This window comes from Jannaschia helgolandensis (genome assembly GCF_900109285.1).
Lineage (GTDB): Bacteria > Pseudomonadota > Alphaproteobacteria > Rhodobacterales > Rhodobacteraceae > Jannaschia > Jannaschia helgolandensis.
Map to the genome: position 1 here is coordinate 1 of NZ_FNZQ01000010.1, position 57,092 is coordinate 57,092.

At 62.3% G+C, this 57,092-nt stretch carries 41 protein-coding genes; 24 read left to right on the forward strand and 17 right to left on the reverse strand.

Annotation, left to right across the window (positions count from 1 at the left end; translation table 11 throughout):
* The 7 genes from BMY38_RS17455 to BMY38_RS17485 form a co-directional block, all read right to left on the reverse strand.
* On the reverse strand, positions 1–2,580 hold a 2,580-nt coding region (locus tag BMY38_RS17455), incomplete at its 3' end, for a leukotoxin LktA family filamentous adhesin (RefSeq protein WP_139204737.1).
* Positions 2,581–2,665: 85 nt separating this feature from the next.
* Positions 2,666–3,229: an invasion associated locus B family protein gene (locus BMY38_RS17460; RefSeq protein WP_175495939.1), complete on the reverse strand. Its 564-nt coding sequence runs from the start codon at positions 3,227–3,229 to the stop codon at positions 2,666–2,668.
* A gap of 57 nt (positions 3,230–3,286) precedes the next feature.
* On the reverse strand, positions 3,287–4,444 hold the full coding sequence (locus BMY38_RS17465; protein WP_175495940.1) for a ShlB/FhaC/HecB family hemolysin secretion/activation protein: 1,158 nt from the start codon (positions 4,442–4,444) through the stop codon (positions 3,287–3,289).
* A gap of 39 nt (positions 4,445–4,483) precedes the next feature.
* Positions 4,484–4,816: a POTRA domain-containing protein gene (locus BMY38_RS17470; protein ID WP_092765273.1), complete on the reverse strand. Its 333-nt coding sequence runs from the start codon at positions 4,814–4,816 to the stop codon at positions 4,484–4,486.
* On the reverse strand, positions 4,813–5,256 hold the full coding sequence (locus BMY38_RS17475; RefSeq protein WP_281243242.1) for an invasion associated locus B family protein: 444 nt from the start codon (positions 5,254–5,256) through the stop codon (positions 4,813–4,815). Before BMY38_RS17475 ends, BMY38_RS17470 begins: the two co-directional genes overlap by 4 nt.
* Positions 5,257–5,571: 315 nt before the next feature.
* The gene (locus BMY38_RS17480) at positions 5,572–6,663 is read right to left on the reverse strand and encodes a ParB/RepB/Spo0J family partition protein (RefSeq protein ID WP_092765277.1); all 1,092 of its coding nucleotides are present in this window, start codon (positions 6,661–6,663) and stop codon (positions 5,572–5,574) included.
* On the reverse strand, positions 6,660–7,961 hold the full coding sequence (locus BMY38_RS17485) for an AAA family ATPase (RefSeq protein WP_092765279.1): 1,302 nt from the start codon (positions 7,959–7,961) through the stop codon (positions 6,660–6,662). The genes BMY38_RS17480 and BMY38_RS17485 overlap by 4 nt, the downstream gene beginning before the upstream one ends.
* 416 nt (positions 7,962–8,377) lie before the next feature.
* On the opposite strand from BMY38_RS17485, the gene BMY38_RS17490 reads away from it, so the two are divergent.
* Positions 8,378–9,043: a DnaA N-terminal domain-containing protein gene (locus BMY38_RS17490; RefSeq protein ID WP_092765281.1), complete on the forward strand. Its 666-nt coding sequence runs from the start codon at positions 8,378–8,380 to the stop codon at positions 9,041–9,043.
* Positions 9,044–9,237: 194 nt separating this feature from the next.
* On the opposite strand, the gene BMY38_RS17495 is transcribed toward BMY38_RS17490, so the two are convergent.
* The 5 genes from BMY38_RS17495 to iolD are packed head-to-tail and all read right to left on the reverse strand — an operon-like array spanning position 9,238 to position 14,570.
* Positions 9,238–10,065 (reverse strand): class II fructose-bisphosphate aldolase, encoded by an 828-nt coding sequence (locus BMY38_RS17495; RefSeq protein WP_092765284.1) that lies wholly within the window; start codon positions 10,063–10,065, stop codon positions 9,238–9,240.
* Positions 10,062–10,904, reverse strand: a complete 843-nt coding sequence (locus tag BMY38_RS17500) for a 5-deoxy-glucuronate isomerase (RefSeq protein ID WP_092765286.1) — start codon at positions 10,902–10,904, stop codon at positions 10,062–10,064. Before BMY38_RS17500 ends, BMY38_RS17495 begins: the two co-directional genes overlap by 4 nt.
* Positions 10,905–10,909: 5 nt before the next feature.
* Positions 10,910–11,872 carry a 5-dehydro-2-deoxygluconokinase gene (gene iolC / locus BMY38_RS17505; protein ID WP_092765288.1) on the reverse strand — a complete coding sequence of 321 codons (963 nt, stop codon included), beginning with the start codon at positions 11,870–11,872 and terminating at the stop codon, positions 10,910–10,912.
* Positions 11,869–12,708, reverse strand: coding sequence for a phytanoyl-CoA dioxygenase family protein (locus tag BMY38_RS17510; protein ID WP_092765290.1), 840 nt, complete (start codon positions 12,706–12,708; stop codon positions 11,869–11,871). Before BMY38_RS17510 ends, iolC begins: the two co-directional genes overlap by 4 nt.
* Entirely contained in the window at positions 12,705–14,570 is a 1,866-nt protein-coding gene (gene iolD, locus BMY38_RS17515) for a 3D-(3,5/4)-trihydroxycyclohexane-1,2-dione acylhydrolase (decyclizing) (protein ID WP_092765292.1), read from the reverse strand. Before iolD ends, BMY38_RS17510 begins: the two co-directional genes overlap by 4 nt.
* Before the next feature lie 99 nt (positions 14,571–14,669).
* On the opposite strand from iolD, the gene BMY38_RS17520 reads away from it, so the two are divergent.
* The 3 genes from BMY38_RS17520 to BMY38_RS17530 are packed head-to-tail and all read left to right on the forward strand — an operon-like array spanning position 14,670 to position 17,836.
* The gene (locus BMY38_RS17520) at positions 14,670–15,776 is read left to right on the forward strand and encodes a Gfo/Idh/MocA family protein (RefSeq protein ID WP_092765295.1); all 1,107 of its coding nucleotides are present in this window, start codon (positions 14,670–14,672) and stop codon (positions 15,774–15,776) included.
* 10 nt (positions 15,777–15,786) lie between these two features.
* On the forward strand, positions 15,787–16,677 hold the full coding sequence (locus BMY38_RS17525) for a sugar phosphate isomerase/epimerase family protein (RefSeq protein ID WP_092765297.1): 891 nt from the start codon (positions 15,787–15,789) through the stop codon (positions 16,675–16,677).
* A 1-nt stretch (position 16,678) separates the two neighbouring features.
* On the forward strand, positions 16,679–17,836 hold the full coding sequence (locus BMY38_RS17530; RefSeq protein ID WP_092765299.1) for a Gfo/Idh/MocA family protein: 1,158 nt from the start codon (positions 16,679–16,681) through the stop codon (positions 17,834–17,836).
* On the opposite strand, the gene BMY38_RS17535 is transcribed toward BMY38_RS17530, so the two are convergent.
* Entirely contained in the window at positions 17,833–18,834 is a 1,002-nt protein-coding gene (locus BMY38_RS17535) for a LacI family DNA-binding transcriptional regulator (RefSeq protein ID WP_092765301.1), read from the reverse strand. The genes BMY38_RS17530 and BMY38_RS17535 overlap by 4 nt on opposite strands.
* Before the next feature lie 187 nt (positions 18,835–19,021).
* On the opposite strand from BMY38_RS17535, the gene BMY38_RS17540 reads away from it, so the two are divergent.
* The 16 genes from BMY38_RS17540 (at position 19,022) to BMY38_RS17615 (ending at position 35,341) form a co-directional block, all read left to right on the forward strand.
* On the forward strand, positions 19,022–20,053 hold the full coding sequence (locus BMY38_RS17540; RefSeq protein ID WP_092765343.1) for a LacI family DNA-binding transcriptional regulator: 1,032 nt from the start codon (positions 19,022–19,024) through the stop codon (positions 20,051–20,053).
* A gap of 132 nt (positions 20,054–20,185) precedes the next feature.
* The gene (locus tag BMY38_RS17545; protein WP_245737681.1) at positions 20,186–20,980 is read left to right on the forward strand and encodes a TIM barrel protein; all 795 of its coding nucleotides are present in this window, start codon (positions 20,186–20,188) and stop codon (positions 20,978–20,980) included.
* 81 nt (positions 20,981–21,061) lie between these two features.
* Positions 21,062–22,006, forward strand: coding sequence for a sugar ABC transporter substrate-binding protein (locus BMY38_RS17550; protein WP_092765306.1), 945 nt, complete (start codon positions 21,062–21,064; stop codon positions 22,004–22,006).
* 58 nt (positions 22,007–22,064) lie between these two features.
* Positions 22,065–23,141, forward strand: coding sequence for an ABC transporter permease (locus BMY38_RS17555; RefSeq protein ID WP_092765308.1), 1,077 nt, complete (start codon positions 22,065–22,067; stop codon positions 23,139–23,141).
* 4 nt (positions 23,142–23,145) lie between these two features.
* A complete protein-coding gene (locus BMY38_RS17560; RefSeq protein ID WP_092765309.1) occupies positions 23,146–23,919 on the forward strand; it encodes an ATP-binding cassette domain-containing protein in 774 nt (257 codons plus the stop codon).
* Between the two features lie 10 nt (positions 23,920–23,929).
* Positions 23,930–24,934 carry an inositol 2-dehydrogenase gene (iolG, locus tag BMY38_RS17565; protein ID WP_092765311.1) on the forward strand — a complete coding sequence of 335 codons (1,005 nt, stop codon included), beginning with the start codon at positions 23,930–23,932 and terminating at the stop codon, positions 24,932–24,934.
* Positions 24,931–25,137, forward strand: a complete 207-nt coding sequence (locus BMY38_RS17570) for a hypothetical protein (protein ID WP_092765313.1) — start codon at positions 24,931–24,933, stop codon at positions 25,135–25,137. Before iolG ends, BMY38_RS17570 begins: the two co-directional genes overlap by 4 nt.
* Positions 25,138–25,267: 130 nt before the next feature.
* A complete protein-coding gene (locus tag BMY38_RS17575; protein WP_092765315.1) occupies positions 25,268–25,498 on the forward strand; it encodes an AbrB/MazE/SpoVT family DNA-binding domain-containing protein in 231 nt (76 codons plus the stop codon).
* A complete protein-coding gene (locus tag BMY38_RS17580) occupies positions 25,491–25,901 on the forward strand; it encodes a PIN domain-containing protein (RefSeq protein WP_175495941.1) in 411 nt (136 codons plus the stop codon). Before BMY38_RS17575 ends, BMY38_RS17580 begins: the two co-directional genes overlap by 8 nt.
* Positions 25,902–26,186: 285 nt before the next feature.
* Complete coding sequence (urtA, locus tag BMY38_RS17585) at positions 26,187–27,434, forward strand: urea ABC transporter substrate-binding protein (RefSeq protein WP_245737683.1); 1,248 nt, start codon at positions 26,187–26,189, stop codon at positions 27,432–27,434.
* Positions 27,435–27,482: 48 nt separating this feature from the next.
* A complete protein-coding gene (gene urtB / locus BMY38_RS17590) occupies positions 27,483–29,456 on the forward strand; it encodes an urea ABC transporter permease subunit UrtB (protein ID WP_245737682.1) in 1,974 nt (657 codons plus the stop codon).
* Positions 29,453–30,658 (forward strand): urea ABC transporter permease subunit UrtC, encoded by a 1,206-nt coding sequence (urtC, locus tag BMY38_RS17595; RefSeq protein ID WP_092765321.1) that lies wholly within the window; start codon positions 29,453–29,455, stop codon positions 30,656–30,658. The genes urtB and urtC overlap by 4 nt, the downstream gene beginning before the upstream one ends.
* On the forward strand, positions 30,655–31,401 hold the full coding sequence (gene urtD / locus BMY38_RS17600) for an urea ABC transporter ATP-binding protein UrtD (RefSeq protein ID WP_092765323.1): 747 nt from the start codon (positions 30,655–30,657) through the stop codon (positions 31,399–31,401). Before urtC ends, urtD begins: the two co-directional genes overlap by 4 nt.
* Entirely contained in the window at positions 31,394–32,098 is a 705-nt protein-coding gene (gene urtE / locus BMY38_RS17605; protein ID WP_092765325.1) for an urea ABC transporter ATP-binding subunit UrtE, read from the forward strand. Before urtD ends, urtE begins: the two co-directional genes overlap by 8 nt.
* A 116-nt stretch (positions 32,099–32,214) precedes the next feature.
* Positions 32,215–32,772 (forward strand): heme oxygenase-like domain-containing protein, encoded by a 558-nt coding sequence (locus BMY38_RS17610; protein WP_092765327.1) that lies wholly within the window; start codon positions 32,215–32,217, stop codon positions 32,770–32,772.
* Positions 32,765–35,341, forward strand: coding sequence for an HWE histidine kinase domain-containing protein (locus BMY38_RS17615; RefSeq protein ID WP_092765329.1), 2,577 nt, complete (start codon positions 32,765–32,767; stop codon positions 35,339–35,341). The genes BMY38_RS17610 and BMY38_RS17615 overlap by 8 nt, the downstream gene beginning before the upstream one ends.
* An 81-nt stretch (positions 35,342–35,422) precedes the next feature.
* Here BMY38_RS17615 and BMY38_RS18260 read toward each other — a convergent pair whose 3' ends face one another.
* The 3 genes from BMY38_RS18260 to BMY38_RS17625 form a co-directional block, all read right to left on the reverse strand.
* Positions 35,423–35,584 (reverse strand): hypothetical protein, encoded by a 162-nt coding sequence (locus BMY38_RS18260; protein ID WP_175495942.1) that lies wholly within the window; start codon positions 35,582–35,584, stop codon positions 35,423–35,425.
* 120 nt (positions 35,585–35,704) lie between these two features.
* A complete protein-coding gene (locus tag BMY38_RS17620; RefSeq protein WP_092765331.1) occupies positions 35,705–36,433 on the reverse strand; it encodes a Crp/Fnr family transcriptional regulator in 729 nt (242 codons plus the stop codon).
* Between the two features lie 329 nt (positions 36,434–36,762).
* Entirely contained in the window at positions 36,763–37,575 is an 813-nt protein-coding gene (locus tag BMY38_RS17625) for a response regulator (RefSeq protein ID WP_092765333.1), read from the reverse strand.
* A 105-nt stretch (positions 37,576–37,680) separates the two neighbouring features.
* Here BMY38_RS17625 and BMY38_RS18265 point away from each other — a divergent pair, with 105 nt between their 5' ends.
* The 4 genes from BMY38_RS18265 to BMY38_RS17640 are packed head-to-tail and all read left to right on the forward strand — an operon-like array spanning position 37,681 to position 41,691.
* Positions 37,681–37,845 (forward strand): NepR family anti-sigma factor, encoded by a 165-nt coding sequence (locus BMY38_RS18265; RefSeq protein WP_175495943.1) that lies wholly within the window; start codon positions 37,681–37,683, stop codon positions 37,843–37,845.
* A complete protein-coding gene (locus tag BMY38_RS17630; protein WP_092765335.1) occupies positions 37,842–38,399 on the forward strand; it encodes an RNA polymerase sigma factor in 558 nt (185 codons plus the stop codon). Before BMY38_RS18265 ends, BMY38_RS17630 begins: the two co-directional genes overlap by 4 nt.
* A 50-nt stretch (positions 38,400–38,449) precedes the next feature.
* The gene (locus tag BMY38_RS17635; RefSeq protein ID WP_092765337.1) at positions 38,450–40,132 is read left to right on the forward strand and encodes a sensor histidine kinase; all 1,683 of its coding nucleotides are present in this window, start codon (positions 38,450–38,452) and stop codon (positions 40,130–40,132) included.
* The gene (locus tag BMY38_RS17640; protein WP_092765339.1) at positions 40,132–41,691 is read left to right on the forward strand and encodes a phospholipase D family protein; all 1,560 of its coding nucleotides are present in this window, start codon (positions 40,132–40,134) and stop codon (positions 41,689–41,691) included. Before BMY38_RS17635 ends, BMY38_RS17640 begins: the two co-directional genes overlap by 1 nt.
* A 204-nt stretch (positions 41,692–41,895) precedes the next feature.
* Here the strand turns inward: BMY38_RS17640 and BMY38_RS18270 are convergent, their stop codons facing one another.
* Entirely contained in the window at positions 41,896–56,934 is a 15,039-nt protein-coding gene (locus BMY38_RS18270) for a beta strand repeat-containing protein (protein WP_217638830.1), read from the reverse strand.
* Positions 56,935–57,092: the final 158 nt, after the last annotated feature.

Below are 57,092 nucleotides of genomic sequence, written 5' to 3' on the forward strand. Positions count from 1 at the left end.
GTCCAGATTGCGATAGCTGCCGCCGAGGCTGGCAAACGTATTGTCGTTATCGACCTCGACCCCGATGGCGGCACCGATACCGAAATGCGGCTTGCGGTTTGGGTCGGCGGGCTTGCCCTGAACCTTGTCGGCAATCGCGGTCAGACCGCGCGACCGCGCGGCACCCGCGATGACCTTGTTGCGAAGCGTCGTCAATACATTCGCCGCACCCAATGCGGCGGTGGTGGCGAAGCTCTTGTCGAAATACAGGGTTTCCGCTCTCAGTCCCAGATCGCCGCCGACCGTTATCGTCCCTCCGAGCGCGGCTTCCGTCAGCCCCTGCCCGACCGACACGTTGATCGCCACCGCCTCGACACCGTTGGTGCCGCCGTTGGCCCCGACGGACAGGGAATGGCGTTTTCCGGTCAACGCCTCGGACATCAGGTTGCCCGTGGTCGATACCGTGCCGCCCGAGACGCGCAACTGGTTTTCAAGGCTGCGGACAACGACGCCCACCGCATTCGAACCGTTCGCGATCTTGCTGGCATTCAGGGTCAGCGCATGATCTTCGTAAGCCGTGCTGAGAAGGCGCGTACCGCCGCCGGTATTGACCAGCGATCCACCGGTAATTGTGGTGCGCGACGTGGTATTGGCGTTCGCGACCGCGACGCCCAGCCCATAGGCCTTTGGGGCAATCGCAAACTGGGTCAGCGCGTGACTGGCAACCAGCATAGTCTCGGAAGCGGTATCGAACACCGCCGGCAAGGAAACCTTCACCCCGAGCGCTCCGCCCGAGAACAAGGCATATCCATCGATCCGCAGACCCATCGGGGTGGTGCCTGCGCCAAGTGCGGTGGAGGAAAAGACACCGTCAACCGATCCGTCGACCGTCGCATCCGCCGTCGTGACGGCAGCAGGTGTCCAGCGTCCATCCGCATTCACGACACTGTTGGTAATGGTCACGCGCGCGTCGGCTCTGAGGATCTGCACTTGCACCGGCAGAAGGTCGCTGACGGTCTGCAACCCGCGCTCGAACCCGTCAGTGATTAATCCTTCGATCCGGTCGATGGTGTTCGCGAACTCTGCTTCGAACGCGGCGACACCGTCCTCCATCGATTCGACCTGCGCCGCCTCGGTGGCGGCATCGTCGCTGCCAAGGGTATTGGAGGCCGTGGCCAGCGCCGTGACGATCACCGTGCCACCCTGTATCGTGGCGCTGTCGATGGTGACGCTGGCGACGTTTTCTTCAGGGATGAAATTCCACGCCACACCTTCGGTGACGGCCCGTGCCGTCAGGGCCACGAGTCCGCTCGCCGCCGAGTTCTGCGCCTGCAATTTCGCACCTGCTTCGACGCTGATAGTCTCGCCCACGATAACGATGTCACCGGCACCCGTCCTGACCCGTGTATCGATGCTCGCTCCTGCGGCAATTCGCGCGGCGTCGTCGGCAACCAGCGCGATGCTGCCGCCGTCGGTCGTCACGGCACCGGTAACCGTGACGCCTTCGCCTTCGATCACCGTTTCGGCGGTCTTGAATGCAACCTGACCGACCGTGACATCGCCAGCTTTCGCGGTCAGCGCGAAAAAGCCCGCGTCGCCCGCGACGGAACTTGCATCGATCACGGTCGCGTCGCTGATCGCGGCGTTGCCTTCGGCGAACAGTGTGACCGCACCGCCCTGCCCCGCGTTCATGCCCGAGACGTCGAAATCGGCGTCGATCGTCAGGACGCCTTCGGCGATGACCTCGACCAGACCGCCGCTATCGCCCCGGCTGGCCGTGATCTTGGGTGCCGGGGCCGCAACGGTCGGAGACAGATCAACGTCGCCCTTGGCAAACAGGCGCACGACTCCGTCAGATCCGATCGACACACCGCCGGCCGAGGGGCGGCCCTCCGCATTGACCGCGGGCTGAATCCGACCGGTCGCATCGGGTGCATCGACGGTGATCTGACCGCTGATCATCATCCGCGCACCGGCCCGCATGTCCAGACGGCTGGCGTTGATTGCGCCTTCAACCGTGATATCGCCGCCGCCAACCAGATTTTCCGTCCCGGCGAACAGCGCCGCCGTGGATCCCCCGATGCCCCCCGTCGCTTCGGCTGCAAGACTGTCGACGAAATCGCGGTTCGGCGCGCTCAGCGTCAGGTTGCCCGCATTGATCACGCCACTGGCCGAGATCATGAATCCGTCTGCGTTGACGAAGAAGACGTTGCCGCCGACCGGGCCTGCCGCACTGCCCTTCAGCGCGTTTACCGTGCCGGAGATGTTCGACTGACCGCCCCGTATGATGTTCACCAGCGCGCTTGCGTCCGTCGGCTCGACCACATTGACGGTCGTGCCGGCCGCGACGTCGAACTGGCTGAAGGTATTGTAGCCGGTCCCGTTCGTCACTGTGGCCGTCGTGACATTGGTCACGCCGCCCCCGGATACGACGCTGGTCGCCGTCGCCCCATCGGCAACGACCTGTGCCATCGCGGGCACCACGGCCACCGAGACGGAGGCCGCTATGGCGATCGTTCGGCTGACCATTCGTCCGGCCAGCAACAGAAGGCCGATGCCCCCTGCCCGCGTTCCGTTCGTCTGTCTGATGCGATCAACCACAGGTCGTCCTAACTCGTCTCGGTTGCTGGCGGGCGCAGGCTGCGCCGACCGGCCTTTGCATCACGCGCCAACGGGCGCGCGGTCGTTACTGGCTGCGGGCCGCGCGCAGCGCATCGAGGCCTTCGCTCAATTCCGTCACGTCTACCTCGACCACCACCGGATCGGCGTCGGGCCGGATGCGATAACCGAACAGAAGCTTGCCTGCCGCATCCATCGCGGCCAGCTCCTCGGCGTCCAGCGGCGCGGCAGCCTCGCAGACCTGACCCTGACAGCTTTGCCAGATCATCTCGCGCTGCTCGGCGTCCTCGTCGCCAGCGAAGCGATAGACCGCGCCGCCGGGCAGATAGACGCCCATCGGAACCTGCGCGATCAGGATGGCACCATCCTCGGACGGAACGGTGATGAAATTCGAGACCAGCGTCTGCCCGTCGGTCAGCGTCAGCGTCTGCACAAGACGACATGCGGTGTCGCGCACAGAGATCGCCTCGCAGGCCACCAGCCAGTCGCCGAAGGTCGTGCCGTTCGCCAGATCCTGCGAGGTTGCTGACGCATCGGTTGCAGCGTCAGTTTCCGTGTCGGTTGTGGCGTCCTGCGCTGCTGCCATACCTGCCGTCAGGCTCAATGCCAGTATCAATCCCGTCAGTTTCATTCGTTCCTCATTCATTTAGTTCAGTCGCGATTTTCAGGGCTCCGCTCCGGGAACCATTCAGAATTTATAATCCAGTCCGATGTAGGCGCGGGCCTTTGGGTCCGGGTATCCCAACGTCTCTTTCAGCGGCACACCGATCAGCGCGACCGCCTGCACGTCAAGTCGCCCGCTCAGATCGAACAACGCGCCCAGACCTGTCGAATACAGCAGGTCCTGATCGCTGTTGAAGCCGGCACTGGTCGCTCTGAACGGCACCGCGACCCCGATATCGACAAACGCAAAGGGTGAAATCGACAGCCGGTCTCCCGCTACGCTGAATGGCTCGCGCTTCGACACCTGAAGGTTCAGCACCGCGCCGCTGTCGCCCGACCGGATATCGTTGGGATAGCCGCGGACCGATCCGACACCGCCGATCGAAAACAGGCGCGCCACCGGCAGGTTCTGATCGGGCGCGACCTGGAACCGTAGGTTGCCGTCGAACATGAACCTCTCCGTCAGGGGACGTGCATAGCTGGCGCTGCCGTACAGAAGCGTGAAACTGCCTTCGGTCTGTGTGGTGCCCGCCGCCTGTGCCGATCCGGCCCGCAGACCCAGCGACAGGCTGAAGGCGGAATTTTCGAGCCGCCGGGAATAGCTTCCCTGCGCATACAATTCCGTCAGCTTGATGTCCGAGAACGGCAGGCCGTTGGTCACCGACTCCGACGTCTCGTATGCCAGCCCACCCTCGACGATGACGTGGCTGAACGGCAGCACCCGGATCGGACGGCGATAGGCCAGCGTCACGCCCATGTTGTCGCTCGACACGGCAATTGGCGTGAACGTTCCGGCAATGATCTGCGACGTCGAATAGCTGAGCGAGCCCAGAATCCGCCCGCCTCCTGGCCCCACGGGCCGCGAATACCCGATGTTTGCGGAGACCGATCCGCTGGTCAGTGTGGTCTGTGCGGTCAGCGTGTCGCGCACACCGGTCAGGTTGCGCCGCACTGCCGACAGGGTCAGTCGCGCCTCTCCGGTTTCTTCGCGCCCATAGTTGTCGAGGCTCACGCCGAAGACATTCCGCTTCGGGGCCTCGCCACGGATCACCGCGACTGTCGTCCCCGGTGCTTCGCCCGGCTCGAAGGAAATCGTCGGGGTCACGTCATGGCTCAGGTCGAACACCCGCAGATCACGTTCCAACCGCTCGAAATCCGGCAGATCACCCGGTCTCAACGACACGTTGCGGCGCAGGAAATCAGGTTGCGTCCGGCCGAACCCCTAGACCCGTACTGTCTCGACCGAAGCTTCGACAAGTTCGATTTTCAGAACACCGTTCACCAACTCCTGCGGCGGAATGATGGCCTGGGCCGTCACGATCCCTGCACGGGAATACAGGCCCTGGACCTCGCCCAGCAGCTTTTGCAGGTCGTCGAATTCAACGGGTCTCGCGACGTAGGGCGCGGCGACGGCCTGCAACTCCGCCTCGTCCAGATAGACGCTGTCGGAAAAGTCGACGCCTGAAATCTCGAAGGTCTGGGCTTGTACGACCTGCGGCAGGCCGAGGATTGTCAGGATGGCCGCCATGACCGCAAGATATGCCCGCATCGTCATTGCTTTTCCTCAAGGTCCTGGATCGCGGCAGTGATTCCACTCAACGACAGTTCAAATGCCACAGGACGCACGGCGACCCGCGGGCGATATCGTACCTGCGCTGCCCGCCCTCGCTTCCAGCCCAGCAATTCCGCTTCCGAAAGTTTCAATTGCGCTTCGCAGGCGCGCGCTTCGCAGCGAACGAACTGCGCCTGCTTTACCGTTCCGCCAGGAACGCCCACGAACAGGCCGCTGGCGATATGGACGCCCGCCGGAACGATGACCTGGACCTCGGCACCCGGATGCGTGGCCCGCGCACGGACCGTCATCAACCAGGTCCGGTCCGAGGCAAGAACAGTCGATTCGGCGAAACAGGCGTCATTCCGGCAGGATACCGCCCAGCCCTCGTAGACGGCGGCAAGACTCTGCTGAGGCCAATATATGCTGGCGGCACAGATCATCAGAAGGCTAAAAAGCCGGAAACCGTTCACACTCACATCCCTTCGTCCGGCAGTCCATGGACATGCCGCCCCCTGACCTTGGGTAATTTAATCGGCAATATTTCGCAACCCTGCCAAAAGTTTAGGTAAATACGCTTCAGTTTTGCAGAATTATGAATGCGGCCAAAGCCACGGAAAGCGTTCGGCAAGACGTTGCCGGATGCCAGGACGACGCACCCCCGGCACAGGGCAAGAGCCACTAGCCCATTCAATCACTTATTGGCAACCTATTGAAATATAATATTTAATTCATCACTGCATTTCCCCGCGGGGAAATCACTCCGCATCTCCGATCTCATGCCAAAATGCCTCGATCGCCCGTTCCAGCCGGGCCCGGTCCACGGCCCCGAAATCAATATCGGCGCGCAGCTCCATCTTGCCCTGGGTCGCTGTTGCCCGCACCCCCGGTCCGACGGGAACCGTCAGGGCCACCCTGCCCCGCCGCCCCCTGGGCACGCCCCGCGCCTTGACCGGTAGCGGCACCGAATGCCCCTCGATCACGCGTCGCAGGATTGCCAGCTCCTCCGCCGCATCGCGCGTCGGCGCGGCGCGCAAGGCATCGCTGACAACCCCTACGAACGCCGGATCGGCCTCCAGCCGATCTGCCAGTTGCAGACCAAGCGAGCGGGGCATCGCCGCCGGATGCTCCAGCACCTTGTCCAGACGTGCCAGCAGCAATGCGAACCGCCGGATATAGCTCCGCTTCTGGGGCGAAACACTTGCAAACAGCGCGTTCACCGCCGCATCCAGCGACTCACATCCGTCGACCCCGTCCGCGGCATAGGCCCGCGCCAACGATGCCATCTCGGCGAAACTGACGTCCTTCCGGATCAGGTTCTCGTCCACCATCCGCCGATACAGACCCGCGTCACTCTCCCCGGTGGCGAAGATACCCGCCGGAATATGCATCCACCTGGCGTCTTCGGTTTCGACCAGAAGTTCCCGGTAGGCCGTCAATCGGCGCAGACCCTGCACCAGTTCATATCCGCCCTGCCCGTCCGCCTCGACCCGGATCGGATTGCTCAGCCCGATCTCGCGCAACGACACTTTCAGATCGCCAAGATCCATGTCGTCCGACAAACGGCGGTCCCGTGTCAGCTTGGTCGTGCGCACCCTATCCAACGGGATCAGGTCGGTCACCAGGCCCAGTTTCTTCAGGCGTACCAGTTCATGGGCCAAGGCGTCATTTTCAGCCCTGATATCGGCCTCGACCTTTTCGCGATAGCGCCGGGCATCGCCAACTTCGCCGATGGCCGAAGCCATGGGTCCGCGCCGCGCAGATTTCGTCTCCAACTCGGGCATGTCGGATGGCTCCGGAACGGCTTCGTCCGGCAGATCCACGTCGAACATGCGGCGTTTGCGGCTCATGCGTCATCCTCCATATTGTCCCATGCGGCCAGAACGGTGTCCCTGAATTCCTCATAAGCAACGTCGAATGTCGATCGTGCCCGTCGCCAGGTTTCCCGTGTCATATCGCGATAATCCATCTCATACACCGAACTCAGGAATCGCCCCGATTGCTCGACCGCGCGCGTGTGTTCGATCGGATGCAGCGCCATACGGTCACCGAAAACCTTGTGGAACGCATCTTTCATCGCGCGATGCAGATCATTCCCCGGCTCGTAGCGGGTCAGCAGAAACCGGATGTCCAGAAAACTCTTGCCGAAATCCGATTTCCCCGCGGGGAAATCACCGAAGCCGACCAGATCCTCCAGCGCTTCCGACAACTGACCGATGAACGACGTGGTGCTGTCGTATTCCCAATACCCCGGTCCCGACGGCACATAGAGGACATCCGCCGCAAACACCGCATTCATCGACTGGTAGCCGATGGCCGGAGGGCAATCGAAGATCACCATATCGTAGGCATCGCGGGGCAGGGCATCCAGCCAGCGGGACACGGCGGCGAAGAACGACCAGTCCGGGTTCATGTGCCGATACTGGGCGCTGGCGAATTCGACAAAGGCCGCATTGGCGCAGCTTGGCACCAGATCGATAGTCGACCAGCAGGTCGGCTTTATGAAATCAGCCACCCGCAATTCGCCCAGCCCGGTGTCGGCAATCGATGTCGGCAAGCGGCGCTGCGGCATATGGCGCCCCGACTCTGCGCCTTGCGTCGCGCTGTTCATGCGCCGTGTTTCATGGATCAGATCGCGCGCCAGAATACCCCAGACGGTGTGGTCCTCGCTAACGTCGCTCAGACCCATCGAATGGCTGAGTGTCGCCTGCGGATCGAAATCGACGCAGAGCACGCGGTAGCCGTCAAGCGCGGCGGCATGCGCCAGATGCAGGGCCGTCGTCGACTTGCCCGCGCCGCCCTTGAAGTTACTGACGGCAACCCGGATCGCGCGCTTGCCCGTCGGGCGCGCGGGCATCAGCGACTTGCGGTTGATCTTCATCTTGCGGCGCAGCTCGTTCACCTCGTCCAGGCTGAACCAGCGTTGCCGTCCGTCCTGCTCCACTTCGCCGGAGGGCAGGGAAGGGTCGGCGGCGAGGCGGCCGCGAAAAGTATTCTGGTTCACGCGGAAAATAAGCTCCGATACCTCCCATGAGGAGAACCGGCGGAGCGTCTTTTCATGTCCAGGCGAAAAGGTCTGCCGTCGTATCCAGCCCTGAAGTTTGAGGGAGCTGTCGCGCAGCTCCTGCAGGTCGCGGTAGTCTAGCATCCGTCTGCCTCAACGTTGTTCGATCATGTAATCAGGAATACGCCGAATTTGACCTCCGCGTAAATCCCGGATTAGAACGAAACAGCGATGGATGATTTCCCCGCGGGGAAAGACGGGACCCATGAGGCAAGGGCCAATGCCGATTCGGCACCATATGCGTCCCAGAGACTGATTTGGGGTGACATCGACCCTAGCGCGAAGCTTTTTGAGGGGACATTTCTGCCCTATAGGAGGACAACCAGAGTGTCCCCCTATACCAGATTCATACCGGATTCTTCTTTCAGGATGAATGACAGGCATGGGAGTGCTTGACAGAATCGGCCCGCTCAACGCAAATCAGGGTAACTGCCGAAATAACGGTGGATTGAGCGGCAAGGGCGGGAGGACAGGATGGGTCTCGGCCAGACAGGACACAGATGAAACGGCGGGAGACAACGCGGGCTACAGGACGGTATGCGGCCTCGCTGAAATACGATGTCCTGACTGCCCTCGGGGCCTATGCCTGCGGAGGGGACAAGCATCGGCAGCGTCTGGCGCTGCGCCTGATGACCCTCGTGACTGCTCGCTACAACTGGCAGGACGATACGGTGACGACAGGCCAGCGCGAGATTGCAGCGCTCTGGTCCGTCGATGAACGCACCGTAAAGCGTGAGATGGCGCGGTTGCGCGATATGGGATGGCTGGTTCTGAAACGTGCTTCGACGCGCGGTCGCGTGGCCTGTTACGGTCTGGGGCTGGATGTGATCCTGATGCAGACCGAACCCTATTGGGTATGTGTCGGCCCGGATTTCGTGGAACGGATGGGGGCCAAACCTGCGGAACCGGCGTCCGATCCGACAGTCGTGGCTTTTCCAGTGGCGGGCGAAGGCGCATGGTCGCAGATCGCCACACGATTGCAGGCAGACGATCCCGGAGTGTTCAATGCCTGGTTTGCGCCGCTGGTATCGTTGGGAGAACGGAACAGGGTCTTGCGGTTGAAGGTGCCGTCGAAATTTCACGGCTCGTTCCTGCGCACGCATCACTTGGGTCGCCTACAGGCCCTGGCGCGGTTTCAGGGGTGCGAGGTGGAGCTGGTCGATTGAAGCTTGGTCGGACATTCCCGAAAGATCGTCTGACATACGCTCATGCATTGAATAAAAGGCTCTTATCAAGAGATTTGAGAAACGCTTGCCACAGACACAGCGTCTTAAACCCTGTGATCACATTGCGATGCAGGCAGCGGTATAACTGTTCTTGAACGGTGCCAATGTCGCCATATCCTGAAGCGGGGTTTCGATCAGTCGCCCAGGGACCGCAGAACGGCAACGGTCGCATTCCGAATCGGAGCTTCGATCCGGGACAGGATCTGCGCCCGGTCGAACAGAGCAGGGTCGTCGGCCAGCGTCTTGCGCAGCGCGCTGCCGAAGACCTGACGCAATTCTGTCCCGATGTTGAATTTGCAAATTGACGAACTGCGCGCCAGTGCGGCCCGTTGCCCGTGCGGCACACCCGACCCGCCGTGGATGACCAGCGGGACGGAGGTGACAGCCTCGATCGCGCGGATGCGGGCTTCGTCCAGTCCATTGCCCGCACCGGTCTGCAAATGCATGTTTCCGACGGAAATCGCCATGGCGTCAACGCCGGTTTCGCGGGCGAACTCTGCGGCTTCGCCGGGGTCGGTCCCCTTGCTCTCGGCGCCTGCGGCATAGCCGACGAACCCGATTTCGCCCTCGCAACTGACACCCGCGGCATGGGCCATGTCAGCAATGGCACGGGTCCGGTCGATGTTGTCGGCCAGCGACAGTTTCGACCCGTCGAACATGACGGAGGTGAACCCAGCATCAATCGCGGCGGCACAATCGGATTCTTCGTACCCGTGATCCAGATGAACCACGACGGGCACGTCGACGTCGGCCGCCAGCGACCGGAACATCGCACCCAGAACGGGCAGGGGGGTATGCGCGCGACAGCCTGGCCCGGCTTGCAGGATGATCGGCACACCCAATGTCTGCGCGGCGGCGGTATAGGCGCGCGCATCCTCCCACCCCAGACAGACGACACCGGCGATGGCGCGGCCATACCGAAGCGCGGGTTGCAGCACGTTGGACAGGGGAACGAGGGTCATTTGAACTTGGCCACCATATCCATGATGCCCGGAATCGTATGCAGTTGTTCGGCATGCGTCGGCTGGAAATATTGCTTCAGCGACCGCTGGCTGAGTCCGCCGAGGATGGTGAAGTAGTACATTTCATAGCCGGGCAGAACGGCGCAGGGATGATACCCCTTGTCGAGACAGATCGTGGAGCCATCCATGATATGATAAGCATCGCCGGGCTTGTTATCTTCGCGTTGCAGCATCTGCACGCCCGAGCCGTAGTTCGGTTTGAAGCGAAAGTTATAGGTCTCGTCGTGCCGCGTCTCGTCGGGCAGGCGGTCGGTGTCGTGCTTGTGGCTGGGAAAACCGGACCAGCCGCCCTGACCGACGGTGAACAGTTCCGACACCAGCAACCGACCAACACGGTCATGGTATTGCGCGCCCAGGATATGCGCGATACGGCGATGGGTCTTGGTGTCGTCACTGCCATATTGCACCTTGTCAAGATCCTTGGTTCGGACGGCGAAAGGCTTTAGCGTGTCGGCGAATTTGGCGCCTGCAATGAAGACTTCGGCGGTGGCACTGCGACAGGTGATTTGCGCGCCCGTATCGGTCGGGACATAGACACCTTCGGGGTCGCCATCGAAGACATCGCCGGTGCGGACACCGATATCCTTGTAGGTCTCGCCGCCGGTTTCGATGGTCACCGTGCCGGTCGCAGGCACGATGCAGGTCTCGTATCCGGGAACGCGATATTCGAAGGTCTCGCCCTGATTCAGCTTGACGATATTGAAGTAGTTCAGCGGAACTGTCGCATTGTCGACGTCGACGATCGGCTTGTTGTGATTGTCATGGGGGGGGATGTGCATCGGGGCTACTCCGTGGGTCCGGGGTGATTGGCCAGAAAGGCCTCGAGTTCGAGTGTGGTCGGCATGGCGGGGGCGCAGCCAACGCGGGCAACGACCATCGCGGCGCTGGCCGACCCGCGCAGGACGGCCGATTTCACGTCGTGGCCGTTGGCCAGACCGGCGATGAACCCGCCCATGAAACTGTCGCCCGCGCCGGTGGGTTTCAGGGCATCTGTGCGATAGATGCCGGTGCGGATTTCGTCACCGTCATGGAAGGTGATCGCGCCCTTCTCGCCCATCTTGTAGACGATCAGTTTGCCCTGTTCCGCCAGCGTTCGAGCCTTTTCGAGACCCTTTTCATAGTCGCCGGCCATAAATCCGAATTCGACGTCATTCCCGATGATGACGTCGCATAGGTCGCCCGCGCGGCTTAGCACGTCGGAGGCAATCTGCGGGCTTGTCCAGGAATAGGGGCGGTAGTCGATATCGAAGATCAGCGGGATGTCTGCGCTTCGCGCCAGATCAAAGGCGCGAAAGGCTGCGGTGCGGCTGGGATCGGCGGCAAAGACCGTGCCGGTGGTGATCAGGGCGCTGCGGCCCGAATACCGCGCTGCCTCTACATCAGCGACCGTCATCTCGAAGTCTGCGGCGCCGTTGCGATAGATGACCGATTGGTGGTCCTCCATCCGGGTTTCGACCACGGCGAGCGAGTTGCGTGCTTCGCCGCCCACGGGTTTGACACAGGTGCGGTCGACACCGTAGCGGTCCAGCTGGTTGATGGCGAACCGTCCGATTGCATCGTCGCTGACACGGGTCACCAGGGCGGCCTTGCAGCCCTGTTTGACCAGCGCGACGCCGATATTCGCGCTGCTTCCGCCCAGGCAGGACACGAAGCTTTCGGCGTCTTCGGTGCGGGTACCGGGCGGGTCGGGGTAGAAATCCATACCCGCGCGCCCGACGATCAGGAAATCCTTGTCCGACAGGTTCATTTTCGCCCTTCCGCATTGACGGCATCGGCGGTGTCGAGAACTTCGGGATAAGGATAGTCGAACCCCAACAGCTGACGCAGTTCAGGTGAAGCGGTGTCGAGAAGTTCGCGGGGCAGGGCGGCGGGCATATCTTCCAGCGGTTTGACCCACTTGGGCAGATAGTTCGTCAGAACCGCGCAGCGTTCATGGTCGGAACGGTTCGGCATCGCGCAATGCCAGGCGGCACCAAAAAACAGCACAGTGTCACCCGGTTCACCCAGCATGCGTTTAGATTTGCCGTGAAAATCATCCTCCGGCCCCGGATATCGCAGATGTTTCTGCGTACCGGGCACATAGGCGGTCGCGCCCGACGCCTCGGTGAACGGATCGAGGATCACGGTGACCTGCGCGTTCATCGGAAAGCTGGCGTTCAGGCCGATGGGGTGCGTTTCCGGTGCATGAAAATCCCAATAGGGATAATCGACATGCGGTTCCTGACCCGGCCCGCCCGGCAGGATGCGGTTGGCCGCGATGGAGCCCATGATGAATCCGGTGCCGAGGAATTTCGACAGGACTTTCATCAAGACCGGGTGCGTGGCCATACGGGCAAACACGTCGCCCTTGGCCAAGAGGTTCCAGACCCGTCGTTGCAGGGCCAGCTGGCCATCCTTGGCGGCGGCCCCCTGAAAATGCGTGACCTTGGCCGCATCGTTGTTGGAATGTTCGAGGATGATGCGTCGGGCCTCGGCAATATCCTCGGGTGCAAACAGGCCTTTGAACATCACGGCCCCGCCGCCGTTTAACAATTCGTCGACAATGGCGTCTGGATCGGCTGCATCGGCTTTGTAGGTTTTCATATGCCTTTCCTCTGTCGCTTGGTGCGCGTGGCTTCAACATCCTTGTGCGCGGCAGTGACGGACCTGGTTTCCGAAATTTCGGGCGTTCCGATCTCCCACCAGGCGTGCCCCTCAGACGTCCAGCCATCATAGGGATCGACCTGCATGACGATGACGGTGGTAAGGGCAGAGGCCTTGGCACGGGTGAAGGCATCGGCCAGTTCGCCCGCGTTAGAGACGGTTTCGGCATGTGCGCCCATGGCTTTGGCGTGGGATTCGAAATCGACACGAACCTGGCGGGTGGCGGTCGGTGTATCCGCGATCAGGTTGTTGAAACTGTCCTGCCCTGTGTTGTTCTGCAACTTGTTGATGACCGCGAAACCGCCGTTGTCGAGTACCAGAACGATCAGTTTCTTTTCGGTCAGGACGGCGGAATAGAGGTCAGAGTTCAGCATCAGGTAGCTGCCGTCGCCGGTCAGCACGACGGTGTCGCTGTCGGGCTCGTCCTCGGCCTGCGCGATGCGCGCGCCCCAGCCGCCCGCGATTTCGTAACCCATGCAGGAAAAGCCGAATTCCACATCTACGGTGCCCGCCTTCAGGGTGCGCCAGTTGGCAGTAACTTCGGCGGGCAGGCCCCCGGCGGCGGCGACGACGCGGTCGGACGGGGCCATCAGCGCGTTTATCGTGCCAATGGCCTGGGCATAGGAGTTCGGGCGGTTGCCGGGTGTCACGTTCTCGGCGCGGTAATCGTTCCATTTTGCGCGCTCGGCCTTGGCCTTTGCGGTCCAGTCCGCGGGCGTTTTGTGATTACCGAGAGCGTCGCCGACAGCATTCAGTCCCAACTTTGCATCGCCCACGACCGTCGTCGCCAGATGCTTGGCCGCATCGTGACGTCCGACGTTGAGCGTCAGCAATCTGGCGTTGCGGGCAAAGGCGGTCCAGCTGCCGGTCGTGAAGTCCTGCAAGCGGGTGCCGACTGCGAAGATCACGTCGGCATTTTCCGCCGTCCAGTTGGCCGAGTTCGATCCGGTGACGCCGACCGGACCGATGTTCAGCGGATGATCGTCCAGAAGATTTGCCCGGCCGGCAATTGTCTCTATTACCGGGATATCATGAGTTTCGGCGAAACGCGTCAGCTCGGCCACGGCCCCGGAATACTGCACGCCTCCGCCGGCAATGATGACCGGACGTTCAGCAGACTTGAGGATTGTAGCGGCCTCGGAGATTTCGACCGTATCGGGCATCTGTCGGCGAATGCGATGTGTCCGATTGTCAAAGAACGCCTTTGGATAATCCCAGGCCCAGCCCTGCACATCCTGCGGCAGGCCCAGAAACGCCGGGCCGCAATCGGCAGGGTCCAGCATGGTCGCCAGCGCGGCGGGTAGCGATTGCAGGATCTGCGCCGGATGGGTGATGCGGTCCCAGAACCGGGTGACAGCCTTGAAGGCATCGTTCACGCCCAGTGCCGGATTGCCGAAATGTTCAAGTTGTTGCAGCACCGGGTCGGGCAGGCGGGTCAGGAAGGTATCGCCGCAAAGCATCAGCATCGGCAGACGGTTTGCGTGGGCCAGTGCTGCGGCGGTCAGCAGGTTTGCGGTGCCGGGGCCAGCGCTTGCGGTGCAGAACATGAAGCGGCGGCGCAGATGATATTTGGCATAGCCGGCAGCGGCGAACCCCATGCTGGTTTCATTCTGACCGCGATAGAGCGGCAGTTGATCGCGCACCGGATACAGCGCCTCGCCCAGACAGGGCACGTTGCCATGACCGAAGATGCCGAAACCACCGCCGCAGATGCGCGTCCGGGTTCCGTCGATGTCGATATGTTGCGCCAGAAGCCAACGCACGATGGCCTGTGCCACCGTAAGGCGGATGGTATCTGTCATTGCGGCATTCCTCCCGGTGAAAAGCGCTTGCACGTTTTCGAATCCCAGAATACGGATATTGCAACCGGTTGCAATTGCTAATCGGGAACCGGGGGAACTATGCGCGATATCGGCATTGGCATCATTGGCGGAGGCTATATGGGCAAAGCCCATGCGGTGGCGATGTCTGCCGTCGGCCCCGTGTTCGAGACGGCTTTGCGCCCAAAACTCGTGATGGTCTGTGCCACGTCCGACGCCTCGGCAGAACGGTATCGCGCGGCCTATGGGTTTGCGCGGGCGACATCGGACTGGCGCACGCTGGTCGCTGACCCGGAGGTCGAGGCGATCGTCATCGCCTCGCCGCAATCCACCCATCGGGAGATCGCCGAAGCCGCCTTCGCGCGCGGTTTGCCGGTGTTTTGCGAAAAGCCGCTGGGTGAAAACGCCGCCGACAGTGCTGCTATGGTCATGGCGGCCGAGGCGGCAAATGCAATCAACATGACCGGTTTCAACTACGTCCGCACCCCCGCAACACAAGAGGCGATCCGACTGGTCAGATCCGGTGCGCTTGGCAGGATCACCTGGTTTCGCGGAGAGCATACAGAGGATTTCCTGTCCGATCCGGATGCCCCCGCCAATTGGCGGACCGAAGGCCGTGCGTCGGGCACGATGGGCGATCTGGCCCCGCACCCGATCAATTGCGCGCTGGCGCTGATGGGTCCGATCAAGTCCCTGATGGCACAAATAGAGACGGTTCATGACACGCGCCCCGGCCCGGATGGTCCGGTGCAGGTCACGAACGACGACCACGCCCAGATGATGTTGCGCTTTGCAAACGGCGTTATGGGTCAGCTCTACGTCAGTCGTACTGCGACGGGTCGCAAAATGGGATACGGCTATGAAATCCACGGAACGAAAGGCGCGATCCGGTTTGATCAGGAAGATCAGAACGCGCTGCACGTATATTACGCCGATGGCCCCGAAGCGGGGCGCGGGTTCACCAAAATTCTGACCGGCCCGGCACATCCGAACTATGCCGCCTTCTGTCAGGGACCGGGGCACGGCACGGGATATCAGGATCAGATCATCATCGAGGCGCGGGATTTCCTGCACGCCATCGAGACGAATACGAACATTTTCCCGACTTTCCGCGACGGGATGGAGGTCAACCGGGTGGTCGAAGCCGCCTGGACCTCTTCGGACCAGCGCCAATGGGTCGATTTGTGAGGGCCAGATCATGACGATACGTATCGGCAATGCGCCGTGTTCCTGGGGCGTCGAATTCGCACGCGACCCCCGCAATCCGACGTGGCAGCACGTTCTGAAGGAATGTGCCGAAGCCGGATACAAGGGGATCGAACTGGGGCCGGTGGGGTTCATGCCCGAAGACCCCGTCATTTTGGCCGAGGGTCTGGCGAAACATGATCTGACGCTGATCGGGGGCGTCGTGTTCCGGGCGTTCCACGACCCCGAACAATGGGACGACGTGATGGATGGCGCCATCCGCACCTGCAAGGCGCTGGTCGCGCATGGCGCGAAGCATCTGGTGCTGATCGACAGCATCTCGCCGCGCCGGGCACCGACCGCCGGGCGCGAGTCCGAGGCGGAGCAGATGGACAAGGACGAATGGGCGGCCTTCCGCGACCGCATCGCCACGGTGGCGAAGATCGGGGCGCAGGAGTATGGCCTGACCGTCGGCATCCACGCCCATGCCGCGGGGTTCATGGATTTCGAACCCGAGCTGGAGCGTTTGCTGGACGAAGTTCCTGAAGACATCCTGAAGATCTGCTTCGACACAGGGCATCATTCCTATGCCGGTTTCGATCCGGTGGCTTTCATGAAGCGGCACATCGAGCGCATCAGCTACATGCACTTCAAGGACATCGACCCGAAGGTGAAGGCCGATGTCGTCGCCAGGCGGACCGATTTCTACAGGGCCTGCGGGCAGGGGATTTTCTGCAATCTGGGGCAGGGCGATGTGGACTTCCCGGCCGTTCGCCAAATCTTGCTGGACGACGGGTTTGATGGATGGTGCACGGTTGAACAGGACTGCGATCCGACGCTGAACCCGGACACTCTGGGCGACGCGACTGCGAACCGTGAATACCTGCAATCGATCGGATTCTAAGATGGCAAAACTGAACTGGGGCATGGTCGGCGGCGGCGAAGGCAGCCAGATCGGGCCGGCGCATCGTCTGGGCGCGGGCCTGGACGGGGAATTTGCCTTCGTTGCCGGCGCACTGGATCACAGGCCCGAACAGGGTCGGGACTATGGCCAGAGACTGGGGCTGGACGCCGACCGCGCCTATGGGTCGTGGCAGGATATGCTGGCGGGCGAAAAGGATCGCCCGGATCGCGTCGATCTGGTCACTGTCGCCACGCCGAACGCCACCCATTTCGAAATCACCAGGGCGTTCCTGGAAAACGGCTTTCACGTGTTGTGCGAAAAGCCGATGACCATGACCGTCGCCGAAGGCGAAGAACTGGTGCATCTGGCCAATCACACCGGCAGAATCTGCGCCGTGAACTATGGCTACTCCGGTTATTCGCTGGTGCGACATATGCGGGCGATGGTGGCGCGGGGCGATATCGGCAAGGTTCGTGTCGTCGTGGCCGAGTTTGCCCACGGCCACCATGCCGACGCGACTGACGCCGACAATCCACGTGTCCGCTGGCGCTACGATCCGGCCCAGGCGGGGGTCAGCGCGCAGTTCGCCGATTGCGGCATTCACGCGATGCACATGGCAAGTTTCGTGACCGGGCAGGAGGTCGAAAGGCTCTCCGCCGATATCGTGTCCGGCATCCCGGTGCGCACGCTGGAAGACGACGCGATGGTCAACTTCCGCATGGACGGTGGCGCTGTCGGGCGGCTCTGGACTTCGTCGATCGCGATTGGTCGGCAGCACGGGTTGGCCATACAGGTATTCGGCGAAACCGGCGGGCTGCGCTGGTCGCAGGAACAGCCGAACCAGTTGTATTACATGCCTCTGGGTCAACGATTGCAGGTGATCGAACGTGGTGAAGGCAACCTCTCGCCCGAGGCGGACCGGACCAGTCGCGTCACAGTGGGCCACGCGGAAGGCATGCCGCTGGCCTTCGGCAATATCTATGCCGATCTGGCCGAGGCGATCCGCGCACGCAAGGATGGGCGCACCATGGACCCGGCGGCGAACCTGTATCCACGGGCCGAAGACGGTTTGCGGTCGATGGCGGCGGTCTTCGCGGTGGCGGAATCGGGCAAGGCCGATGGGGTCTGGGTCGATGCGCGACCGCCCATGTTCCGCTAGCGCCGGGGCAGGGGGCGCAACGTCCCCCGCTCGGTCACCCGGCAGGGGAACAGGCGCGCTTCGGGCAGGCGGTCGGGGTCTTCCACCGACAGGACGGCCAGTTCGATCGAGGCGTCGATGATTTCGGCGATGGGCTGACGGATCGTGGTCAGGTTAATGTTCTCCCAGCCTGCCATTTCCATGTCGTTCAACCCGATCACGCCGACGTCGCCGGGCACCGACAGGCCCGCGTCCGACAGGGCCGACAACACCCCGATGGAAAGCACGTCGTCGCCGCAGAAATACGCTTCGGCCGGGGGACCATCGGCGAGCAGGCGCTGCATTTCCAATCGACCCGCACCGAAGGAGTAGGTCAGGGCAAAACTGGTCGAGAGCGGAGTGTCGACGGGCAGGGCCATCCGAAACCCGGCCATCCGGTCCTGCGTCGAGGTGGCGGATTCCGGGCCACCAAGGAAAGCGATCTTACGATAACCCCGGTCCAGCAGTGTGCGTGCGGCCATCCGTCCGCTGTCCACATTGTCGATGCCGACGACGTGGGTTTCGGGTCTGTCGGTCCAGCGCCCGAAGGAGTGCACGACCGGCAAACCGGCGGCCCGGAACGCGCCTGCAAAGCTGGGGGGCAGGGTGGAGGAGGCGACGATCACCCCATCCACCGAATACTGCCGCAGCATCCGCACCGAAGCTTCGGGATCAGTTTCGCCGGACAGGTTGACCAGAAGGGGGCGCAGGCCGCGCTCCTGCAATCCGCGGGTGAACCGGTCGAAGACTTCAAGGAAGAACGGGTTGTGAAAGTTCGAAACGACAAGCCCGATCAGCTTGGTGCGCCCGGTTGACAGGGCAGAGGCAAGGGCCGAAGGGGCATAGCCCAGATCGGCGGCGGCGCGTTCGACCTTGGCGCGGGTTTTCGGACTGACCGAGGCGCCTTCGGTGAATGTTCGCGACACGGCAGAGCGACTCACTCCGGCGCGCAGGGCGACATCCTTCAGCGTGATCGGCATGTTTTGCCCCCTGTTTTCCGGCCCTGATTCTCTGTTGTCGGGGGCGAAATTGCAATCGGTTGCAAATTTTCCAATTCTACGGTGCCGAAATGACGAAAAAATAAGACTTGTTCTGTCTAAACAAATCAGAAAACATCAATGAGCAGCATCAAATGATGTTAAAGCATCATGATTTCGAGAGGCCATGATGTCCAATCGTCCGACCATCAATGATCTGGCCCGCGCTGCCGGGGTCAGCACCGCGACCGTGGATCGTGTGCTGAACGGACGCGCGTCAGTGCGCCCTGAGACGGCGCGGCGCGTCTATGAGGCTGCACAGTCAATCGGCTATCACGCCGCCGCATTGATCGGACACCGGGTGCATTCGGACCTGCCGCGTCTGACCATCGGATTCGTGTTGAGCAAGGAGCGGCACTCTTTCTCGCAGGCCTTCAAACGGGCTGCGGAACAGGCGGCAATTCACGCGCCGGATATCCGGGGGCGCGCCATCGTCGAGTTTTCGCCGACCCAGCAGCCCGCCGATTTCGCCCGGCTTATGGAAGGCTTTGCAGGTCGGGTCGATGCCGTCGCGGCGGTCGCCGTGAACCATGTCGAAGTGACGACCGCGATCGAGCGTCTGCACGCACAGGGCATTCCCTGTTTTGCTTTGTGCAACGACTTCGGCCAGGGCACGCGCGACAGTTATATCGGCCTGAATAATATGAAAATAGGGCGAATGGCGGCGCATATGGTGACGACTGCTGCACGCACCAGCGGCAAGCTGGCAATGTTCGTGGGTGGTCACCGCTGGCATGGACACGAGCTGCGCGAAACCGGGTTCCGCAGCTATCAGCGGGAGTTCGCGCCGGAGTTCACCATTCTGGATACGCTGGTCAATCTGGAGACCCGGCAACTGACCTACGAGGCAACGCTGGATCTGTTGTCACGGCATCCTGATCTGCGCGGCATCTATTGCGCCGGAGGTGGAATGGAGGGGGCGATCGCGGCCCTGCGCGAAGCCCGTCAACCGCGTGAGGTGGCGCTGGTCGTGAACGAACTGACCCCCGAAAGCCGGTCAGCACTGGCGGACCGATATGTGGAGATGGTGATCGGCACACCGCTCAATACGATTTGTCGCAATCTTTTCACCTTGGCCCATCAGGCGCGCGCCTCCGAAGGTGTGCCACTTCCGGGGCAGACCTTCCTGCGACCAGACATCCACATGCCGGAATCGATATGAATGATGGAGTTCTTGCAAGGCGGCGCCCCATGTCCCTCATTGATGATGGGAAAACCGGCCTGCCATTGACCCGGCGTTAGTCCCTCTCGCACAGTTGGCGGGCGATGCGAGGATCGCGGAGGAGGTCAGTCGTTGGAGTTCGCGCTCAACCACATGAGTGTCGCCCGGATGGGTTTTGCCGGGCTGTTGCGCGCCGCATCCGAATTGGGGTGCATCGGGGTGGAGGTTCGCTCTGATCTGCCGGGGCCCCTGTTCGACGGGATGCCCGCCGGGGACGCAGGGGCGCTGGCCCGCGATGCCGGGTTGCGTCTGCTGGCGCTGGCCGAGGTGTCAGCGTTCGACGACTGGACATCTGATCGCCGGGCACAGGCACAGATTCTGATGCAGACAGCGGCGGAGGCCGGGGCTGAATCCATTGCCTTGATTCCGCGATGCGACGGCGGCACCGGCGATCTGGTCATGGCACTGCGTGATCTGATGCCTATGCTGGCGGATCACGGGTTGACCGGCCTGGTCGAGCCCTTGGGGTTCACCGCATCGTCGCTTCGCCTGAAACGCGCCGCTTTGGACGCGATAGACACTCTGGACGCATCCGCTACGTTGCGGCTGGTCCACGACACGTTCCACCATCACCTGTCGGGCGAACCGGATATTTTCGCAGCGCAAACCGGCATCGTTCACATTTCCGGCGTGACGGACCCCGACGTGCAGACATCCGAAATGACCGATGCGCATCGCGGGTTGATCGATGGTGCCGACCGGCTGTGTAATCTGGATCAGATCGAACGGTTGCTGACGGCAGGATATACCGGGCCGTTTTCGTTCGAGGCGTTTTCGCCAGACTTTCACGCGCTGCCCGATCCGGTCGGCGCGTTAAGACAATCAATGGAATTCATCCGAACGCGAGGGTCGGCACAGGCCGCCTGAAACCGACGGATCGAACCCCGATCAACGGGGCTCCGGCCAAAAGAAACGGGTGCACCGGACACTCACCAGGGAGGAAACAAGATGACAAAGACCCTTATCGTGGCCGGTGTGGCCGCATTGATGACCACCAGCGCGATGGCCCAGAGCATCGGCGTGTCGATGGCGCGCTTCGACGACAACTTTCTGACGACCCTGCGCACCGGCATGGAGGACCACGCTGCTACGCTGGACGGTGTCGATATTCAGGTCGAGGACGCGCAGGACGACGTCGCGGCACAGCTGGACCAGATTAACAACTTCATCGCCAGCGGTGTCGACGCCATCGTGGTCAACGCGGTCGACACCAACGCCGTCGACGCCATGTCCAAGGCCGCCGAAGATGCCGGCGTGCCCCTGGTCTATGTCAATCGGGAGCCTGCGAACGTCGACAGCCTGCCGGACAATCAGGCGTTTGTCGCGTCGAACGAGATCGAATCCGGCACCCTCGCCGCGTTCGAGGCCTGCAAGATGCTGCGGTCGATGGGTTATGCCGGGGGCGCCAAGGGCTACATGCTGATGGGCCAGTTGTCGAACCAGGCGGCCGTGCAGCGCTCCAAGGATGTCGAGGACATCATCGGCATCGACATGTGCAACTTCATCACGCTGATCGACAAGCAGACCGCCAACTGGTCTCGTGACGAAGCCTCGGACCTGATGACAAACTTCATCTCGGCGGGCGACGAGTTTCAGGTCGTCTTCGCCAACAACGATGAGATGGCCCTCGGCGCGATCCAGGCCCTGAAGGCTGCGGATTACGACATGGCCGACATCGTGGTGGTCGGTGTCGATGCGACGCAGGATGCGTTGCAGGCGCTGCAGGCCGGTGATCTGGACGCGACGGTGTTCCAGGATGCCGCCGGTCAGGGTGCGGGTGCAATCGACGCGGCACTGGCCCTGGCCAATGGCGAGGACGTCGACCAGAAGGTCTATATTCCGTTCCAGCTGGTGACAGAAGCCAACGTGGATGACTTCACCTCCAAGAACTGATCCGAGCACGGGCCGGGACATGCGTTCCGGCCCTACTTTACCCACGAGGAGCGAACAGATGGCCGAGACGTCCCATGGAACCGGAGGCCTGACCTTCGATGCCAAGAAGCGATCCTGGCCGAACGAGGCAAATGTCTTCATCGCTCTTATCCTGATCCTTCTGGCCTTCGAGGCTTTGGGGATGACATTCAGGGATCAGTCTTTCCTGTTCGATTTCAACGAAGCGCGCGACGGCACGATCCTGAACATGGCGCGGATCAAGATCATCATCCTTCAGGTTTCCATCGTCGGGATCATCGCGCTCGGCGCGACGCAGGTGATTATTTCCGGTGGCATTGACCTGTCCGCAGGGTCGGTTGTCGGACTGACCGCAATGGTGACAATGTCCTTTGCGCAGACCGGCATGGTCAACGGCAACCCCAACCCCAAGTCGCTGTTCGGGCCTGAATGGATGGACCTCCCGGTTATCCTGCCGGTGCTGTTGGGCCTGATCGTCGGGATCGGTGCGGGCATGATCAATGGTCTGCTAATCGCCTTCACGCGTATTCCGCCCTTCATCGCCACACTGGGCATGATGGTCGCGGCGCGCGGCGCGGCGCAGTGGTGGTCGCGGGGACAGCCGGTGTCCTTCCCGACCGAAAGTTTCGCGGCCATCGGCGACGGCATGATGCCGGTCGTCTGGTTCGCCGGTCTGGCGATCCTGTTCCACCTGATCTTGAAATACACGGTCTATGGCAAGCACACCTACGCCATCGGCTCGAATGAGGACGCGGCCCGGATGTCGGGCATCAAGGTCGCCCGGCACAAGACGCTTGTCTATGCGATCGCGGGCGCACTGGCCGGGTTTTCGGCCATCGTTCTGGCGTCCAAGAACCTGACGGCGCAAACCGGCATGGGCCTGATGTATGAGCTCGATGCCATCGCCATGGCGGTGATCGGGGGGGTGTCGCTGTCGGGAGGGCGCGGATCGATCATCGGCACCTGTATCGGCGCGCTGATCTTCGGCGTCATCATCTCGGGTTTCACGTTCCTGCGGCTGGACGCCTATTATCAGGAAATGGTCAAGGGCGTGATCATCGTCGGGGCCGTCGTGCTCGATCAATGGCGCCAGCAACGCGCTTCGTTGAAGGGATAGGATCATGAGCGATATCATTCTGGAAACGCAGGATCTGACCAAGCACTACGGCGGGGTGCATGCCCTGACCGGCGCGAATTTCACGCTGCGCGCCGGAGAACACGTCGCGATCATGGGCGACAACGGGGCAGGTAAATCCACCTTCGTGCGACAGCTGACCGGGGTGGAGGTTCCGACCCGCGGCAAGCTGATCTTCGACGGCAAGGAGCGGCATTTCGAAAACCCGATGGACGCGCGGGATGCAGGGATCGAGACGGTATTTCAGACGCTGGCGCTGGCCGATGACCTGAACGTGCCCGACAACCTGTTTCTGGGACGCGAGATCTTCAAGATCAGGCTGGGGCCGTTCTCGATCCTGGACTATAAGGCGATGCGCGAAGCGACCATTGCGGGTCTGGAAAAGACCGCCGTGAAGATTCCCAACATCAACAACACGATCCGCAATATGTCGGGCGGTCAGCGCCAGTGCGTCGCCATCGCGCGCACCGCGACCTTCCATTCCAAGCTGACCATCATGGACGAGCCGACGGCGGCGCTCGGCGTGCAGGAAACCGCGCAGGTCGAAAACATCATCCGCACCTTGAAAGAGGCGGGCGAGCCGCTGATCCTGATCTCGCACAATATGCGGCAGGTGATGGATCTGTGCGACCGGATCGTTGTGTTCCGCCGCGGGCGCATGGTTGCCAACCTTGCCAAGGGCGACACCGACGGGCAGGACGTGGTGGCCTATATTACCGGCGCAAAGACGCAGCCGGAATACAATTTCGAAGTTTCCTGAAAGACATGCCATGACAGTCAGATTTGCCGTTCTCGGCGCAGGCCGGATCGGTCAGGTGCATGCCGATGCCATCGCTTCGGTCCCAGGTGCCTTGCTGGTCGCGGTCACCGATGCGATGCCGGCCGCCGCGCAGGCCGTTGCCGACAAACACGGTTGCGAGATCCGTGACATGGCGCAGATCGAGGCGGCGTCCGACATCGACGCCGTCGTCATCTGCACCCCCACCGACACCCATGCCGACCTGATCGAGCGCTTCGTGAAGGCGGGCAAGGCGGTATTTTGCGAAAAACCTGTCGACCTGTCAGTCGCCCGTGTTCAGGACTGCCTCAAGGTTGTGAACCGGGTTGATGGCAAGCTGATGGTCGGGTTCCAGCGTCGCTTCGATCCGGACTTTCGCGCGCTCAAGGCTGCCATCGACGACGGCAAGATTGGCGATGTTGAGATGGTCACACTGACCTCCCGCGACCCTGCCGCTCCACCGATCGGCTATATCGAACGGTCTGGCGGCATCTTCCGCGACATGACAATCCACGACTTCGACGTGGCCCGGTGGTTGCTGAGCGAAGAACCTGTCTCGGTCATGGCTGCCGCCAGCGTGCTGACCGATCCTGCCATCGGCAAGGTCGGCGATTTCGACAGCGCGAATGTGATCCTGACCACGGCGAGCGGCAAGCAGGCGACGATCAACAACACGCGCCGCGCGACTTATGGTTATGATCAGCGGATCGAGGTACATGGGTCGGAAGGCTCTGTCACCGCAGAAAATCACCGGCAGGCCCGGATCGAACTGGCAAATGCCGATGGCTACACCCGCCCGCCGCTGCTCGATTTCTTCATGTCGCGCTATGCCGCAGCCTATGCCGCAGAAATCGCGGCCTTCGTCGCGGCACTGGCGGATGGATCCCCGATACCGACGACGGGAGAGGACGGGTTGCGCGCGCTGGCACTGGCGGAAGCCGCAGTGCGGTCAGTGGCCGAAAGGCGCGCCGTTGCCGTGTCCGAGATACTGGAATGAAACGCGGGTTCTTCGATGTCCGCACGCCTTTCTTCAACCCACTCTGGCGGAGGGTGGTGGCGGTCGTGTTACCCTCAGCATGGGCCTTGGTCGAATTGATGAATGGCCAACCGTTCTGGGCCGTCGTCTTCGGTGCTTCTGCCGCGTTTCTGGCGTGGCAATTCTTCGTGGTCTGGGTGCCTTCTCCTCCGGACGAAGATTGATCGGGCCGTCAGTCCTGACCGTGCGAGACATCCTGTAAGTAGAATTTGCAGACTGGCTTGGGGCAGGTCTGGAATCCAGGCCGAACATGATATACATTGCATAATGTGTATATCATTCAGGGAGCGCGCCATGCAGGTTGCGAAATGGGGTAATAGCCTTGCCATTCGATTGCCCGCTACAGTGGTAAAGGCGCTTGGCCTGTCGGAAGGCGACGATATCGCCATCCGCATCGCAGGCGCGCGCGAGATGGAAGTGACACGCAAACCCGACAGGGCCGAACTGCTGGCACGTCTGTCGGCTTTCGAAGGGCGGTTGCCTGCCGATTTCACCTTTGACAGAGACGATGCCGGGCGTGGCTGAGCGGCCCTGTATCGATAGCAACATTCTTGTCTATGCGGTCGCCGGTCACGGGACGAAACGCGCCGTCGCATTGGACGTCGTCGGTCGGGGCGGTGTGATATCGGTGCAGGCCTTGGGCGAAACGGCGCATGTTCTGCGGCGGAAAGCGGGCCTCTCACTGGACGAGATCGGCACGGCACTCGCCATATTGCGCGCCTTGCTGGATGTGGTCCCGCTGACTGTCGCTACGCATGACGCGGCTTTGCGGATCGCCGCCATCACGGGATATTCGGTCTGGGATGCAACGATGCTGGCTGCCGCGATGGAAGCGGGCTGTGATGTGCTGATCAGCGAAGACATGCAGCACGGACGCAAGATAGACGGGCTGACAATCGAGAATCCTTTCGCCGATATACCGACGTAGCTACATTACATAACTAACCTTATTGCGCTCTTGCGCGCATTCGAATCCGTGTTGGGCGTGGCCAGGGATGCCTGAAATGTCCTTCCGCAGAGAAGCCACAGTTGCTTCGCGCTGCAGCGCAGCACGTCAATTATGCCAATTAATTAGGCAAAGCCCAAAATCAACGCGGTTGGCGCGGCTGTAACCTTGCGCTTCGGACGTGCCGGTCAAGGGGATGTGACTGTCTTGAACACCGGGGGATCCGAAATGACCATGACACGCCTGACCACATTAACCCTTCTGCCAATGCTCGCATCGCTGCCAGCCGCCGCACAGCAAGTCGATTGCCCGATCAAGGTGGGTGTCCTGCACTCCCTGTCCGGCACGATGGCGATTTCCGAGACGACGTTGAAGGACACCGTCGAGATGCTGGTCTCGCAGCAGAACGAGAAAGGCGGCTTGCTGGGCTGCGACGTCGAAGCGGTCGTCGTCGACCCCGCGTCCGACTGGCCGCTGTTTGCCGAAAAGGCGCGCGAATTGCTGACCGTGGAAAAAGTCGACGTCATCTTCGGCTCATGGACTTCGGTCAGCCGGAAATCCGTCCTGCCGGTGCTGGAGGAACTCAACGGTCTGATGTTCTATCCGGTCCAGTACGAGGGTGAGGAATCGTCCAGGAATGTCTTCTACACCGGCGCTGCACCCAATCAGCAGGCGATCCCGGCGGTCGATTATTTCCTCGAGGAACTGGGTGTTGAACGATTTGCCCTGCTGGGCACGGATTACGTCTATCCGCGCACCACGAACAACATCCTGGAAGCCTATCTGAAATCGAAGGGCATCGCCGAGGAAGATATCTTCATCAACTACACGCCATTCGGGCACAGCGACTGGGCGACCATCGTTGGCGACGTTGTGGAAATGTCGGAAGACGGCCGCCAGGTCGGGGTGATCTCCACCATCAACGGCGACGCCAACATTGGCTTCTACAAGGAACTGGCAGCCGCCGAAGTATCCGCCGACGATATCCCTGTCGTGGCCTTTTCAGTCGGTGAGGAGGAATTGTCCGGTCTGGATACTTCCAATCTGGAAGGGCACCTGGCTGCCTGGAATTACTTCATGACCGCCGATACGCCTGAAAATGCCGCTTTCATCAAGGGATGGCGCGATTTCATCGGTGACGACAGCCGTGTGACGAACGACCCGATGGAAGCGCATTACATCGGCTTCAACATGTGGGTGAACGCGGTTGAGGACGCAGGCACGACCGATGTCGATGCCGTTCGCGAGGCGATGTATGGCCAGACTTTCCCGAATCTGACCGGCGGCGTCGCCGAGATGCTGCCGAACAACCACCTGACCAAGCCCGTCCTGATCGGTGAAATCCGCGCAGATGGTCAATTCGACATCATCAGCCAGACCGAGCCGGTGCCCGGCGATGCCTGGACCGATTATCTGACCGAAAGTGCCAAGCTGAAGTCAGATTGGCCCGGTCTGGGGTGTGGAATGTATAACACCGAGACTGAAAGCTGCGTGCAAATTCAGTCGAACTACTGATCTTAGCAGTCTCTAACGCGCCGATTCCGAGGTTTTCGGAGTCGGCGCATGACCATTCCCACCGAAAGACCCGCCATGACTTTCGCCCGCCTGCTGCGTTGTTTCCTGACCTGCGTCTGCCTTGCCCTGCCTGCCGCGGCACAGGACGCCGGAGTTCAGGTCTTGCTCCAGACCTATTCTGACCAGATCGCCAAGCCATCGCGGCAGACGATTCAGCCGGTGCTGGATGCTCTTACAAGCAGTGGTATTCCGACAATGCCCGATTTCCTCGAGGCCTGGGCCGACAAGCGGGTCGTACAGCGCGATGCTGACGGGGCGTTCTTTTATGGCAAACGCGAGGGCGATACATGGGTCTTGCAGTCGGTGGAAGACGGCGCCGATGCCGGAACTGCCGCCCGCCGTGACGTCTCAGAATTGAAACCCAATGCAGGTGTGCGCCGCCTGATCGCCACGGCCCTCGTCCAGTTTCAGTTGAACGATCCCGATCCGGCCCGCCGCCTTGCCGCGCTCGACAGTCTGTCGCGCAGCCCATCCGCCAAATTGCTCGGCCCCTTGCGCGCCTCGATCGAGGCCGAAGACGTTCCGGCCATCCGCGCCCGCAAAATCGCGCTGGACCGCTTGATCGCAGTGCAGTTCGGAACCGACGTCGAGACCCGCCTTGCGGCCATCGACTGGATGTCAGACCAGTTGTCGCTGGAGGCCAGGGCCGCGCTGAATAGATTGCTGGCTACGGAACTGATCGTTGGAAGCCCGCCCGAGAATGCCAATGTCGCCCGTGTCTTGAGCGTCGGAAAGGACATCAGTCAGACCGATGCGCTGGCGCTTCTGGCAGCGGCTGACATCCTGCCTCCAGATGTCAGTCGGGCAGATCGCGACGCCGCGCTGATCGCCGCCATTGCCGACGAACACGTCGCGGGCACGCCGGTCGCCACGTTGAATACCGAAGCCGCGCGCTGGACCGCCTATGAAACCCTGGCCATTGCCGGACAGGCACCGCCGCGACCGGCCCAGAACGCGGTGGCGACCCTGTTGGAGAGGAACCCGATCACCGAAATCTATGACGAGCCGGACCCGATCCTGACCGCCGCCGCCGCTGCCGCGCTGGCCGAAGTCGAAGCCCGCGTCGCCCGCGCGCAAGCCTTCGATCTGGCGCTGGACGCCCTATCGCTTGCTTCGATCTATTTCCTTGCCGCCATCGGACTCGCCATCACCTTCGGTGTGATGGGCGTCATCAACATGGCGCATGGGGAATTCATCATGATGGGTGCCTATACCGGTTATGTCGTGCAACAGATCATCCCGGACAAGACCCTGTCGCTGATGGTTGCGCTGCCTCTGGCCTTCGCCGTGGCGGCTGCCGCAGGGGTCGCGCTGGAACGTCTGGTGATCCGCCATCTGGCGCACCGCCCGTTAGAGACATTGCTGGCGACCTTCGGCATTTCCGTCGCCCTGCAGCAGATTGTGAAGAACGTCTTCGGCACGCAGGCCGTGCCCCTGACCTCGCCCGATTGGCTGGCGGGCGCCTGGGTGCTGAACGATGTGGTCGGAATCAGCTATATCCGCATTGGAATATTCATGCTGGCCACCATGTTTCTGGCACTGCTGGTTTATATCCTGCGCCGCACGCGTCTGGGGCTGGAGGTGCGGGCCGTGACGCAGAACCCCGGTATGGCCGCGTCGCTTGGCATCGACCCCGACCGCGTCGGCATGGCGACGTTTGCCCTTGGCTCCGGTATCGCCGGTGTGGCCGGTGTAGCGATTGGATTGTTCGCGCAGGTCACTTCGGAAATGGGTGCGGGTTATATCGTGCAAAGCTTCATGACGGTCGTCGTCGGCGGTGTCGGCAGCGTTTTCGGCACGCTGGCGGGCGCAGGCTTGATCGGCGGTCTGCAAAAGGGGATCGAGTGGCTGAACCCGTCGAACACCCTGGCGGCGCAGACCTACATGATCCTGTTCATCATCCTGTTCATTCAGTTCCGCCCGCGTGGCATCGTCGCTCAGAAGGGCAGGTTCGCGCAATGATACTTCGCAAACCCTCGGTCCTGATCTTTCTGTCGGCGCTGGCCTTGGTGACCATCGTGACGACGCTGATGGCACAGGCGGGCCTCGTCTCGACGTCTTTCGTGAAACTGCTGGGCAAGACCCTATGCCTCGCCATTGCGGCCCTTGCGATGGATCTCGTCTGGGGCTTCACCGGCATTCTCAGCCTCGGGCATTTCGCCTTCTTCGGGATCGGCGGATATGCCATCGGCATGTGGCTGATGTGGGACCGGACGGAGAATATCGTCATGCCGTCCCTGACTGGCGGACCCCTGCCCCCGACCCCGTTTCAAATCGAGGAGGCCATCGGCACGCAGATCTTCGGCGTTGTCGGATCGTCTGACGTGCCATGGCTCTGGTCGCTGGCCGGGTCACTGCCGCTGCAACTGGCCGCCGCTGTGCTGGTTCCCGGTCTGATCGCCCTGATCTTCGGTTGGCTGGCCTTTCGCAGCCGCGTCACCGGCGTCTATCTGTCGATCCTGACGCAGGCAGGCACGTTGGCCCTGTCACTCTGGCTGTTCCAGAACGACAGCGGCTTGCGCGGCAACAACGGATTGTCGGGCCTGCAAAACATTCCGGGCCTGCGCGACGTGGCGCAATCGGTGGTTTCGCTATGGTTCCTCTGGGCCTCTGCAATCGCATTGGCGCTGGCCTATCTGATCGCCGCCTGGACCGTCTCGGGCCGCTTCGGCAGCGTCTTGCGCGGCATCCGCGACGACGAGGCGAGGGTCCGGTTCCTGGGCTATGAGGTCGAGCATTACAAGCTGGCCGTCTTCACCGGCACCGCCATGGTCACCGGACTTGCGGGGGCGCTTTACTATCCTCAGGCGGGTATCGTGAACCCGGCAGAAATTGCGCCCATCGCATCGATCTATCTAGCGGTCTGGGTTGCGATCGGGGGGCGCGGGCGACTGTATGGCGCGGTGATCGGTGCGGCGGTCGTCTCGCTGGCGTCAAGCTGGTTCACCGGCGGTGGCGCGCCCGCCATCAATCTGGGGTTCTACGTTATCAAATGGACAGACTGGTGGCTGGTCCTGCTGGGGTTTTCCTTCGTGCTGGTCACGCTGTTTGCCCCCAAGGGGCTGGGTGGTCTGGTTGACCTCTGGACCGGACGGAGGGCGCGCGGCATCGGACCGCTCGGCCCCGATCAGGGCAGCCTGCGCGGCAAGGAGGAAGTGGCATGAGTGCTCTTCTGGAAGTCTCCGGCGTCAGCAAATCCTTCGATGGGTTCAAGGCCATCGACAACCTGAGCTTTTCCATTGGAGAAGTGGAATTACGCGCGGTGATCGGGCCGAACGGTGCCGGTAAAACCACCTTTATGGATCTGGTAACCGGCAAGACCCGACCCGATTCCGGCACCATTCGCTATGGCTCGCTGTCCCGGTCCCTGACGGGCATGTCAGAAGCCCGGATCGCGCAGGCCGGGATCGGGCGCAAGTTTCAGAAACCCACGGTGTTCGAGGATCAGACCGTGGTCGAGAACCTGGTGATGGCCCTGAAATCACCGCGCAACCCGTTTTCGGTTCTGATCCGCCGCCCACCGCAACGCGACCGCGCCGCCACCCTTGCCGAACAGATCGGCCTGGACGATGCGCTGGATCGCCGTGCCGGTGAGTTGAGCCATGGACAAAAGCAATGGCTGGAGATCGGAATGCTGCTGGCGCAGGAACCGCGCGTCCTGCTGGTCGATGAACCGGCAGCAGGCATGACGACGGCCGAGCGCGAAAAGACCACCCAGATGCTTGTCGACGCCGCCCGCACACGTGCCGTCGTGGTGATCGAACACGACATGGATTTCGTGCGTCGCCTGAATTGCCGCGTCACCGTCCTGCACGAAGGCTGTGTTCTGGCTGAAGGGCCGCTGGACCACGTCTGTGCCGATCCGCGCGTGATCGACGTCTATCTGGGGCGCGACGACGATGCCTGATCCGCAAGGTTTGAGCGCCAGAAACGTAACGCTGGATTATGCCGGCAGCCGCATTTTACATGGCATCGACCTGCATGCTGCAAGGGGCCAGATCACCTGTGTGATGGGGCTGAACGGAACGGGAAAAACGTCTCTGTTAAAGGCGCTGGCGGGACGGCATCCCATGGGCGGAACGGTGACGTTGAACGGCGAGACGCTGCCGCCGGGCGCACGCGACAGGGCGCTTGCGGGCATCGCCTATGTGCCGCAGGGGCGTGAGATCTTCCCTGCTTTGACCGTCGCCGAAAATCTGGAGGTCGGGTTCGCCTGCCTGGCCCGGTCTGATCGCCGCGTTCCGCCGGACATCTTCGAGCTGTTTCCTGTGCTGTCCGAGATGCGGGCCCGTCGCGGCGGCGACCTGTCGGGGGGACAGCAACAGCAGTTGGCAATCGCCCGCGCACTTGTGACGCGTCCGAAAGTCCTGCTGCTTGATGAGCCGACCGAGGGCATCCAGCCCAATATCATCGCCCAGATCGGTCGCGTGATCGCCGGACTGCGCGACCGGGGCGACATGGCCATCGTACTTGTCGAACAACGCTTCGATTTTGCCTGGGGATTGGCCGACCGCCTGATCGCCCTGCGACGTGGCAAAGTCATTCGAGACGTGCCGCAGGTCGAGGCAGACCGGGCTGCCATGTTGACGGACGTCTCGGTCTAAACCGCAGGCTGACAACCCGGACGGCATAAATCTGCTGCTATGTCATATATTATTGACGCGAGTCAGTCAGCTACTATGACGACAGGGCACACACCGCCTTAAGAGCCTATTGACCCTTGGTCACTGAAACCCTTCGATCCCGTCTTCGCGAGGAGACCCGGCCAGCGCATGATGCTGTCGATGCCCTGTTCGCCCGATGCGACTTGGGCACCTACAGTGGGCTGCGCATTTTTCTGGCGTCGCATCGGGATGCGCTGACCGCGTTTCTCTGGGCCTGTCCTGACCCGGACTTGATACCGCGCATAGATGATGCGCTGGCAGATCTGGCATCCGATCTGAGGGCACTGGAGGGTTGCTGCCCGGCCATTTTGATCGCTGCTCCCATTCAGGACGATGCGTTGGCGCAAGCCTATCTGTGGCATGGCTCCCGTCTTGGAACACAGGTTCTGGCGCGTCGCTTTCAAAGCGCCTGGGCCGGATCGCCCCCAGATGCCGGGCGTTATCTGAACCATGCGCCTGATCCTGCCGCGTGGCGCGATCTCAGTGAGCGTTTGACGGCCCTACCGGCACGCGGCGTTGCCGCCGACAGAACGGTGGCTGCGGCAATCGCCTGGTTTGCCTTGTTCGCCGCTGCTGCCAGGCATCACCTGACAGGAGCGACGCTTGATGCCTGAAGACAAGCTCCCCATAGGGTCCGTCGATCTGGACAATTGCGACCGTGAACCGATCCACTTGCTGGGTCAGGTTCAGTCCTATGGAGGACTGATCGCCATGACGCCCGATTGGGTCGTGCAGCATGTTTCGGCCAATCTCGATACGATACTTGGTCTTGATCCGCATTCGATCATCGGTGAACCGCTGACGGATCATCTGCCTGCGGAGGTTGTCCAGAATTTGAATGCGCGCATGGACCTGCTCGGTCAGGAGCAGGACAGTATTCGGGTTTTCGGCGTGCAGATCGGCGGGCGAGCGACGGATCTGTCTCTGCATTTGTCAGGCAAGTTGGTGGTGCTGGAGGTGGAACCGCGCAAGGACGACCGCGATTTGGAGGAAGTGTCGCTGATCCATCCGCTCCTGAGACGCGTGCGCGCCGCGCCGCATGTCGAGAATGCCGCGCAGGAGGCCGCGCACGCCATCCGCGCGCTGACCGATTTCGGTCGGGTCATGGTCTATCGGTTCGACGACGAAGGATCGGGCACGGTAATCGCCGAGGCGACTGCCCCGGATGTCGACTCGTTTCTGGGACTGCGGTTTCCGGCCTCGGACATTCCGCAACAGGCGCGCGCGCTGTATACCCGTAATCCGATGCGTCTGATTGCCGATGTGGACGCCCAGACCCACCCTATCCTTTCGGCAACCATGGGGTCCGGTGACCCGCTGGACCTGTCGATGTCGGTCACCCGCGCGGTATCCCCCATCCATCTGGAATATCTGCGCAATATGGGGGTCCGCGCGTCGATGTCAGTGTCGATCATCGACAAGGGCAAGCTTTGGGGTCTGTTCGCCTGTCATAATCTGGACGGGCCGAAACCCATCGGGCTGGAACGTCGCACGGCAATCGAGATTTTCGCGCAGTTGTTTTCCTATGAGTTGCTGCAAAAGGAAGCGGATCAGGTGCTGGCACGCAGCACTGAGGCACGTAACCTGCACGATGCGATGATTGCACGGGCGGGCCAGGGCGCCGACTTCACCGAAAATGTCGATATCCTGTCGCAGGAAATTTCGGGCGCAATCGACTTCGACGGCATCGCGGTGCTGTCTGATGGGACCTATATCGCCCGCGGACATGCTCCGTCAGAAACGGAGTTCGTCGGATTGGTGGACGATCTGATCACCACCGCACCGGGCAAGATATTCTCGACCCATCGCCTGTTTGATAAATACCCGGCCGCGCGTGGATTCTCACATCCCGCAGCGGGTATTCTTGCCCTGCCGCTTTCGCGGTCACCGCGCGACTATATCGTGCTGTTCCGCCGCGAAGTCGTCGAAACGGTTCACTGGGCAGGAAAACCCGAAAAGAAGATGGAAACCGGTCCCCTTGGCCCCCGCCTGACGCCGCGCAGCAGCTTTCAGGCGTGGCAACAGCAGGTCGAAGGCAAGAGTGCGCGCTGGACCAAGGCCGAATTGGCCGTGGCTGAATCGGTTCGCGTGACCCTTCTGGAAGTCGTTCTCAAGATCACCGACGAGGCAAATCACCAGCGGCAGGGTGCCAGCGAGACGCAGGCCCTTCTGATTGCCGAGCTAAATCATCGGGTCCGCAACATTCTGAACCTGATCCGGAGTCTGGTGCGCCAGACCAGGGACACGGCGGGGTCACCGGAGAATTTCGCCATGGTCCTGGATGGCCGGATCGACGCCTTGGCCCGCGCCCACGATCAACTGACCCAGACCGACTGGTCCGCCAGCTCGGTCCACAAGTTGATTGACGTGGAGTTTGCGGCTTATGGCGGGTCCGAGCGGATCGTGGTCACCGGACCGGACCTCGCGCTGGTACCCGACGCCTATGCGACGCTGGCCCTTGTATTGCATGAACTGGTCACGAACTCGGCCAAATATGGGGCGCTGTCGGTTCCGGAAGGGCATGTGGCGATGACATTCGCGATCGATGATGACGGCGCTTTCATCCTGACCTGGACAGACCGGAACGGCCCCGATGTCAGCCCGCCGACTCGGAAGGGTTTCGGGACGACGATTATCGAGAAATCGGTTCCTTTCGAACTCGGGGGAGAAGCCGAGTTGACCTTCCCGTCGGCGGGAATGTCGGCCCGCTTTGTCATACCGGCCCGTCATGTCGGCGATATAACCGACGCCCAGATAGCCGAAGTCACACCTACCGACGGGGACAAGGCGGCGGCCGCCGCGGCGCGGACCGAAGGCATCGAAGGCCGTGTGCTTCTGGTCGAAGATAACATGGTCATCGCGCTCGATGCCGCCGATATTCTCGAAGGCGAAGGCGCCGAAGAGGTTCTGGTCGCCGCCACAGCGCAACAGGCGATGGAACTGCTGGACGCCAACATCATCGATCTGGCAATTCTGGACATCAACCTCGGACGATCGGCGTCATCGCTGACCGTGGCGGAGGCATTGGTGGAACGGGGCATCCCGTTCCTGCTGGCCACTGGCTATGGCGAGTCCACGGGTGCGGCGAATGGGTTTCCTCCGGCCCCGGTGCTGAAGAAACCGTATTCTGCCGCCGACCTGATTGCAGCGGTTGGCAAGCTGCGAACCGTCAGCGCGGACTGAGCGGTAAGTCCCACCTGATCCAATTCAAACTTGGCGCGGCCCGAGCTTTCGGGCTCCGCGCCTTCCAGGAAATCGCGGCGATCAGACTGGGCTGCGGAAGACGAAAATGCCAAGTGCTGCTACGATCACAAGCATCGCCAGAACACCGGGATGGGTCAGGTCGAGCTGAAAGTTACCGACACGAACGGTCATATCACCCAGGCAGGTCTGCCCCAGGAACGGAAGTTCGATGCAATTCGCCATGAGGCGTTCCTTTGCGCAAGCGCTCCCACCTGCGCGAGGATGCGACCCTATTGTGGCAGCATCCGGGCCATTTTTGCCCAATTTCAGGTCATTCTGCCCAGACTCGGTCAGATGGCCCGATTATATCAGCGGACGGCGGCGCGGTTCCTCGATCTCGATTCCGGCCGCGATGGCCAGATTTTCCACGTTTGAGACCGTCAGCACACCATCGTTCCAGTGCATCAATTGTCGATTGCGTAATTTGGCCAGCGTCTTGTTGGTATGGACCAATGACAGGCCGAGGGCATCCGCCAGATCCTGCTGGCGATAGGGCAGCGCCATTGCACCGCGATCTACCAGTCCCAGCGACATGCCGCGCCGGTGAATTCGAAGCATCGCCCAGGCGACAGACGCAAAGGCAGATCTCTGGCCTACGGTCGACAGCGCCTCGCCCAGAAACAGCTCCTCCGATGCGCCGAGCCACGTCAGGTCGAAGGCGCGGTCCGGGTGAGATTTGAAGAGCGACCAAAGCTCCGCCCGGTCAAACACGCAAAGCGTCATCCGACTGGAGGCTTCGACAGAATGCCCCATTTCACCCATTACTCCGGCCTGCAAGCCCAGGAAATCACCCGGAAACACGAAGTTTATCACCTGACGCGATCCATCTTCCAGCAACTTGTAGCGAAGTCCCATACCGTGGAGAGCGGTGAACAACTGCGGTGAATTCGACCCTTCCATCAGGATTGTGGTCTGCGGATCGACGGTCAATTCGCCGACTTTGAACCGCTGCATGAATTTCAGCTCTTCTGCAGTGAAAGACAGGAATATATCCTTGCTGCGCAAGGGGCAGTTTTCGCATTTGACGGCCATGACCCCCCCAACGACAGTTTCTGTTCACTGACCATCTATCGGGCCGACACTGTAATGTGAATGTCGCCCGATCCTGCGCCCAGCGAAAGCGATTATACAATACGGACGGATCTAACCCGGTCAGTTAACCAAGGCTGCGTCATCCGGCTGCCCGGCCCGGCGCGGGATTACCGCCGCTACATCGTTCTCGATCCAGAAAAGGAACCCAGATGCTTGTTTCAGCAATCGTATGCCTGTGCGTGCGATAGTGTCGGGCCTGTTCGGTTTTCTAGGCCTCACAGCAAAGCGCCCCGCATTTCGCGAGGCGCACAATCGAAGGCTGCTGTTCGTCAGGCCCGCAGCGTTTCCGTCGAAGCGAAGAACATCGCCTGACTGACGGCGGACTGGACCTGCTCTTCCTTGTAGGGTTTCGAAATCAGGAAGGCCGGTTCGTGACGATCCCCGGTCAACAGGCGTTCCGGGAAGGCAGTGATGAAGATGACCGGCGTATCCGGCATGTCCGCCATAAGGTCGTTCACTGCATCAATACCGGACGAATTGTCCGCCAGTTGTATGTCCGCAAGGATCAGATCCGGTTTCTGGTCCATGCCCATGGCGACGGCCTCGGTCCGGGTGCGGGCCACACCGATGACCTTGTGACCCAGGTCCTCGACGATCGCGGTAATGTCGGCGGCGATGATAGGCTCGTCCTCGATCACCATGACACGGCCCGATACGCTTGCTTCCATGTCGCTGCGGGCAGTCGCGATCAGATGGCGCACTTCGTCGCGTTCGAGGTCCATCACGGCCGCGATCTCGTCGATCGAGAACTCCTCGACCGTGGACAGCAACAGGGCTTCGCGCGTATTCGTCCCGAGTGCCTGAAGCAGCGACTGAGCGCGTCCGATCACGCCGGAACCGGCTTCCGCGATGGGGGCGCCTGTACTGCTCCAGATGGCGTGAAAACATTTATAGAGACCTACGCGGACGCGGACGTCCGCGGCGAAGATGCTTCGATCCTGAAGAATGGCTTCGAGGGTAGCTATGGCATATTTGTCACCACTGGACTGCGAGCCGGTCAAGGCACGCGTATACCGGCGAAGGTAAGGAAGTTCAGATGCGATGCGGTCCGACAAGTCTGTGGTCCCGATGGTTGACGACATACGTTTAGGCCTTATTTTCGATTTTTGTTGGAACCAAACAGCGCTCTGCACTGTTCGGTTCCCGGAAAACGGTGAAAAACTATTCTCGAGCAAGTTAGCTGGCACATGAATCAAAAAGACAACGACAGCGATCCGCGAATTGCTGCACTTATCGATCAGAACCTCAAGCGGGTCTACTCCGATCTTGTTCAGGAAGAGTTGCCGGACCGATTCAAGGACCTTCTGGCCATTCTCAAGGCGCAGGACGCCGAGCAGGCGGGCAAGCGATGAGTGATCGCGACCCGCGTGAAGCGATGCTTGACCACCTTCCCGCGTTACGCGCCTTTGCTCTCAGTCTGACACGGAATGGAGCGACGGCCGACGACATGGTGCAGGACACAGTCGTCAAGGCCTGGACGAACATCGAGAAATTCCAGCCCGGCACAAACATGCGCGCCTGGTTATTCACCATTCTGCGCAACACGTATTATTCCAGCCGTCGCAAGCTGAACCGCGAAGTGTCCGACCCCGAAGGCACGATGACCAATAGCCTGTCGGTCAAGCCCGACCATGACGGCCATCTGAACCTTTCCGATTTCAAGAAGGCGTTCGAGACCCTGCCTGACGAACAGCGCGAGGCGCTGATTCTTGTCGGGGCATCCGGTCATACCTATGAAGAGGCCGCCGATATCTGTGGCGTCGCGATCGGCACCATCAAGAGCCGTGCAAATCGTGGTCGCGCCCGCTTGGCCGAACTGATGTCGCTCGACGGAAACAGCCCTCTGGAAATGACGGACAATGCAACGATGGCGGTTGTTGCCGGCGGCGGCGGCGTCCTCCGCTGACGCCGTCCGAAAATATACCGGACCCATGGTACAGAAGTCTGCGTTTCAGAATGGCGGCGCTTCTGTCGATTGCGCTGTTGCCGATCGGCCTGATTGCCGTGATGCAGACCCTCAGTGTCGCGTCCAAGGCGCAGGTCAATGCCGAATTGGCACTTCTGGCTCTGACGGAACAGGCTGCCGTGGAAGAGCGGTTGACCCTGCGTCTTGCTCGCGGTGCGGCGGATGCTCTGGCCATCGTGATGTTGGAACTGCGCGATCAGTCCGACATTTGCAGTCGGATCATGCAGGATTTTGTCGCCAGATCGGATCGATTTTCCTATGCCGGTTTTACTGCCGTTTCGGGTGAGTCGACCTGTAACTCAGCCGGACGCACAGTCGATTTCAGGGACACGCCGACCTTTGCGAAACTCAGCGCGAACCAGATCTCCACGATCACGGTAAACCAACAGGCCCCGATCAGTGGAACGTCTGTCCTGCTGGTATCGACGCCGGTTTTCGGTGCAACTAATGATTTTTCCGGCTATGTCACGATTTCGATCCCGCTCTCCAAGCTGGTCCCGCCGTCCCGCGAGATAGTACAGCAGTCGCTTCTGAACCTGGTAATGTTCAATGACGAAGGCGACATTCTTACATCGATCGGTGAGCCGGAGAACGTCGCGCGCAATCTGCCCCGCAATCTGGTGCTGACCGATCTGGTCGTCGACGATAACGATGCCTCTACCCTGGAAGATGTCGAGGGGCGCCGTCGCATCTACACCGTCGCCACGATCGAGCCGGGCCAGGTTTATGTTCTTGGAATCTGGGACAGCTCAGCCAGCCTAGCGCGGCAGGCGGAAGGTGAAATACTGACTTCGCTGTTTCCGGCTCTGATGTGGTTTGCGGGACTGCTGGTCGCACTGTTCGCAGTGCATCGTCTGGTCATACGGCATCTTCAGATCCTTGGCCGTCAGATGGCCTTGTTCACAGCTGCCAGACGACTTCCGAGCGAAGATGCAGGTCTCAGCCCCCCAACCGAAATTCTGCGCATTCAGCGCGCCTTCCATCGCATGACCGATGCCCTGATCCGTGACGAGGCCAGTCTGGAAAACGCCATCCGCGAAAAGTCGGTGCTGGTGAAAGAAATCCACCACCGGGTGAAGAACAACCTTCAGCTTATTTCCTCGATCATCAACATGCAGATTCGCGAAGCCACCTCACCGGAAGCGAAAGACGCCCTGCGCGCAACGCAGGACCGTGTACTGAGCATGGCGACCATTCACCGAGATCTGTATCAGACCAATGAGACCGGACTGGTCGATGCCGCACACCTGGTGCAGGAGGTCGTGAGCAAGACCGTAGACATCACTCCAGACTTCAACGATCTGGAGTTGCAGATCAATATCGGCGACATCTGGCTCTATCCCGATCAGGCCGTGCCGATGTCGCTTCTGGCATCCGAGGCGGTGATCAACGCGCTCAAACATATGGCACTCGCCGACCCGTCCGGCGCGTCGCGTCTGGTGACGGTGAAATTCTCGTGTGACGCGAACCGGAATTGCCGGTTCGAATTATCGAACCCGATAGCCGACGAGACCGATGGACGTCGCTCGGACCAAGGCATGGGACGCAAACTGATCCGCGCCTTTGCAACGCAACTTGCCGCCGATGTCACAACCTCTCAGGCTGACGGCCGTTATACCATTACGGTAACTTTCACGGCGTCTGAATTCGCACCAGCGCCGGGGACTTTCTGATGTCGCAATCATCGAAGCAGACGTCTCCTGCGATTATCGAATCCACACCGCTGCTGACCGCATCGCAGGGTTTTCCGGCGCTTGAGAGACTTTTTCTGAATGCGGAAAGCCGAATCTCCCTGGGGTTTCGTATCTTCGACCCCCGAACCCGGCTTCATTCGCCCGAAGCGCGGACGATCGGCAAGGACTGGTTCGACCTGATCGTCCATACGTTGAAGCGCGGTGTGGAAATAGACCTCGTGCTCAGCGACTTCGATGCCATTGTCCGCCCGGATTATCACCAGCGTGCGACGCGGTGCGTGCGGCTGGCACTGGCCGCGGCCGAAGTGGCAGGCCACCCTGAACGTCTGCGCGCCAGTGCCTCTCTGCACCCGGCCCGTATCGGTTGGTTGCCCAGTCTTGCGCTCTGGGTTCGCGCGCGCGGTTTCTTGTTGCGGACCGGGGTAGAGTTGAATGCCCTCTCGCCCGCTGCGCGCACACGGCGTCTGTCGGAATTGCCACAGCTTCGGCCCTATTTCATCGAGGGTGATGAACGCAAAGTCACACTGAAGTCCCTGAAACTGCCCCGTCTGTGCCCGGTATCGCATCACCAGAAAGTCGCCGTCGCCGATGGGAATACGCTCTATATAGGCGGCCTGGACCTGAACGACCGTCGCTATGACACGCCTGACCACAACCGTCCCGCGTCCGAAACCTGGCACGATACGCAGCTTTTGATCCGCGGCCCGGTCGCGGCGCAAACCGAAGCGCATCTGGCGAACTTTCGTGATGTCACCTACGGAGCGCCGCCCGTCGATGCGCCCGACCTTCTGCGAACGATATCGCGCCGCCGCAAGACGCTGCCGACCTTCATGTCACCAATGCCGGTGCTCACCGAACTTGCCGAGGCACATGCCGCACGCGCCCGTGCCGCGACAGGCCTGATATATCTGGAAAGTCAGTTTTTCCGCGATACGTCCTTTGCCCGTCTGCTGGCCCGCAAGGCCCGGCGCACCCCCGAGCTGAGCATGGTACTGATCTTGCCCGCCGCACCCGACGATATCGCTTTCAAGAATAACAGCGACAGTGATGCCAAATATGGTGAATTTCTCCAGGCCAAATGCGTTTCGATTCTGCGCAAGGCTTTCGGCGACCGTCTGTTCATCGGCAGTCCCGCGCAACGCCGCAAGGCCGGAGAAAACAGCCGTGCCACGACTTATGGTGCGCCACTGATCTATCTGCATGCCAAGGTGTCCATTTTCGATGACACCGCCGCCATCGTATCGTCAGCAAACCTGAACGGGCGCAGTTTCCGGTGGGACACGGAGGCCGGGGTGACCCTGACGGATCGGGCTCATATCGAAGACCTGAAGATCAGGTGCATTTCGCACTGGCTTGACGGGCCGGTACCCGATGCCTTTCTCGATCCAGAGCGCGCCGTTGATGCGTGGTGGGCCCGAGCGCATGCCAATGCCCGCCGTGCCCCGGAAGATCGGGATGGGTATATTGTGCCCTATGCCTCCGCCCCGGCGCGTCGGTTCGGGCGAAATCTGCCCGGTATCCCTGAAGAAATGGTCTAGGCGGGTACAGCCCCTGGTGCTGACACGACAGCTTACGAAACTGACCACCGACCGTCTTCCCGAAGGGCGATGCGGTCAGCAACGGTCGCTTGTTTCATCAGAGCATGCGATCGATCCCGGCCATCGCTTCGTATTAACGCGATAGCCCGCCAGATCTCATGCCGCACGGCAACGCGGGAGGCTCTCCTCCCGCGTACGCCCCCTTCACCGCAATGCGGCCTGGATCATCGGCACGTATTGTTCTTCCTCCTGATCCTCGTCGACCTGCACCGGCAGGCGTACGACCCCTGTCTCCAGGATGCCGCCGAAGCGGCGCGTGCTGTTGACCCCCGTCCCCTGCCGGAAGCTGAGACCAAGAATCGCCGTCTCGGTCCCCACCAGGAAGCCGAAACCCTGTCCGCCGTTCACCCCGACCCCGCCAGTCCGGCGGTTGAGAACCAGGATGTTGTTCACCGTCAGATCAAGCCCTTCTCGCAGATCCGCCTGGAAGCCGGTCTGGTTGAGATCCAGAAGCTGCGCGTCCGCCTCCAGGTCCAGGTCGACATAGGTGATCGTCGCCAGCACATCGAATTCGCGCTGCCGCAGCCAGACGTCGCCGCCGATCCGCAAGTCCGGTCCCGCCAGCAGCGCTGTGCCCTGCACCGTGACCTCGCCATTGCCGATCAGGCTTTCGACCAGTCGGGTCTCGCCGGTATAGTCCAGGTCCCGGTCCAGCCCGGTCACCGGTGCGAAAGTATCGGTCAGAAGCGGTGCGATGCCGCCATCGACCTGATCGACCTGAACCAGCCCGGTCATCGCTCCGGTTGCATCCGTCACCACCAGATCGAGTCCGTCCTCCGTAGTGTCGTCCCGCAGGGTGACCAGCACCGTCTCGGCCCGCAGTTCCAGCCGATCCTTGACCGACAGCAACCCGCCCCTAAGCGTCGCACCGGCACCGGCACCGTTCGCTGTCAGCGCCGCCAGCAGCGGCGACGAAGCCAGCTTGATACCCATCAGCTCGGGCCGGACCAGTTGCAGCGCCACCTCGTCGGCGATGTCCACGCGGGCATGACCGATCCGGTTCACGGTCAGGTCGCCATTCGCCGACAGGCGCAACGTCCCGCCCGCGCCCAACAGACCCAGCGTAAGCGATCCGGCGGCCTCCAGCTCCAGATCGCCCCGCTCCGCGAGTGCAAAGGATGCGACCAGATCGCCCGCCGTCTCGACATAGCGCAGGTCGTCCAGCGCCAGCAGATGCAGGATCGACCCATCGGACGTGTCCGCCGTGAAACGGTTGCCGGTCACGCCGGTCAAATCGCCGCCGAAGGCAAACAGCCGGATGTCGGTGCCGCCGATGGCAGCGCCTTCGCCGCGCAACGATCCGCCTGCGGTCAACGTGACCTGCCGGGTGGCGGCGACGGTCTGCACCGTCAGATCGGCCAGAGTGTGCAGATCCAGCGCGCCGTCCGCCATCGTGGCGGACCGCAGGATCAGATCATCACGCTCCAGCACATGCAGGTCGCCCAAAGCCGTCTCGGCATCCAGTGTGTCCAGATTGACGCGCAATCCGTTCGGCCCGATCGGGGCCGCCCGGTTGAGGCGCAGGGTCGTCACCGCACCCGCCGCGTTGGCGACCAGGACGTCGTCCAATTCGCCTGCCGCGACCGACAGCGTGCCGCCCACCGTCAGACCCAGTGCATTGGCGGAGGCGTTTGTCGTGACCAGCCCGGACAACACCACATTGTCGTCCAGTCCGGCCCGGATGGTCCCGGCCCCGGCGTTGATCTCCGTGCCTGCGCTTTGTGTCACAACACCTGTCGCGTCGATGCCGATCGCTCCGCCATTGCTGCGGATGTCGGCGTTTGCGTTCAGGCTCGACAGGGCGAAGGTCAGTGCCCCGCCCTGCGACGTGATGCCTTCACCTGCGGCCAGCGTCACCGCGCTGTCCGTGGCGTCCAGCGACAAGGAATTCACCCCGCCCAGAACGATCCGTTCGATTTCGGTCGCCCGGTCCCGCAGGATCAGATCAGCGTTGCCGTCGTCCGTCGTCAGATTCAGGTTGCCGACCGTCAGGTCCAGCGCCGCCAGCGCACCGACGTTGCCAGTGCTGTCAATCACCAGTCGCCCGGCAGAAATGCGGCCCTGCGTCACTGATTCCGCCGTCGCAAGCACCAGCCCCGGCAGTGCAATGGTGCCCGCGTCAAGTGCCCCGGCGACTGTCAGCGTGACCGTGGAGTCGGCATCGTTCTGCGTGATCGATCCAACCACAAGATCGCGGTCGTTCGCCAAGGTGAAAGCGGTCGCGCCGGTGCCGGCGAAGGATACACCCGACAGGCTGGTCCGCAGGACACCCGTTCCTGCTGGGACCGGGCCGCGGCTGGTGAAGATCGCCGTGCCGCCGGTCAGGACGGTCGCGGTGCCCAGCGACGGATCGACGCCCAGCCCTTCGGCCAGTGTGAAGCGCAATGTGGAGGTGCCGCCGAAATTCGCCGCCACCAACAGGGTAGCTTCACCCTCGGCCTCGATCTCGCCACCCTGGGCTATATCCAGCTTGCCGAACCGCAGGGCGGTAACGCCATTGCCAGCGTCGCGCCCGCTGATCAGGTTTACGTCGCCGACGCGGGTCGTGACCTCGATCGTTCCGTCGATGCTCTCGACCCAGACCGGCAGCTTGACTGCCGCTGTCCCGATTGACCCGCCATCCAGCGAGATCGAGGCGGCGCGAATACGGCTAACGCCGCTTCCGACGAAATCGGTGATCGCGCCCTGCGCAGACAGGACCGCCCGCGCATTGCTGAACACTTCGCCCAATGGCAGATCGCCGACGGGTGCCGAGACATAGACCCCCGTGCCGCCGCGCAGGACCGCATTGCCACCCGCCAGAACCTCCAGCGTCAGAGGGTTGGCCGCCGTGCCGATCGACCCGTTGTTGCCGCTCTCCAGGATCATCAGACTGCCGCTGATGGCCACCGGGTTGGTGCCCGCGTTGGTCAGGTCGCCATCCACCTTCAGGCGGATATCCTTGGTGCCCTGGATGCGCGCCACGTCCGCCGCCCCATCGGAGCCGAGGAAGATATTTTCCTGCCCCGCGAAAATGGTCAGCTTGCCTTGGGAACCCATCGCGAAGTTCAGGTCTTCGGCCTGCCGGATCGTTACCTCACCCGGAATGGTCAGATCCAGATCCGAGCGTTCCGCAGTGCTGAGAACCAGCAGGTCCTCGGTTGTCAGACGGCGACCACCCGAGATGACATAGGGGTCGCGCAATTCGCCCACTTCGGTCTGCACCCGAAGTGTGATGTCGCCCTTGGCCGTGATGTTCGGCGTTTCGACGCGCGTATTGGTGTCCGCCGTCCCAAGGATCAGCCCGGCATTCAGCGAGCGTGTCAGCTCGTCTACCGTCCACTCGATTCCGTCCAGTGCCGCCGCCGTCTGCTCGGCGGACAAAACCGGCACGAAACCGTCGTCGCGCGCCGCATAGGCATCCCACTGGTCGAAATAGGCCTGCCGCTGGGCGACATAGATGTCGAGTTGCGCGTCATAATTGGCCTGTTCCGCCGCACTGTTGCCCGCACCCGTCAGAAGGACGGTGCGTGTCGCGGCATCCAGCGTGAAGGTGGGGTCGGTATCGCCGGCTTCGCGGCGATCCCAATAGTCGTCATAGAGCCGCACCTGTTCGGCGCGCAACGCATCCAGTTGCTGCGTGGAACGGTCGGCCGCTTCGCTTCCATTCAGATCAAGCTGCTCGGTATAGAGCGTCGACAGCTCCGCCTCGGTCCTCAGATCGCGGGTCTCGATGGCATTCCTGTCCAAGAGCGCGCCCGTGTCCACGGTCAGCGCGACACTTCCCAACTGGCTCTCGACAGACCGCAGGGCAAGATCGCCCGAAACTTCGGTCAGATCGATATTGTCCTGCGCCAGCGCGATAAGATCGCCTTCCTGCGTGTCTATGGTCAACGCGCCGATTCCCCCGGTCGCGGCCTTCAACTCGATCTGGCTGCCGGTGACCTGAACCGCCGAGGCACCGGTTGCGGCAAAGATACCGCCCTGTGCGTCCAGCTTGACAGCCCCCACGATGTTACGCCCGAAATCGGCGCTGCGGTTGGTGGTCGCGATGCGCGCGACGTTCATGTCGCCGTCCATCTCTCGGATGTTGATGTCGGTTCCGGCCAGTGCCGTCAAAACCGCGCCTGCAGTCTGGTCGATACGGAATGCACCGTTGATCGACCCGATCCGGCCGTTCAGAGCCGTCAGGCTCAGATCGCCGGTTTCCAACACGATCTGGGTGCCCCCGGTCAGGATCGACCCGGTAGTAGATGTGACCGTGCTGGTTCCGGACAAATTGGTCAGTGCGTCGCCGAAGATGACCGTCCCGACGGATGCAACGTTGAATGACCCACTGTCGGAGCCGCCAAAGGTTACAGCGATCGGATAATCGGCCTTCAGACGATGTTCATAGAGCTGCACGGTTGTGCGAATGTCGGTCCAGCGAAAATGACGATACCCGGAGCCAAGTTTATACCACCGCACGCTGTCGTGGGTCTTGCGGTAGTTCACATCCTCTTGCGTGCTCTCCGACAGCTTAGTGGCCGTAAGGGCATACCCATAATCGTCCCCACCCAGCGATGCCGTCAGATATGGTCCGCTTCCCAGCTGTTCGATCGGCAAGGCCCGTGTGTCAGTGGTGGAGTTGGTGACTGTCGTCTTACTGCCCTTGATGCCGATGACGACAAGTTCATTCCGCAGGAAATCGGTTTCGGTGACGGTTTTCTCACCGCGCAGAACGACATAATCGCGGTTCAGCACGGGCTGATATGTGCTCGAGCGTCCGCCGAACGACGCCACCTCGAATGTGGGCACTTCGCGGGTCAGGCCGAACTCGTCGGTCACTGTCGTGAACGTCGTGTTGTCCACCTGCTGGATCGTGTTCCCCAGACGCCGGTATTCGGTGGTCAGGAACCGTCCGCCGCCCAGCGGCTTCGACGTGTCCGTAATCCGCACCAGGCCTTCGATGCCCGCGCCCGCCGGTCCCAGATCCGTGCGCGTCAGATAGATCGGTGCGGTCGTCTCGTTGACGACATTGATGCGTCCAAAACCGTCCAGCGATTGCAATTCACCCGATCCGGTGCTGAGAACCTGACCTGTCAGGACAATCGTCCCCCCCTGCACAAGCATCGGGTCCAGCTCGATCGTGTCGGTCTCATAATTGTAATAGACCGCGACGTTTGACGTGATGTTGACGTCGCGCGGAACCAGGTCTGTCCCGGTCTCCAGAGGATCGTGCAATTGCAGGCGACCCGCGCCCGCGACAGTCGCCAGCGTGTCCAGACGCGATTGCAACCCTGCACCCAACGTTACGTCGTAAGTGCCCCGACCGGCCTGAACCAGACCGTTGATATTCAGGAAATCCGCCGTGATGAACACGTTTGCCCCGGCGCGGATCTCGCCCTGGCGCGGCGCGAGAGGAATTGTGCCGCGAGAGTAGGTTACCGCCGTGCCGGTTGCCGAAGCACGGACGAATGTCCGGTAGTAATTTTCGTAACTGTCGAACAGCGCATCATAGATTGCCTCCGGGCTGCCATCGACTTCGGTGAAGCCCCAGGTGAAGCCCTGCGTGAAGCTGCCGTTGAGTGCGTTGAACTTGAGCGTTTTGGCCGTGATATCGGCACGGATGTCCACGTCCTTGTCGGAGTTTCCTTCGACCAAGCCCCGGAAATTCGAGATTGCGCCGTTCACAATGATCGACCCGCCGTTGGCCGTGGCCAGATTGACGACCGGATCGTCGGAGCTTTCGCCGTTGACGACGCTGTAGGCATAGCTGCCGGCACGGCCATCGCCCACCTGATTGATCTTCGCGGCACTGTCCACGTCGACGTCATTGAACACGATGCGTCCGCCTTCGTCGGACGGGATCGTGATGCTTGATGTCTTCAGCGTCGCGCCGGACTGCAACTGCACCAGCACGACGCTGTCGCCCGGTGCCTTCAAAAGGCCGTTCGGCCCGCCCACGACCGCATCGGCGCGCATGTAGATGTTGCCTTCGATCGCGATGATCGGATCCAGTTCGACCACGGTGCGGGTGCCGCCCGGCTCCAGAGCAAGGCGGGTATTGAGCTGATCGCGCTCGGCGGTCCAGGCGGTGACCGCCTTGGCGTCCTGGTTCAGCGTGGTGTTGGTCAGGAACCCGGTCAACTCGTCGATGCGGTTCCTCAGGTCACTCGACACCGATTGATTGAGCAGCACGCGATAGGTGATGCCCTCCGCGTCGGCGTTGGTGAACGGCCCGCCGGGGAAATCTCCGGCGATCGAGTTATCAATTTCGTTGTTTGCATCCAGGATCAGGACCTGCTTGTTGCGCGACCCGGCGCGGACGATGCCGTCTACCGTAATCAGATCGTTGGACAGGCTGACGCTTTTTCCGCTTTCGATATCCAGGCTGACGTCGCCGCCGCCAAAGGCGTTGGACACCGCACTGGCAATGGCCCCCAGGACTTCGCGATACAGATCCTTGCCACGTCCATAGCCCACGATGTCGCGCCCGCCCTCTTCGGCGAACAGTGTCACGTCGCGAACCGCCAGCACCTTTGCACCGTCGGCTACGAAAACACCCGAGATTGTGTTGGCGGTCGCATCGGCGACCGGCACGGTCGGGATCGGGATGGCCGTCTTGTTGAACACCCGGCTTTCGGCCCGCAGCTTGATCGCCTGCACGCCGTTGGCGGTGTAGCCTGCCAGCATTTCCACATCGCCAAGGCTTTCCAGCAGGGTACCGCTGTTCAGCAGAATTTGGGTATCGGCGGCAAACAGGGCCCGGCTGTTCGCCGTTCCCGCGCCCGCCAGACCATAGGTCGTTGTGTCGACTTCCGACCGGATGTCCGCTTCGGCACCGGCGTAAAGCTGCAACAGACCCGTCGCCCGTACCTCGGCCCCACCGATCGTGACCTTCACGCCATTGGTCCGCACATTCACAGTCGAATTGCCGATCGGAATAGCGATTGCGCCACCGCTGTCCAGATTCAGACGGTCTTTCAATTCCATGTCGCTGGCCGCGCCGATGCGGAACAGGGCCCCGGCTTCACGCGCTGCGGTCTGCGTCAGACGCGCGCCACCGGCGATGGTGACGTCGGTGTTCGCATCCACCGTGACGGTGCTGCCGATAGCCGCCACGTCCAGTGCGCCGCCCGAACCGCTGACGACGTTGAAGCCGTCATTTGCCGCAAGTTGCGGACGTTCGAACCGGGTAACCGCCGCAATGTCCAGCGCATCGGCCAGGATCACCGTGCCACCGCCCAGCGTGACGTCGGTATCCGCAATCAGCGTCGACTTGGCCTTCGCCCCCGACACGCCCACGAGGGCAGCGGACAGGGTATCGAGGCTGCTGCTGGTGCGCCCGGTCTGGCGCGCCGCAATGCTCAGGTTGCGGGCAGCCAGCGTCGTCGTGCCTGCAAACGTCAAGGCTGTCTTTGCATTGAGTCGCTGGTCGACTTCGGCACCCGATCCGGCCACCAGACCGCCCGAGCCGCTTTCCGCTGAGGTTCGCACGGTCGGATCATTGGTCGCCCGCAGGCTGACATTCTGGCCGGTGACGGTGGCATTGGTGAATGTCGTGCTGACCGACGCGACCTTTCCGGCCTCTTGTCCGGCCGACGAGAGTGTCGCGCCGATGGCCACGCCGCCGAATACCTTGCCCGAGGCCAAGGATTCCGCCGTCGCGGTATTGGCATCGGAGCCAAGCGTGATCCGCGACGACGTGCCGGACGTGCCCCGCAGGGAGCCCGTCACATCGGTCGAGATCGTATAGGCAAGCCAGGCCTTCGCATTTGCGCCGTTGCCGCTGAGGATGCCGCCTGACGTGGATTTCGCTTCGGCATAGGCATTGCGCGACGGGTCGGTCTGACCCGCCCGAACCCCGGAAAGTTCCGTCCTGATATCGACGATCTGACCTTCGGTGCGTCCGCCAAGGCGTGTGGTCAGGGTGGACTCCACCCGTGCGGTCGCAAGACTGACGCCCACGGCCAGGCCCCCGGCGACGGCAACGCCGGTCGCCTTGGCCCGCGCTTCGGCAGTCGACAGATTCGCCAGCGTCAACGTAGTGCCCTGAAGATCGACCCGATCCAGCAGCAACTCGGTCCGACCGCTGTTGCGCGCCTCGGCATCCGATCCGTTGGCTCCGGCCAGAATGCCGCCCGCGCTGCCCACCGATGTGGCCAACATGCGGCTGGCGTCACTGGCCGTGATCCGCGCCGTGGTGGCGCGCAGCACGGCAAGGGTTCCACCAGTGGCAGTCTTCACCGCCGACACGCCGGTGTTGCTGACCCGTGTGACCGCTGTGCCGACGCCGCCGATCACGCCGACGGCGACGTTGTCGACGCGCACGTCCAGCACTTCGCTGCGCGCGGCCTCCAGGGTCAGGGAATTCAGGTTCCGCGCTGCCGGGCCGGTGATCGAGACGCCCACGCCCAGCGTGACCTCTGCGGCGCTGCTCAGGTTGGCCACGGCCACGCCGACACCCGCCGCGACGGATCCCGATGCCGCGACCGTCACCGCATTCGCGTCCAGCGCCGCAGCGCCGCCGACACCGCCGGTCGTCGCCCGCAACGTCACGTCTGTGCCGGCTTCGATGCGGCTGCGATTGCCCAGAGTGGTGCGTGCCGCCGTACCGATATTCGTCACCAGCGTGCCGCTGACCACGCCTGCCAGACCGCCAACCGCGACCGCGCCGCCGTTCTGCGTGATGCTGTTACCAGCGGTTGCCGTCAGGTTCACCGCTCCGCCCGCGAAGATCGAGGCATCCTGCCCCAGTGACACCGTCACCGCATCCGGCTGGGCCGAAGCGGTGACGTTCAGCGCGCGCCGTTCGGTGCGGACCTCCATGTCGGTGTCCGTGCCGCCGGCATATCCGGCCATCGCATTCGCAGTATTGCGTTTGTCGTCGGCGCTGGCTCCGGCTTCGGTTCCGTCGCCTTCGTCGGCGCTTCCGGCAAGGCCGCTCTGTGCATCCGCCCTGACCTGCGTGTTGTCGTCGTTGACCTCGCTGTCGGAGGTGGTCGCGGTTCCACCCGCCTCCACGATGCCGACCGCCGCCGCGACGCCCGCGATTCCGCCCAGAGCGCCGACGCCAACAATGCTGTCGATCCTGCGCGCCGAATTCGCCGTCAGCGACACCGCGCCGCTTTGCGAATTGACCTGCGACCGGTCGCCGATGGTCACGGCGGTCAGACCGCTCAGTCGCGCGTAGTCAAGCCCTGCGCCAACTCCGAACCCGGTCCCTGCGGCAATCGCACCGCCCAGACCGTCGATATCGATGGTTTCGTTGGCAGATAGCGCGACGTCACCAACGCCACTGATCCGCTGATCCGCATCCAGTACGATTTGTGTGGTGGCGTCGTTCAACGTCACGTTTGCACCAACGGCGACCGCGCCTCCGCCCGCCGATCCGGCAGCTGCCGCAGTGCCGACATCCGTTGTCGTGCGGGCTGTCACGGTGACGGTGCCCTGCGCGTCGATCAGGCTGTCGCGGTCTTCGTCGATGCCCACAGTGGTCGTATCGTCGACCGGAGCCGCCAGGGCTGTCTGACGCTCCATCGAGACCACGGACCGTCCGGTCAGAGAGGTGACGTTGACCGCACCACCCAAAGCCGCCACGCCCGCGCTGGCCGCCCCGACATAGGAGGTCACGTCGTTCTTGGCATAGCTGTCGATCACGACATTCCGGTTGGCCAGAACCTGTGCCATCCGCAGCGTGACAAGCGCATCACCGCGCAGGATGCTGACGCCGACGCTGCCGGCTGCGCCGACGAACCCGCCGCCGGCCCCGATCACCCAGTTCTCCATGGTCGTCTGCGTTTCGGCATAGATCCCGACGTCGCGCTTCGCTTCGATCTGACCGGTGTTCACCAGAACCTCGGACGTGCTGCCGACAACGTTCGTGGCGAGGGCAGCACCCACGCCTGCGGATCCGCCAACGCCGATGGCCACGGCATAGCTTTCGACTGCATTGACGATCTTCGCATTCAGGATCGTATCCTGCGCCGAGGACGCTGCGAAGGCGACACCCGTAGCTCCGCCAAGTGCCGGGGCCGTGTCGCCATCGAAGTAGCTGCCTAACGCTCCACCCGTCTCGCGGGTGCCAGAGCCGATCACGACGCGCGCGCTGTCCTTCAGAAGATTCACCACGACCAGCGCACTGATCCCGGCCACGCCTCCGGCGGAGCCGTTGGCGGCGGCCATCGACATGCTCGTGCTGCCCGTCGCCTCGGCGATTGTACCGCGTCCGCTCAGACCCGACAGCGTTGTGGCTGCCGCGCCGTTGCCCAGACCCGTGGCAACCGAGCCGTCGATCACTTCGGTCCGGACGATGTTCTCGATCAGGTTCACGGTGACCGACACGCCAACACCGGCGGCACCGCCACCCGACAGGCTGAGGTTCAGGCCGGGACCGGAATCGCTGTCCGTTGGTTTTTCTTTCGCGCCACCCAGCAGGCTGATCGTATTGGTCGCCCGCGATTGCAGCACGACCGTGCCAAGCGCCAGAAGATCGCTTGCTTCGGCCGCGCCCGCTGCGCGAATGCGCGTCTGCACATCGTTGCGCGCCACGTTGCCGACGCCCGAGCCGGTTACCCCGACCCCACCAGAGAAGGCGCCGGAAATGGCGTTTCCGCCCAATCCGGTCAACGCCTGCGCCCCGACCGTCAAGCTGCCCGCCGATTGCAGGGTGCTGGACGCGATGTCTGCCAGAACTTTCTGCGCCGTGGTGTTCGACGCCACGGCCAGACCGATCGACGCCCCGCCGTCCGCCGCTACGGAACCGGAATTCGCACGCAGCATGTTCGTCGCCCAGGCATTGATGGCAATAGACCCGGCGGCGATGCGCGACCGCAGGACTTCCGCGGTGACGCCGCCGTCGATCACGTTGATCGCAAAGCTGCCGGCCAGGGCGCCGGTAGAGCCTCCGGCGGCGGCGGCTGCAAGGGCCTCCAGCGTCAGGGTCTGTGTTGCCGCGACCTGCACCAGACCGCCATTGACGACATTTCCCGCGTCTGCCGGATCAGAACTGCTGACCGCCACGTCGCTCAGGCTGGCGCGCGCATCGTCGGACATTACGTTGACCACGACAGCGCCACCGCCCCCGGCGGTTCCGCCGATGCCGACAGCTCCGGCCAGGGCCTTGAAGGTTCCGGTCTGCGTGGCCGTCACGTCAATGCCGACGTCCGTGCCTTCGACGGCGATGGAATTCATGCCCCGGTTGGCGCGCGTCGCCTGCGTAGTGGTGCCCCGCAACTCCGCAACGGTCGAGCGGTCGGAGACATTGACGACGATACTGCCCGCCGCGCCCGCCGTTCCTCCGACACCGCCGGAAATACCCGCGGTCTCGACGCTGCCAGTCTGGGTAGCGGCAATGCGCAGACCCGACGTGCCATTGGCTGCGGTAATGGTATTCGCGCCGGTGACGCTCATGCTGGCCAAGGTCTGCTGGAACAGCAGGTTGACCGAAATGCCCGCGCCGATACCCGCCGTGCCGCCTCCAGCCACACCCCCGGCCAGCGACCGGATCCTGGCGCCGTCGGTTGCGATGACGCTGGTTGCGCCCAACTGTCCGTCGGTGAGATTTTCGCTGAGTTCCGCGACGGTAACGTCGTCTTTGGTCAACGTCGGCGACTGCGTTGAAAGCAAGGTCGTCCGCGATCCGACATTATTCGCCAGCGCGGTGTTCAGATCGGCGACGGCCTTGTCCCGCTCGGCGATCGTATCCGCCTCGGCATCCGCGACGGGGGACCCGCCGGTGTCGCCCTGTACTTCCTGGCTGCGGGCGGCATTCGCGCCCGGCTTGCCGATCATCGTGAACACGAAGGACCCTGCGATGGAGGTTGCGCCGCTGCCCGACCCGGACACCGCGATGGCATCGATCACACCGGATTTGCTTGCGCTTACCGTCAGATCGCCTGTGCCCGTCAGACCCGCCAGACCCGTCAGCCGCGCTTCCGCGCCGCCATTGATCGTGGCCGAGGTAATGGCTCCGCCGATGGCATTCGATCCGCTGGCCGACACCGCACCCGACAGAATTTCGATCGTGTCCGTCTTGGTTGCCGAAATGGTCTTGGACCCTGCCCCGCTGTCCAGAAGCTGCGCCCCGGCCCCGGCGGCGCGTACGGTATTGCCGATGTCGCCGATGGCGATCGACCCGCTGACCGCCGTCGATCCGGTCGACACAGCCAGCCCGACGGCCAGCGCCTTGATACCGGTCGTGCTGTTCGACGTGATCGACAGGGCACTGTTGTTCGTGGTCAGGACCGCATTGTCGAAGATCACATCGCTTGTGCGGTCGATGAAGTTCGCCGACACCGCAGCACCGACGCCGGTGCCGCCAAGGCTGACCGCGGCACCGCCCGACAGACTTTCGATGGTTCCACCGGAATTCGCGGCAAGCGTCACGCCGGCATCCGATGCCAATATCGCGCCTTTCGCCGACAGAGCGTTGTTACCGGTCAGGACGTTGACAGCGATACCGCCGGACACACTGGTCCCTTTGCTGGCAGAAATCGCAACGGCCAGCGACCGGATCACATCCGCCGCCGTCATCGTCGCCGTAATGGCGCCGCCCTCGCGGGTCGAGATATTCGCATCGTCCAGCAGAACCCTGGTGTCGTTCGCCGCCAGAACGTTAACGACCAGAGCCGCGCCACCCGCACCGGACCCGCCGATGGCCGCGCCGCCGCCGATGGCGAAGATCTCACGCCCGCCGGTCGCCATGGCCGCAAAGCCTGTCGCGTCGGTAACTGCCAGTCCAGTCGCGTTCGCTGTGACGCCCGCCGTGATGACATTGACGCCGATACCTGCACCGACTGCCGTCTGATTGGGCGTGGCACCCCCCGCGACGACGATGGAGGTGATGGTGCTGGTGCCGGTGGCCGTCAGGTCGACAGTGCCCAGAGATGCGTTGGTGACATCGGCATAGGCCAGTTTCGCCTCGGTCGCCGCCGTAATGACGTTAACGCCGACTGCCGCACCGATAGCGTTCTGCCGTCCCCCTGCAAGCGCGCCGGACAAGGCGAAGATGCTGTTGGTTTCTGTCGCGGCGACCACAACGCTTTCGGCCTTCAGGTCCATCCGCGCCGTCGAGGTGCCCGCGACAAGCGCCTTGGCCCCGCCTGTAATGGTGTTCACGACGACCGATCCGGCAAGCCCGGTCTTGCCGACCCCCGCCGATATACCGAATCCATAGATCCGCTGGGTCGAGGTTGCGGTCACCGAGAACGCACCCGTATCGAAGGCCGAGACCCCCGCCACCGTCGCCTGAGCTGCCCGGTCGATGACCGCCACGGCCACGCCGACGCCGACGCCCGCGCCTTCGTTGGCGGACATGTTGATGCCGACCGCGCCGCCGACGTTCACCGTCGTGCTGGTGTCGGTCGCGCTCAGGTCAAGACTGGCGGACGTCACGTCCGAATCCGCGATCAGCGCATCGGTTCCACCGTCCAGAACGGCCACGGCGACCGATCCGGCCATCGCGATCTTGCCCTTGGATGTGCCCGCGCCGCCGACCGCGACGTTGACGACCGTGGCCTGGTCGATACCGGCCAAGGTGACGGCCCCGCCTGCGACCACGGTCGCATCGCGCAGGGTGGCGGACAGCGCACGCGTATCGACGTGCACGCCGAACGCCCCGGCCAGCGCATTCGCGCTTTGCGTCTTGCCAAGGGCGGCGGAAATCGCCCCCGCGACCGTTACGCCAAGCTGTTTGCTGGTGGCAGTGACCGTCAGGTCATCGGTCAGTTCGATCCGGCCCGCCGTGGCGATCGTCGCACTGGTTTCATTCGCCAGCACCAGGTTCACCGATGCGGCGGCGGCAACGGCCCAGCCGCTCTTCTGCTTCGACCCGTCCTCGGCGGCGGGTGCCTCCACGTTATTCTGCGCATTCAGCGCGTCCTCTTCCTCATCGGCGAACAGCCAGTCGGGAATGATCTTGTCGTCCTGATCCTGCTGGCCCTGATCGTCCGGCGCTGCGTCGGGTTTGCCTTCGTTGACCTTGCTGCCTGCGACCGTGACGGTCACATCCAACGTGTCGTTCAATGCCGTCACCGCCAGCGATGTGGCATCGATCACGACATCCGTATCGGTCGCGCCATAGCCCACCGCCCCATCGACGCCCATGACGCCTGCACGCACCTTGCGACTGGTGAAGGTGATCGCACCCGATCCGCCGAAGCCGATGTTCTCGGACGCGCTGACCGCACCCGCCGTGGACCAGCTGACGGACTTGTCTTCGGCCGCGACGGCCACGACACCGGCCAGGATACGCGCATTCTCTCCGATCCGCGCCAGCGTGTCGGCCTGACTGACCAGGGCGGCGACCGAAGCGTTCAGCCCGGTGTTCTTCCCCTGTCCTCCGGAAAATGCCAGCATTCCGCGTATGTTGCGCTGACCTGCCGTCACATTCAGATCACTGCGGTTAGTGAGGGTGACGGTGGCTCCGTCCTCGATCTCGGCGCGCACGGTGCTGGCCATCGTCGCAACACTGATGCCGACGCCGATGCTGTCGTTCACGTCGCCGCCCAGCGGATTGCCCTTGGGCAGGTTCACGATGTGCAGCATCAGGCTTTGTTGCAGTGCCGTGATGTTCGCCGTCGCCGACAGGGTCAGACTCGCACCATCGCGAATTGTCGCCACAGTCGTGTTATCCAGGACCAGAACGTCCGTCGTGACGCCGAAGGCCAGTTTCTGATCCTCGACGTCGATGCCGTCGCGGCTTCCGTCGCTGGGGGTCGAGGCCTTGGCCTTCGCCTTTCCCTCGGTCGTGATATAGGTCAGCGGATTGACCTGATCGACCAGGATCATCATCTCGTTCAAGGGTGGAGGCGTCGGCTGCGTGGCGCCCGGATTGGCCGGATCGAAGCCATCGGGCAACAGTTCGTAATCCGACACCGCCGTTGCGAAATCGCTCCATGCGGTCTTAATATTGGCCAAGGCGTTGGTGTTCGGATAGCGCGTCAGCGCGTTCACATCCAGGGTCGCGGCGTTGATCGTGGCATTGCCGCCGATCTCGGCCATCGTCTCGCCATTCATGACGCCGACGCCGACCGACAGCATGATGGCGTTGTCGAACCGACCCAGCAATTCGTCTTCGGTGATATCGGGATCGTTCGCGGCGTTGTAGATCGCGAGTTGTTTCTTGGCGACGAAGTTGATCTTGCCCATTGCCGCACTGGCCGACTTCGACAGGCTGCCACCACCCTCGGTCAGCCGATCGGCCCACCGCAGATTCGCCACGACATCGACATTTCCAGCCGTAACCGTCGTCGTGCCAAGGTCGATCAGTGCACGGGCCGGATCGTCCAGATTGCGATAGCTGCCGCCGAGGCTGGCAAACGTATTGTCGTTATCGACCTCGACCCCGATGGCGGCACCGATACCGAAATGCGGCTTGC

Coding starts and splice junctions, on each gene's coding strand:
- BMY38_RS17460 (WP_175495939.1), bottom strand. CDS start 3,229: ATGAAACTGACGGGATTGATACTGGCATTGAGCCTGACGGCAGGTATG.
- BMY38_RS17470 (WP_092765273.1), bottom strand. CDS start 4,816: ATGACGATGCGGGCATATCTTGCGGTCATGGCGGCCATCCTGACAATC.
- BMY38_RS17475 (WP_281243242.1), bottom strand. CDS start 5,256: ATGATCTGTGCCGCCAGCATATATTGGCCTCAGCAGAGTCTTGCCGCC.
- BMY38_RS17480 (WP_092765277.1), bottom strand. CDS start 6,663: ATGAGCCGCAAACGCCGCATGTTCGACGTGGATCTGCCGGACGAAGCC.
- BMY38_RS17485 (WP_092765279.1), bottom strand. CDS start 7,961: ATGCTAGACTACCGCGACCTGCAGGAGCTGCGCGACAGCTCCCTCAAA.
- BMY38_RS17490 (WP_092765281.1), top strand. CDS start 8,378: ATGAAACGGCGGGAGACAACGCGGGCTACAGGACGGTATGCGGCCTCG.
- BMY38_RS17495 (WP_092765284.1), bottom strand. CDS start 10,065: ATGACCCTCGTTCCCCTGTCCAACGTGCTGCAACCCGCGCTTCGGTAT.
- BMY38_RS17500 (WP_092765286.1), bottom strand. CDS start 10,904: ATGCACATCCCCCCCCATGACAATCACAACAAGCCGATCGTCGACGTC.
- iolC (WP_092765288.1), bottom strand. CDS start 11,872: ATGAACCTGTCGGACAAGGATTTCCTGATCGTCGGGCGCGCGGGTATG.
- BMY38_RS17510 (WP_092765290.1), bottom strand. CDS start 12,708: ATGAAAACCTACAAAGCCGATGCAGCCGATCCAGACGCCATTGTCGAC.
- iolD (WP_092765292.1), bottom strand. CDS start 14,570: ATGACAGATACCATCCGCCTTACGGTGGCACAGGCCATCGTGCGTTGG.
- BMY38_RS17520 (WP_092765295.1), top strand. CDS start 14,670: ATGCGCGATATCGGCATTGGCATCATTGGCGGAGGCTATATGGGCAAA.
- BMY38_RS17525 (WP_092765297.1), top strand. CDS start 15,787: ATGACGATACGTATCGGCAATGCGCCGTGTTCCTGGGGCGTCGAATTC.
- BMY38_RS17530 (WP_092765299.1), top strand. CDS start 16,679: ATGGCAAAACTGAACTGGGGCATGGTCGGCGGCGGCGAAGGCAGCCAG.
- BMY38_RS17535 (WP_092765301.1), bottom strand. CDS start 18,834: ATGCCGATCACGCTGAAGGATGTCGCCCTGCGCGCCGGAGTGAGTCGC.
- BMY38_RS17540 (WP_092765343.1), top strand. CDS start 19,022: ATGTCCAATCGTCCGACCATCAATGATCTGGCCCGCGCTGCCGGGGTC.
- BMY38_RS17550 (WP_092765306.1), top strand. CDS start 21,062: ATGACAAAGACCCTTATCGTGGCCGGTGTGGCCGCATTGATGACCACC.
- BMY38_RS17555 (WP_092765308.1), top strand. CDS start 22,065: ATGGCCGAGACGTCCCATGGAACCGGAGGCCTGACCTTCGATGCCAAG.
- BMY38_RS17560 (WP_092765309.1), top strand. CDS start 23,146: ATGAGCGATATCATTCTGGAAACGCAGGATCTGACCAAGCACTACGGC.
- iolG (WP_092765311.1), top strand. CDS start 23,930: ATGACAGTCAGATTTGCCGTTCTCGGCGCAGGCCGGATCGGTCAGGTG.
- BMY38_RS17570 (WP_092765313.1), top strand. CDS start 24,931: ATGAAACGCGGGTTCTTCGATGTCCGCACGCCTTTCTTCAACCCACTC.
- BMY38_RS17575 (WP_092765315.1), top strand. CDS start 25,268: ATGCAGGTTGCGAAATGGGGTAATAGCCTTGCCATTCGATTGCCCGCT.
- urtA (WP_245737683.1), top strand. CDS start 26,187: ATGCTCGCATCGCTGCCAGCCGCCGCACAGCAAGTCGATTGCCCGATC.
- urtB (WP_245737682.1), top strand. CDS start 27,483: ATGACCATTCCCACCGAAAGACCCGCCATGACTTTCGCCCGCCTGCTG.
- urtC (WP_092765321.1), top strand. CDS start 29,453: ATGATACTTCGCAAACCCTCGGTCCTGATCTTTCTGTCGGCGCTGGCC.
- urtD (WP_092765323.1), top strand. CDS start 30,655: ATGAGTGCTCTTCTGGAAGTCTCCGGCGTCAGCAAATCCTTCGATGGG.
- urtE (WP_092765325.1), top strand. CDS start 31,394: ATGCCTGATCCGCAAGGTTTGAGCGCCAGAAACGTAACGCTGGATTAT.
- BMY38_RS17615 (WP_092765329.1), top strand. CDS start 32,765: ATGCCTGAAGACAAGCTCCCCATAGGGTCCGTCGATCTGGACAATTGC.
- BMY38_RS18260 (WP_175495942.1), bottom strand. CDS start 35,584: ATGGCGAATTGCATCGAACTTCCGTTCCTGGGGCAGACCTGCCTGGGT.
- BMY38_RS17620 (WP_092765331.1), bottom strand. CDS start 36,433: ATGGCCGTCAAATGCGAAAACTGCCCCTTGCGCAGCAAGGATATATTC.
- BMY38_RS17625 (WP_092765333.1), bottom strand. CDS start 37,575: ATGTCGTCAACCATCGGGACCACAGACTTGTCGGACCGCATCGCATCT.
- BMY38_RS18265 (WP_175495943.1), top strand. CDS start 37,681: ATGAATCAAAAAGACAACGACAGCGATCCGCGAATTGCTGCACTTATC.
- BMY38_RS17630 (WP_092765335.1), top strand. CDS start 37,842: ATGAGTGATCGCGACCCGCGTGAAGCGATGCTTGACCACCTTCCCGCG.
- BMY38_RS17635 (WP_092765337.1), top strand. CDS start 38,450: ATGGCGGCGCTTCTGTCGATTGCGCTGTTGCCGATCGGCCTGATTGCC.
- BMY38_RS17640 (WP_092765339.1), top strand. CDS start 40,132: ATGTCGCAATCATCGAAGCAGACGTCTCCTGCGATTATCGAATCCACA.